The sequence below is a fragment of the Bradyrhizobium sp. GW821-FHT12B03 genome, assembly GCF_058807535.1.
Genome location: NZ_JBXAQU010000029.1, coordinates 1 through 57671, shown reverse-complemented (window position 1 = coordinate 57671; position 57671 = coordinate 1). Strand labels below are relative to the sequence as shown.

General features: G+C 65.1%; 40 protein-coding genes, 2 tRNA genes and 1 pseudogene (1 of these 43 running past the window's edge). 33 read left to right on the top strand and 10 right to left on the bottom strand.

Features of this window, described 5'->3' with window-relative positions:
- A pseudogene (locus tag AC1RUR_RS35910) lies at positions 1–564 on the bottom strand (hypothetical protein); it reaches 145 nt to the left of the window's first position.
- Positions 565–854: 290 nt separating this feature from the next.
- Here AC1RUR_RS35910 and AC1RUR_RS35905 point away from each other — a divergent pair.
- Positions 855–1073: a hypothetical protein gene (locus tag AC1RUR_RS35905; RefSeq protein WP_492852858.1), complete on the top strand. Its 219-nt coding sequence runs from the start codon at positions 855–857 to the stop codon at positions 1071–1073.
- A 148-nt stretch (positions 1074–1221) separates the two neighbouring features.
- Here the strand turns inward: AC1RUR_RS35905 and AC1RUR_RS35900 are convergent, their stop codons facing one another.
- Together AC1RUR_RS35900 and AC1RUR_RS35895 are read right to left on the bottom strand one after the other, a co-directional pair.
- Positions 1222–1440, bottom strand: coding sequence for a hypothetical protein (locus AC1RUR_RS35900; protein WP_492852857.1), 219 nt, complete (start codon positions 1438–1440; stop codon positions 1222–1224).
- Positions 1441–1621: 181 nt separating this feature from the next.
- A tRNA-Arg gene (locus AC1RUR_RS35895) sits at positions 1622–1698 on the bottom strand.
- A gap of 403 nt (positions 1699–2101) precedes the next feature.
- Here AC1RUR_RS35895 and AC1RUR_RS35890 point away from each other — a divergent pair.
- The 7 genes from AC1RUR_RS35890 (at position 2102) to AC1RUR_RS35860 (ending at position 13768) form a co-directional block, all read left to right on the top strand.
- Positions 2102–7306 carry an alpha-2-macroglobulin family protein gene (locus tag AC1RUR_RS35890; RefSeq protein WP_492852856.1) on the top strand — a complete coding sequence of 1735 codons (5205 nt, stop codon included), beginning with the start codon at positions 2102–2104 and terminating at the stop codon, positions 7304–7306.
- Between the two features lie 84 nt (positions 7307–7390).
- Entirely contained in the window at positions 7391–9541 is a 2151-nt protein-coding gene (gene pbpC, locus AC1RUR_RS35885; RefSeq protein ID WP_492852855.1) for a penicillin-binding protein 1C, read from the top strand.
- 50 nt (positions 9542–9591) lie between these two features.
- Positions 9592–11334: an ArnT family glycosyltransferase gene (locus AC1RUR_RS35880; RefSeq protein ID WP_492852854.1), complete on the top strand. Its 1743-nt coding sequence runs from the start codon at positions 9592–9594 to the stop codon at positions 11332–11334.
- Position 11335: 1 nt separating this feature from the next.
- A complete protein-coding gene (locus AC1RUR_RS35875; protein ID WP_492852853.1) occupies positions 11336–12181 on the top strand; it encodes a phosphatase PAP2 family protein in 846 nt (281 codons plus the stop codon).
- A gap of 64 nt (positions 12182–12245) precedes the next feature.
- Positions 12246–12980, top strand: a complete 735-nt coding sequence (locus AC1RUR_RS35870) for a glycosyltransferase family 2 protein (protein ID WP_492852852.1) — start codon at positions 12246–12248, stop codon at positions 12978–12980.
- The gene (locus AC1RUR_RS35865) at positions 12977–13315 is read left to right on the top strand and encodes a lipid-A-disaccharide synthase N-terminal domain-containing protein (protein WP_492852851.1); all 339 of its coding nucleotides are present in this window, start codon (positions 12977–12979) and stop codon (positions 13313–13315) included. Before AC1RUR_RS35870 ends, AC1RUR_RS35865 begins: the two co-directional genes overlap by 4 nt.
- A 60-nt stretch (positions 13316–13375) precedes the next feature.
- Positions 13376–13768: a RidA family protein gene (locus AC1RUR_RS35860; protein WP_492852850.1), complete on the top strand. Its 393-nt coding sequence runs from the start codon at positions 13376–13378 to the stop codon at positions 13766–13768.
- A 14-nt stretch (positions 13769–13782) separates the two neighbouring features.
- On the opposite strand, the gene AC1RUR_RS35855 is transcribed toward AC1RUR_RS35860, so the two are convergent.
- Both AC1RUR_RS35855 and AC1RUR_RS35850 read right to left on the bottom strand, forming a co-directional pair.
- Positions 13783–14418, bottom strand: coding sequence for an RraA family protein (locus tag AC1RUR_RS35855; protein WP_492852849.1), 636 nt, complete (start codon positions 14416–14418; stop codon positions 13783–13785).
- A 16-nt stretch (positions 14419–14434) separates the two neighbouring features.
- Positions 14435–15745 carry an MFS transporter gene (locus AC1RUR_RS35850; protein ID WP_492852848.1) on the bottom strand — a complete coding sequence of 437 codons (1311 nt, stop codon included), beginning with the start codon at positions 15743–15745 and terminating at the stop codon, positions 14435–14437.
- A gap of 548 nt (positions 15746–16293) precedes the next feature.
- Here AC1RUR_RS35850 and AC1RUR_RS35845 point away from each other — a divergent pair.
- The gene (locus AC1RUR_RS35845) at positions 16294–17565 is read left to right on the top strand and encodes a Zn-dependent hydrolase (protein WP_492852847.1); all 1272 of its coding nucleotides are present in this window, start codon (positions 16294–16296) and stop codon (positions 17563–17565) included.
- On the opposite strand, the gene AC1RUR_RS35840 is transcribed toward AC1RUR_RS35845, so the two are convergent.
- On the bottom strand, positions 17550–18500 hold the full coding sequence (locus tag AC1RUR_RS35840) for a LysR family transcriptional regulator (protein WP_492852846.1): 951 nt from the start codon (positions 18498–18500) through the stop codon (positions 17550–17552). The two genes, AC1RUR_RS35845 and AC1RUR_RS35840, sit on opposite strands and share 16 nt — an antisense overlap.
- A gap of 77 nt (positions 18501–18577) precedes the next feature.
- Here AC1RUR_RS35840 and AC1RUR_RS35835 point away from each other — a divergent pair, with 77 nt between their 5' ends.
- The gene (locus tag AC1RUR_RS35835; protein WP_492852845.1) at positions 18578–19018 is read left to right on the top strand and encodes a DUF3592 domain-containing protein; all 441 of its coding nucleotides are present in this window, start codon (positions 18578–18580) and stop codon (positions 19016–19018) included.
- Here the strand turns inward: AC1RUR_RS35835 and AC1RUR_RS35830 are convergent.
- Both AC1RUR_RS35830 and metC read right to left on the bottom strand, forming a co-directional pair.
- A complete protein-coding gene (locus tag AC1RUR_RS35830) occupies positions 18989–20680 on the bottom strand; it encodes a Na/Pi cotransporter family protein (RefSeq protein WP_492852844.1) in 1692 nt (563 codons plus the stop codon). The genes AC1RUR_RS35835 and AC1RUR_RS35830 overlap by 30 nt on opposite strands.
- A 155-nt stretch (positions 20681–20835) precedes the next feature.
- Positions 20836–22020, bottom strand: a complete 1185-nt coding sequence (metC, locus tag AC1RUR_RS35825) for a cystathionine beta-lyase (protein WP_492852843.1) — start codon at positions 22018–22020, stop codon at positions 20836–20838.
- A 381-nt stretch (positions 22021–22401) separates the two neighbouring features.
- Between metC and AC1RUR_RS35820 the strand changes: the two genes are divergently transcribed.
- The 8 genes from AC1RUR_RS35820 (at position 22402) to AC1RUR_RS35785 (ending at position 34682) form a co-directional block, all read left to right on the top strand.
- Positions 22402–23418: an amino acid ABC transporter substrate-binding protein gene (locus AC1RUR_RS35820; RefSeq protein ID WP_492852842.1), complete on the top strand. Its 1017-nt coding sequence runs from the start codon at positions 22402–22404 to the stop codon at positions 23416–23418.
- Between the two features lie 26 nt (positions 23419–23444).
- A complete protein-coding gene (locus AC1RUR_RS35815; RefSeq protein WP_492852841.1) occupies positions 23445–24650 on the top strand; it encodes an amino acid ABC transporter permease in 1206 nt (401 codons plus the stop codon).
- On the top strand, positions 24647–26167 hold the full coding sequence (locus AC1RUR_RS35810) for an amino acid ABC transporter permease (RefSeq protein WP_492852840.1): 1521 nt from the start codon (positions 24647–24649) through the stop codon (positions 26165–26167). The genes AC1RUR_RS35815 and AC1RUR_RS35810 overlap by 4 nt, the downstream gene beginning before the upstream one ends.
- A gap of 11 nt (positions 26168–26178) precedes the next feature.
- Positions 26179–26919, top strand: a complete 741-nt coding sequence (locus AC1RUR_RS35805) for an amino acid ABC transporter ATP-binding protein (protein ID WP_492852839.1) — start codon at positions 26179–26181, stop codon at positions 26917–26919.
- 100 nt (positions 26920–27019) lie between these two features.
- Positions 27020–29260: an O-linked N-acetylglucosamine transferase family protein gene (locus tag AC1RUR_RS35800; RefSeq protein ID WP_492852838.1), complete on the top strand. Its 2241-nt coding sequence runs from the start codon at positions 27020–27022 to the stop codon at positions 29258–29260.
- Between the two features lie 132 nt (positions 29261–29392).
- On the top strand, positions 29393–31636 hold the full coding sequence (locus tag AC1RUR_RS35795) for an O-linked N-acetylglucosamine transferase, SPINDLY family protein (protein ID WP_492852837.1): 2244 nt from the start codon (positions 29393–29395) through the stop codon (positions 31634–31636).
- Between the two features lie 138 nt (positions 31637–31774).
- Positions 31775–34012: an O-linked N-acetylglucosamine transferase family protein gene (locus AC1RUR_RS35790; RefSeq protein WP_492852836.1), complete on the top strand. Its 2238-nt coding sequence runs from the start codon at positions 31775–31777 to the stop codon at positions 34010–34012.
- A 136-nt stretch (positions 34013–34148) separates the two neighbouring features.
- Entirely contained in the window at positions 34149–34682 is a 534-nt protein-coding gene (locus AC1RUR_RS35785; RefSeq protein ID WP_492852835.1) for a DUF805 domain-containing protein, read from the top strand.
- Between the two features lie 14 nt (positions 34683–34696).
- On the opposite strand, the gene AC1RUR_RS35780 is transcribed toward AC1RUR_RS35785, so the two are convergent.
- Positions 34697–35731 (bottom strand): cysteine synthase A, encoded by a 1035-nt coding sequence (locus tag AC1RUR_RS35780; RefSeq protein ID WP_492852834.1) that lies wholly within the window; start codon positions 35729–35731, stop codon positions 34697–34699.
- Between the two features lie 829 nt (positions 35732–36560).
- Here AC1RUR_RS35780 and AC1RUR_RS35775 point away from each other — a divergent pair.
- From AC1RUR_RS35775 to AC1RUR_RS35735, 9 genes are all read left to right on the top strand, one after another.
- Positions 36561–38012, top strand: coding sequence for an efflux transporter outer membrane subunit (locus tag AC1RUR_RS35775; protein ID WP_492852833.1), 1452 nt, complete (start codon positions 36561–36563; stop codon positions 38010–38012).
- Complete coding sequence (locus tag AC1RUR_RS35770) at positions 38002–39405, top strand: efflux RND transporter periplasmic adaptor subunit (protein WP_492852832.1); 1404 nt, start codon at positions 38002–38004, stop codon at positions 39403–39405. The genes AC1RUR_RS35775 and AC1RUR_RS35770 overlap by 11 nt, the downstream gene beginning before the upstream one ends.
- Positions 39406–39441: 36 nt before the next feature.
- Complete coding sequence (locus AC1RUR_RS35765) at positions 39442–42591, top strand: efflux RND transporter permease subunit (protein WP_492852831.1); 3150 nt, start codon at positions 39442–39444, stop codon at positions 42589–42591.
- Positions 42591–45698 carry an efflux RND transporter permease subunit gene (locus AC1RUR_RS35760; RefSeq protein ID WP_492852830.1) on the top strand — a complete coding sequence of 1036 codons (3108 nt, stop codon included), beginning with the start codon at positions 42591–42593 and terminating at the stop codon, positions 45696–45698. The genes AC1RUR_RS35765 and AC1RUR_RS35760 overlap by 1 nt, the downstream gene beginning before the upstream one ends.
- A gap of 37 nt (positions 45699–45735) precedes the next feature.
- A complete protein-coding gene (locus tag AC1RUR_RS35755) occupies positions 45736–46470 on the top strand; it encodes a tRNA-uridine aminocarboxypropyltransferase (RefSeq protein ID WP_492852871.1) in 735 nt (244 codons plus the stop codon).
- 84 nt (positions 46471–46554) lie between these two features.
- Positions 46555–47379, top strand: a complete 825-nt coding sequence (locus tag AC1RUR_RS35750) for an ABC transporter permease (RefSeq protein WP_492852829.1) — start codon at positions 46555–46557, stop codon at positions 47377–47379.
- Between the two features lie 7 nt (positions 47380–47386).
- Complete coding sequence (locus AC1RUR_RS35745; RefSeq protein WP_492852828.1) at positions 47387–48139, top strand: ABC transporter ATP-binding protein; 753 nt, start codon at positions 47387–47389, stop codon at positions 48137–48139.
- Positions 48140–48195: 56 nt separating this feature from the next.
- Positions 48196–48269, top strand: a tRNA-Cys gene (locus AC1RUR_RS35740).
- 201 nt (positions 48270–48470) lie between these two features.
- Positions 48471–48617, top strand: coding sequence for a hypothetical protein (locus tag AC1RUR_RS35735; RefSeq protein WP_492852827.1), 147 nt, complete (start codon positions 48471–48473; stop codon positions 48615–48617).
- A gap of 80 nt (positions 48618–48697) precedes the next feature.
- On the opposite strand, the gene AC1RUR_RS35730 is transcribed toward AC1RUR_RS35735, so the two are convergent.
- Positions 48698–48892 carry a hypothetical protein gene (locus AC1RUR_RS35730; protein ID WP_492852826.1) on the bottom strand — a complete coding sequence of 65 codons (195 nt, stop codon included), beginning with the start codon at positions 48890–48892 and terminating at the stop codon, positions 48698–48700.
- A 270-nt stretch (positions 48893–49162) separates the two neighbouring features.
- Between AC1RUR_RS35730 and AC1RUR_RS35725 the strand changes: the two genes are divergently transcribed.
- The 6 genes from AC1RUR_RS35725 to AC1RUR_RS35700 all read left to right on the top strand — a co-directional run bounded on the left by AC1RUR_RS35725 (position 49163) and on the right by AC1RUR_RS35700 (position 56742).
- Positions 49163–49426 carry a hypothetical protein gene (locus AC1RUR_RS35725; protein ID WP_492852825.1) on the top strand — a complete coding sequence of 88 codons (264 nt, stop codon included), beginning with the start codon at positions 49163–49165 and terminating at the stop codon, positions 49424–49426.
- A 441-nt stretch (positions 49427–49867) separates the two neighbouring features.
- The gene (locus AC1RUR_RS35720) at positions 49868–50776 is read left to right on the top strand and encodes an ABC transporter substrate-binding protein (protein ID WP_492852870.1); all 909 of its coding nucleotides are present in this window, start codon (positions 49868–49870) and stop codon (positions 50774–50776) included.
- 195 nt (positions 50777–50971) lie between these two features.
- On the top strand, positions 50972–52594 hold the full coding sequence (locus AC1RUR_RS35715) for an amino acid ABC transporter permease/ATP-binding protein (RefSeq protein ID WP_492852824.1): 1623 nt from the start codon (positions 50972–50974) through the stop codon (positions 52592–52594).
- A 43-nt stretch (positions 52595–52637) separates the two neighbouring features.
- A complete protein-coding gene (locus AC1RUR_RS35710) occupies positions 52638–53879 on the top strand; it encodes an acetamidase/formamidase family protein (RefSeq protein WP_492852823.1) in 1242 nt (413 codons plus the stop codon).
- A gap of 134 nt (positions 53880–54013) precedes the next feature.
- On the top strand, positions 54014–56344 hold the full coding sequence (locus AC1RUR_RS35705) for an acetamidase/formamidase family protein (protein WP_492852869.1): 2331 nt from the start codon (positions 54014–54016) through the stop codon (positions 56342–56344).
- Positions 56345–56358: 14 nt separating this feature from the next.
- Positions 56359–56742, top strand: coding sequence for a RidA family protein (locus tag AC1RUR_RS35700; protein WP_492852822.1), 384 nt, complete (start codon positions 56359–56361; stop codon positions 56740–56742).
- The last annotated feature ends 929 nt before the right edge of the window (positions 56743–57671 follow it).

The window sequence follows — 57671 nt, the reverse complement described above, 5'->3', positions numbered from 1 at the left end:
GGTGTGCCGCGCGGCAGCACGCCGTTGAAGCTCATGTCGTGCCAGTGCGCCGGAAACTGGATCCAGTTGTCGTGATAGCGGTCGCAATAGGCCCGTCAGCGTGGTGAAGGGTAGGTCGAAGCGGTTGACCGGATGGGTGAAATAGAGCGCGTAGCCGTCCGGCGCCTCGATGGTCCAGAGATTGTTGAACTTGATCAGGAATTGCCCGGGCTCGAACAAGGGCGTGCCCGTCACCTGGCTGGAATCGTGGAATCCGATCGGCGAGCGTGTGAACGAGACCTCGCCGCCCGGCGGCAGGTCGAAGTCCCAGCTGAATTCCCCGTTCTGCACCCTGACGTCGCACACCAGAGGGATCAGGAAGCCCGACGTCATGGCATCGACGAAGGGCGGACAGCGCTTCACCGTCGGCGTCGGCTGCTGCCCGATCGCGTTGAAAGCCTCTGCCGGCATTGTCCGCAGCCAGTCGGGCAATCCCTGGGCCGCCGGTACCGGCGGCGGAATCAGGCCCTCCAGCTCTGCCGGACATCGGAAGGTCAGCGTCATGTCGTCGTCGGGATGGGACATCACGGCCACCTGGAATTTGCGGCTGGGGCTTATTCATCCAAATGTCCTAACGGGTCCGACTGCGTCTGACGAGGCTACGGGCCATCGCGCCCATGAGAAAAGCCCCGTGCTCGGGGGACAAGCACGGGGCCCTTCAAAGCCGACCGGGGCTGGCAAGTCGGCACCACTCTGTTTCGCTGCATCCAACGTGCCGACCGTGATGTCGTTCCAGCCCGCCGAGGCATTTTGTGGTATCGCGTTGCGACGGCGTCAGAGCTGGAACATCCGTTCCCCGTCGACGTTGGCCGGTGATGACCGACACCGAGCTACGCGCACAGTCCTTCGAGATCGCCTGGAGATTTCTCGACCAGTCCGGCCTGCTCACAGGCGAGCACAAGGAGGCGGCCCGTTTCATCCTGAACAGGATCGATCGCCTGATGCTGCGTGGAGAGCGGCGCAGATTGCTGCTGTCGAATGCCGCGATCGATGCGTACCGTTTTCGGCCTGTGCTGGTGGTGCTGGACGCCTGAACTGTTTGGAGAAGTGAAACGCAGCATTAAGACATCCGCGGCGCCGATTTTCGCGGTTACGATTCGTGCTTTGCGAACGAAGCGGAACAGGATCGTGAACAAACGAAATGCCGGCAAAGTGTTGCGCTGATTTCGCGCTGCGCCAGAATCAATCGATCGCCAGGCATTCTTCCAAATGTGGCTTCTGGTGGCCGCGGCGCGCCCACGCTTGAACGGCAAAGGCGAGTTGATTCTGACTCGCCGCCACGTTCACGATGGATGCCTGCGCCACCTCGATACGCTTTGTGACCACACTGGTGTTAACCACACCCGCATCGATTGCCAGAAACGCCATAGCGATCACGGCAACCGCAGACGCGATAGCCATTCTCGTCCACTCGGTTGGCAGCATCGACAGTCCTTATCGGGGCGCACGTCGCCCGGCGCTTAGATAGGGGGCGTCTGCCAGGATCAAAGCCCGGGAGAGGGGACCCACGCGTTCGTGAAGGATGATAGATTGGGTGACTGTGTGCGCGCCGACGGCTCCGTTGGCGCCACGGACTGCGGCTTGGCGATCCCGGCAGGAATCGAACCTGCAACCCTCAGAGTAGAAATCTGATGCTCTATCCAGTTGAGCTACGGGACCGTCTTGGGCCGCCCCATTTCGGGGCTGGCCTTTCATCTATCATGCCAATATGAAAAATATCGTCTTTCGCCAAGCCTGAACCGAACCGTTTTCCTCAATGCCGCGACAAAGCGGAACGGTGGGGTGTCTGGGTGCCGGGTTGAGCGGCAGCGGACTGGACGATGGTTCACATCGCCGGGAACGCTGGCCAGCTTCCGGGACACGGCCGCCGGTCGACTGGTCAGGTATGGCTGCGCCATCTGGACGGCGTGCGCGGCGGTATCTCGATCGGTCTCCTCTGGGCCTGCCTTGTCATGGCGAATGCGACGATTTGCACCTTTGGTTCCATCGCCTTGAGTCCGTCACCTTTCCGCGCATTTCATGCTGCACGCGGCGTTTGTCCGCGATTTCCGGGAGTCCATCCATGATCGGTCTGGTTCGCGCCGTCACACTCTGCGCCACACTGGCGCTCGGCCTTTCGTCCGCGCTGGCCGCCGACAAGGCCTTCAAGCGCGACGATCTCGCGGATTCCGCGATCAAGCTGGAGGCCCAGATCAAGGGCGAGGCGGGGCCGGTCGCCAAGACCAGTGCGACGCTGAAGACGGACGCCGATGCCGCCTTCCGACGCAATGATTACCGCTCCGGTCTCTCGGTCCTCGGCCAGATCGCCGCCACCACGCCCGAGGATACCGGCAACTGGCTGCGGCTCGCCAAGGTCATCTTCCAGATCACGCCGAAGAGCTCGAGCGAGCAGACGTTCCTGCTGGAGCGGGCCTCGACCGCCGCCTACATCGCTTACATGCGCGCCGGCAATCCGGGCGAGGAAGCGGATGCGCTCGCGGTGCTCGGCAAGTCGCTGGCTGAACGCAAGCTGTGGCGGCCGGCGCTGGACGCGCTGCGGCTGTCGCTCGACATGCGCGAGGTCGCCGATGTCCGCGGCCAATATGAGAAGATGCGCGACGAGCACGGTTTCCGGCTGCTCGACTATACCGTGGATTCGGACTCGGCCAGTCCGCGCGCCTGCTTCCAGTTCTCGGAAGAGCTCGCCAAGCGCACCGATTTTGCTCCGTTCCTCGCGCTGGCGGGTCAGGACAAGCCGGCGCTGTCGGCCGAAGGCAAGCAGCTCTGTGTCGACGGGCTGAAGCACGGCGAACGCTACAACATCAATCTGCGCGCCGGCCTGCCGTCCACGGTGAAGGAAGGCTTGCCGAAATCAGCCGAGTTCAACGTCTATGTCCGCGACCGCAAGCCCTTCGTGCGCTTCACCAGCCGCGCCTACGTGCTGCCGAAGACCGGCCAGCGCGGCATTCCCGTGGTCAGCGTCAACACACCCGCGGTCAACATCAACGTCTTCCGGATCGGCGACCGCAATCTGATCAACACGGTGGTCGACAGCGATTTCCAGAAGACGCTGTCCAGGTACCAGCTCAGCGATCTCGGCGACGAGCGCGGCGTCAAGGTCTGGACCGGCGAACTCGCCACCGCGATGACGCTGAACCAGGACGTCACCACCGCGTTCCCGGTGGACCAGGCGCTCGGCGAGCTTCAGCCGGGCGTCTATGTCATGACCGCCGCGGCCAAGGGGCCGGGCTCGGACGACGACTATCAGCTGGCGACGCAATGGTTCATCGTCTCCGATCTCGGTGTAACAGCCTATTCCGGCAACGACGGCATCCACGTCTTCGTCAATTCGCTGGCTTCGACCGATCCGGTCGGCAAAGCCGAGGTGCGGCTGGTCGCGCGCAACAACGAGATCCTGGCCACCCGCAAGACCGACGAGAGCGGACACGTGCTGTTCGAGGCCGGCCTTGCGCGCGGCGAGGGCGGCCTGTCGCCGGCGATGCTCACGGTCACGGGCGAGAAGGCTGACTATGCCTTCCTCAGCCTGAAGACCTCGGCCTTCGACCTCAGCGACCGCGGCGTGGCGGGCCGCGTGGCGCCGGTGGGCGCTGACGCCTTCGTCTATGCCGAGCGCGGCGTCTACCGCTCCAGCGAGACCGTCTACCTCACCGCGCTGCTGCGCGACGGGCAGGGCAACGCCGTCACCGGCGGGCCGATGACGCTGGTGGTCGAGCGCCCGGACGGCGTCGAATACCGCCGCGCCGTGCTGCCCGACCAGGGCGCCGGCGGCCGCATGCTGTCCGTGCCGCTCAACTCGGCCGTGCCGACCGGCACCTGGCGGGTGCGCGCCTTCACCGATCCGAAGGGCTCCTCGGTCGGCGAGACCACCTTCATGGTCGAGGATTACGTCCCCAATCGGATCGAATTCGACTTGTCTGCCAAGGACAAGCTGATCAAAGCTAACGCTCCAGTGGAGCTTAAGGCAGACGGTCATTTCCTCTATGGCGCGCCCGCTTCTGGCCTCCAGCTCGAAGGCGATATGCTGATCGCACCCGCGTCCGAGCGCCCGGGTTTTGCCGGATATCAGTTCGGCGTCGCCGACGAGGAGACCACCTCGAACGAACGCACGCCGCTGGAGAACCTGCCGGAGGCCGACGCCAATGGCGTTGCGACCTTCCCGGTGACGCTGGACAAGCAGCCGGCTTCGACGCGCCCGCAGGAGGCGCAGATATTCGTCCGCATGGTGGAGACCGGCGGCCGCGCCGTCGAACGCAAGCTCGTGCTGCCGGTCGCGCCTGCGACCGCCCTGATCGGCGTCAAGCCGCTGTTCGGCGACAAGAACGTGGCCGAAGGCGACAAGGCCGAGTTCGACGTCGTGTTCGTCTCGCCCGAGGGCAAGACGTTGCCGCGCGACGGCCTGCGCTACGAGCTCCTGAAGATGGAGTCGCGCTACCAGTGGTATCGCCAGAACAATTACTGGGAGTACGAGCCGGTCAAGTCGACCTCGCGCGTCGCCGACGGCGAGCTCACCATCGCCGCCGACAAGCCGTCGCGGGTCTCGCTCAGCCCGCAGCCCGGCCGCTACCGGCTCGATGTGAGGTCGAACGACGCCGACGGTCCGGTGACCTCGGTGCAGTTCGACGTCGGCTGGTATTCCGACGGCAGCGCCGACACGCCTGATCTGCTGGAGACCTCGATCGACAAGCCGCAATACGCCTCGGGCGACACCATGACGGTGTCGGTCAACGTGCGCACGGCCGGCAAGCTCACCGTCAACGTACTCGGCGACCGCCTGCTGACGACCCAGACCATCGACGTCAGGGAAGGCACCGCGCAGGTGAAACTCCCGGTCGGCAAGGACTGGGGCACCGGCGCCTATGTGGTCGCGACGCTGCGCCGTCCGCTCGATGCAGCGGCTCAGCGTATGCCCGGCCGCGCCATCGGGCTGAAATGGTTCGGCATCGACAAGCAGACCCGCACGCTCCAGGTCAAGCTGACGCCGCCGGCGCTGATCCGGCCGAACGCGACGCTGAAGATCCCGGTCAAGCTCGACGGGCTCAATCCGGGCGAGGACGCCAAGATCGTCATCGCCGCGGTCGATGTCGGCATCCTCAATCTCACCAACTACAAGCCGCCGGCGCCGGATGATTACTATCTCGGCCAGCGCCGCCTTTCCGCAGAGATCCGCGATCTCTACGGCCAGCTGATCGACGGCATGTCGGGCACGCGCGGCCAGATCAAGTCCGGTGGTGACGCGGGAGCCGGCGAATTGCAGGGCTCGCCGCCCGCGCAAAAGCCGCTCGCGCTCTATTCAGGCATCGTCACGGTCGCCGCTGACGGCACCGCCGAGGTGAGCTTCGACATTCCGGAGTTCGCCGGCACCGCGCGCGTGATGGCGGTGGCGTGGACCGCCACAAAACTCGGCCGCGCCAACACCGACGTCGTGATCCGCGATCCCGTGGTGCTGACCACGACCCTGCCGCGCTTCCTGCTCAACGGCGACCACGGCACGGTCAATCTCGAGATCGACAATGTCGAGGGCCAGGCCGGCGACTACGTCATCAACGTGAAGACGGGTGGCCCGGTGAAGATGTCAGGCAATCCCGCGACCACGGTCAAGCTCGCCGCCAAGCAGCGCAACTCCTTCACGCTCGCGATCGATGCGACCGCGGCGGGGCAGGCGACGCTCGACGTCGACATCAAGGGGCCGAACGGCCTGACGCTGGCACGCCACTACGCGCTCGACGTCAAGGCGGCGACGCAGGTGCTGGCGCGGCGTTCGATCCGCACGCTGGCGAAGGGCGAGAGCCTGACGCTGACCTCGGACATGTTCACTGACCTTGTGCCGGGTACCGGCAGCGTCTCGGTCTCGGCGAGCCTGTCCACCGCGCTCGATGCGGCGACGATCCTCAAGGCGCTCGACCGCTATCCCTATGGCTGCTCGGAGCAGATCACGAGCCGTGCGATGCCGCTGCTCTATGTCAACGACCTCGCGGCCGGCGCGCATCTGGCCATGGACACCGAGGTTGACCAGCGTATCCGCGATGCGATCGAACGGCTCTTGGCCCGTCAGGGCTCGAACGGCTCGTTCGGCCTGTGGTCGGCGGGCGGCGACGATGCGTGGCTCGATGCCTATGTGACGGACTTCCTCACCCGTGCCCGCGAAAAGGGCTTTGTGGTGCCGGACGTGCTGTTCAAGAACGCGCTCGACCGTATCCGCAACTCGGTCGTCAACGGCAACGAGCCCGAGAAGGACGGCGGCCGCGATCTCGCCTATGGCCTCTACGTGCTTGCACGCAATGGCGCAGCGCCGATCGGCGACCTCCGCTACCTCGCGGACACCAAGCTCAGCAACCTCGCGACGCCGATCGCGAAGTCACAGCTCGCGGCGGCGCTGGCGCTGGTCGGCGACCGTAACCGCGCGGAACGGGTCTATGGCGCTGCGCTCGACAGCCTTGCGCCAAAGCCCGTGCTGGAGTTCGGCCGCACCGATTACGGCTCGCAGCTCCGCGATGCCGCGGCGCTGGTCTCGCTTGCCAGCGAAGGCAATGCGCCGAAGGCGACGCTGACGCAGGCGGTGTCGCGGGTGGAAGTCGCGCGCGGGCTGACGCCCTACACCTCCACGCAGGAGAATGCGTGGCTGGTGCTGGCGGCGCGGGCGCTCGCCAAGGAGAACCTCTCGATCGAGGTCGACGGGCAGTCCGTGAAGACCGCGCTCTATCGCAGCTACAAGGCCGCGACGCTGGAGGGCAAGCCGCTGAAGATCACCAACACCGGCGATGCCCCGGTGCAGGCGGTGGTCTCGGTGTCGGGCTCGCCGGTGACGCCGGAGCCGGCGGCATCGAACGGCTTCAAGATCGAGCGCAGCTACTTCACGCTCGACGGCAAGCCCGCCGATATCAGCAAGGTCAAGCAGAACCAGCGCTTCGCGGTGGTGCTGAAGATCACCGAGGCCAAGCCCGAATACGGCCACATCATGGTGTCCGACTATCTCCCGGCCGGCCTCGAGATCGACAATCCAAAACTGGTCTCGTCCGGCGATAGCGGAACGCTGGACTGGATCGAGGATGGCGAGGAGCCCGAGGATACCGAGTTCCGCGATGACCGCTTCACCGCGGCCGTCGACCGGGCCTCGGACTCCAAAGCGGTGTTCACCGTCGCCTATGTCGTGCGCGCGGTCTCGCCCGGCAAATACGTGCTGCCGCAGGCCTATGTCGAGGACATGTACAATCCCTCGCGCTATGGCCGCACCGGCACGGGCAATGTCGAGGTGCGGGCGGCGAAGTGAGTGTTTGGAATGACTGACTCTCCGTACGGGCCACAAACTCCGTCGTCATGCCCGGGCAAAAGCGCGAAGCGCGTCTTCGCGCAGATGTCCCGGGCATCCACGGACTGTGGTGCCGTAGCAAAGAACGTCGATGACCGGGACAAGCCCGGCCATGACGGAGTGCGGGGCAGGGGCCTTCGCGCTCTTTCTGCCGTCGCGCTGATGCTCATCCTCGCCATCATCGGCTTCGTCGGCTGGGTCTATTCGCTCGGCCCGCTGCCACTCGATGAGGCGCGCCAGGTCTCCACCACCATCGTCGACCGCAACGGCAAGCTGCTACGCGCCTACGCCATGGCGGACGGGCGCTGGCGGCTGCCGGTCGATGCCAAGACGAACGTCGATCCGATCTATCTCAAGCTGCTGCTCGCCTATGAGGACCAGCGCTTCCATGCCCATGACGGCATCGATCCGCTGGCGCTGGGGCGCGCGGCGTTGCAGCTCACGACACGCGGCCGCATCGTCTCGGGCGGTTCGACCATCACCATGCAGCTGGCGCGGCTGATGGAGCCGCGGCGGCAGCGCTCGCTCTACGCAAAGCTGCGTCAGATGGTGCGCGCGATCGAGATCGAGCGCAGCATGAGCAAGAGCGAGATCCTCGACCTCTATCTCGCGCTGGCGCCGTATGGTGGCAATCTCGAAGGTATCCGCGCCGCCTCGATCGCCTATCTCGGTAAGGAGCCGAAGCGGCTCTCGCTCGCTGAAGCCGCATTGCTGGTCGCGCTGCCGCAATCGCCGGAGACGCGCCGGCTCGACCGCTATCCCGACGCCGCACGCAAGGCCCGCGACCGCGTGCTCGACCGCATGGTCGAGGAGCACGTGATCAGCGCTGAGGACGCAACACAGGCCAAGGCCGTGCCGGTGCCGACGCTGCGCAAGCCGATGCCGATCCTGGCGCCGCACGCCTCGGACACCGCGCTTTCGACAGTCAAGGATACCCCGGTCATCAAGCTGACGCTGGACGCGAACTTGCAGAAAGTGCTGGAGCCGCTGGCGCGCGACCGCGCCATTGCGCTCGGGCCCAACATTTCCGTCGGCATCATCGTGGTCGACAATGACAGCGGCGACGTGCTCGCCCGCGTCGGCTCGGCGGACTATTTCGACGAGAGCCGGGCCGGGCAGGTCGACATGACGCGTGCCGTCCGCTCGCCGGGATCGACGCTCAAGCCCTTCATCTACGGGCTCGCCTTCGAGGACGGCTTCGTCCATCCCGACAGCCTGATCGACGACCGGCCGGTCCGCTTCGGCTCCTACGCGCCGGAAAATTTCGACATGACCTTCCAGGGCACGGTGCCCGTGAAGAAGGCGCTGCAATTGTCGCTGAACGTGCCGGCGATCGTGCTGCTCGACCGCGTCGGCGCGAGCCGGCTGGCGTCGCGGCTGCGGCAGGCCGGCGGCAATCTCATCCTGCCCAAGGACGAAGCGCCCGGCCTCGCCATGGGGCTCGGCGGCGTCGGCGTGACGCTCCAGGACCTCGCTCAGCTCTATGCGGGCTTCGCCCGGCTCGGCACCACCAAGCCGCTGCGCGAGGTGATGGCTGCCAAGGACGACCGCGAGCCGCTGCGGCTGCTCGATCAGGTCGCGGCCTGGCAGGTTGGCAACGTGCTGCTGGGCACGCCGCCGCCGGAAAATGCCGCCCACAACCGCATCGCCTTCAAGACCGGCACTTCCTACGGCTATCGCGATGCCTGGTCAGTCGGCTTCGACGGCCGCATGACCATCGGCGTCTGGGTCGGCCGGCCCGACGGCGCGCCGGTTCCCGGCCTGATCGGCCGTGTCGCCGCCGCACCCATCCTGTTCGACGCCTTTGCCAGGTCCGGCAAGACGCTGGCCCCGTTGCCGAAGCCACCCAAGGGAACCCTGATGGCCAGCAACGCAAAGCTGCCGCTGCCCCTGAGGCGGTTCCGTCCGGTCGGGGAACTGGTGCGGACCGGCGGCGAGCAGGCGCTGCACATCCAGTTTCCGCTGAACGGCTCGCGGATCGACGTCGATCGGTCGGCAGGCTCCGAGGCCGCAGCCATGCCGGTCAAGGTCGCCGGCGGCGTTCTGCCGATGACCGTCATGGTTAACGGCACGGCGCTCGGCGAGATCGACGGGCGCCGCCAGCGCCTGATTGATCCGCCCGGTCCAGGCTTTGCGCGGCTCACCGTGATCGATGCCACGGGCGCCGCGGACACAGTTGTCATTCGAATTCAATGAGCCGGCCTTAAGCGGTTGTCGGAATGACGGTTTCAGCGTAAGCGGAACCGATGGTCGAGACCTACCCCAGCCCCCGTTTTGGAGCACCCCGCGAGCCGAAATCGCCCGTGAATCCGGGCAGCCGGCTGGTGTCGATGCTCGACGTCGCTACGGCCAGCCACGCCCGCGCGGTCGCCTTCCTGGTGCTGTGCGCGCTGCTGCTGTTCCTGCCGGGCTTCTTCACGATCCCGCCTGTCGACCGCGACGAGGCGCGCTTTGCCCAGGCCACCAAGCAGATGGTGGAGAGCGGCGAATATGTCGACATCCGCTTCCAGGAGGACGTCCGCTACAAGAAGCCGGTCGGCATCTACTGGCTGCAATCCGCGGCGGTCGAAATCGCCACGGCGCTCAAGCTGCCGAAGGCCGAATTGCGAATCTGGGTCTACCGGCTGCCGTCGCTGATCGGGGCGATCGGCGCCGTTCTCATGACCTATTGGGCGGCGCTCGGCTTCGTCACGCGGCGCGGTGCCGTGCTCGCGGCGCTCTTGATGTGCGCCTCCGTGCTGCTCGGCGTCGAGGCGCGGCTCGCCAAGACCGACGCGATGCTGCTGTTCTGCGTGACCGCCGCGATGGGCGCGATGGCGCGGGCCTATCTGTCGTGGCAGCGCGCCGAGGACGAGACGCATCCGCCCTGGACCTGGCCCGCGATCTTCTGGACGGCTCTCGCCGTGGGCATCCTGATCAAGGGCCCGCTCATCCTGATGTTCGCAGGCCTGACCATCGTCGCGCTCGCGATCCAGGACCGCGATGCCTCCTGGCTATGGAAGCTGCGCCCGCTCTGGGGCCTGATGTGGATGCTGGTGCTGGTGCTGCCCTGGTTCGTCGCGATCTTCTGGCGCGCGGGCGATGCCTTCTTCGCCGATTCCGTCGGCGGCGACATGCTGAGCAAGTTAGGGGCCCAGGAATCCCATGGCGCGCCGCCCGGACTGTACCTGGCGCTGTTCTGGATCACCTTCTGGCCGGGCGCGCCGCTGGCGGCGATGGCGGCACCTGCGGTGTGGCGGGCGCGGCGCGAGCCCGGCGCGCAGTTCCTGCTGGCCTGGCTGATCCCGTCCTGGATCGTGTTCGAGGCGGTGCTGACCAAGCTGCCGCATTACGTGCTGCCGCTGTATCCGGCGATCGCGATCCTGACCGTCGGAGCGCTGGAGCGACGCGTGCTGTCGCGCTCGTGGCTGATGCGCGGCTCGGCCTGGTGGTTCGCGATCCCCGCTGCGGCCTCGATCATCGCTGTGGTCGGTGCGGTGATGTTGACGCGGCAGCCGGCTTTCGCGGCCTGGCCGTTCATCGCGGCCTCGCTGATCTTCGGCCTGTTCGCCTGGTGGCTGTTCGACACCAACCGTGCCGAGCGCTCGGTGCTCAATGCGCTGGTCGCAGCCCTCATGCTGGCGGTCGTGGTCTACGGCATCGTGCTGCCGTCGCTGACGCCGCTGTTTCCGAGCATCGAGATCGCGCGCGCGCTTCGCAACGTCACCTGTGTCGGGCCGAAGGCGGCCGCCGCCGGCTATCACGAGCCGAGCCTGGTCTTCCTGACGGGCACGTCCACGCTGCTCACCGACGGCTCGGGCGCGGCGGATTTCCTGCGGCAGGGCAGCTGCCGCTTCGCGCTGATCGAGCAGCGTTCGGAGCGCAGCTTCGTGCAGCGCGCCGAGGCGACCGGGCTGCGCTACAAGGTCGGCGCGCGCATCGACGGCTATAATTTCTCGCAGGGACGCTCGATTTCGATCTCGATCTTCCGCTCGGAAGGCACCGAATAGGATGCCCGTTACGACCCACATCGCACCGCGGCCGAGCTATCCCGCGCAACTGCTCACCGTGACGGGGCGTGCGCTGGCGCAGCTCGTGCGCGCGCCCTCGCATTCGCGCCGCGCCGAGGCCGCGCGAAAGCTGGCGCGGCACTCGCTGTGGCTCAGCGCGGCGGGCGCGGCCGCGGTCATCGCGCTCATGCTGGCGTTCGACCGGACCGAGATCCAGCTGATGCCGGCGCGCGGCACGCCCGGCCTGTGGCCGATCCGCATCCTCACCGATTTCGGCAAGGACGAGTATGTGCTCACGGCGCTGGGGGTCGTGCTGGTGGCCGTCGCGCTCGTTGCGGCCGGCGTGTACGGCACCCGGCGCGCGCTGTTGCTCGGCCTCGGCACGCGGCTCCAGTTCATGTTTCTATCCGTTGCGTTCTCGGTGTTCATTGCCGAGATCCTGAAATTCATCATCGGCCGCGGCCGGCCATTCGTGGGCGGCGATGCCAACCCGTTCAACTTCGTTCCGTTTCAGGGCACGCCGGCCTATGCCAGCCTGCCGTCCGGCCATGCGGTGACGGCGTTCGCGCTGGCGTTTGCGGTCTCGGCGCTGTGGCCGCGCCTGCGCGTGTTCATGTTCACTTACGCGATTGTGATCCTGCTGACGCGCCTGGTGCTGCTCGCGCATCATCCGAGCGATGTCGCGGCCGGCGCCCTGGTCGGCATGGTCGGCGCCATGGCGGTCCGCTACTGGTTCGCGGCCCGACGGCTGGGCTTCGCGATCCGGGCTGACGGCAGCATTCTGGCCCTTCCGGGACCGGATGGAGGGCGCCTCAAAAGGGTTGCCCGCGGCGCCTCCGCCCCATAAAAGCGGCTGCCTGCCGGGGCCTCCGGTTCCCCAAGGGCAGGCCAATTCCAACCACGAGCCTCATTTGTCGTCGTCCCAGCCTTCGGTTTCCATCGTCGTTCCCGTGCGTAACGAAGCCGACAACATTGCGCCCCTGATCGAGGAGATCACAGCGGCGCTCGGCGGCCGCTGGGACTACGAGATCATCTACGTCAATGACGGTTCGACCGATACGACCGGCGAGCGGCTCCATGCCATCATGGCGCAGCGGAGCAATCTGCGTCAGCTCCGTCACGCGAAATCCGGCGGTCAGTCCGCCGCCGTGCGCAGCGGCGTGCGCGCGGCGCGCGGCGCGATCGTGGCCACCCTCGACGGCGACGGCCAGAACAATCCGGCCTTCCTGCCGGACCTGATCTCGGCGGTCGAGAAGGGCGCCCATGTCGGGCTCGCCGCGGGCCAGCGCGTCGGACGCAAGGACACGGGGTTCAAGAAATTCCAGTCGCGCGTGGCCAACAAGGTCCGCAACGCCATCCTGAAGGACGGCACGCGCGACACCGGCTGCGGCCTGAAAGCGTTCCGGCGCGAGGTGTTCCTCGCGATGCCCTATTTCGACGGGCTGCATCGTTTCCTGCCGGCGCTGGTGCGGCGCGAAGGCTACGAGATCGCCTATGTCGACGTGATCGACCGGCCGCGCCGTTCCGGCGTGTCCAACTACGGCTTCTTCGACCGGCTCTGGATCGGGATCATGGATCTCGCCGGCGTGTGGTGGCTGATCCGCCGCAAGAAGCCCACACCAGAGGTGACCGAGGTGAAGGCATGATCATCCAGTACGGCCAGGCGCTGAGCAACTATCTCTACGACGTCTTCGTCGCCAAGTTCGACTTCTGGCTCGCATTCGGCCTGGTCGCGCAGCTGTTCTTCACCGCGCGATTCCTGGTGCAGTGGATCGCGAGCGAGCGCGCCGGCAACAGCGTGGTGCCGATGGCGTTCTGGTTCTGCTCGATGGGCGGCGGGTTGATGACGCTGGTCTACGGCGTCGTGAAGCGCGAACCCGTGATCATCCTCGGACAGGCGCTGGCCACGGTGATCTACATCCGCAACATCATGCTGATCATCAAGAACCGCGGCCGCAGCTCGAAGACACTGGAGCGCTGACCAAAGGCGGCCGGCAGCAGCGCCACATCCGTTTCATTGCCACGGGGCGGGGAGGGAAACATGACGCGCGAAATCATCGAAGTCCCGGTCATATCCGAGGCGATCCGCGGTCTTGGCGCGCCGACCTCCGCGCTGGTCCGCGCGGGCAACATCCTTGCGACCTGCGGTATGCCCCCGCTCGACCTGCAGACCGGGAAGGTCGTCGAAGGCGATATCCGCGCTCAGACGCGCGCGGCGCTCGAGGCGCTGCGCTTCGTGCTGGAATATGCCGGCGCATCGCTGGAGCATGTCATCAAGACGACCGTCTACGTCACGGATGCGGCGATGATGGCCGAGGTCAACGAGGTTTACCGGCACTATTTCCAGGACGGCTTTCCGGCACGAACCTCGGCAACGATCAAGCCCTGGTTGCTTCCGTTCGACATCGAGATCGAATGTCTCGCCGTCGTCTGATTTTACCGGCCACCTCAGGCACCCGGAAGGGCTGCCAGCTGGTAAACGTCGATGATGCTTTCCCCCCGTTCGAGCCGGGCGACGATCCCCGGCTCTCTCGCCTGGATCGCATGCGCCTCCCGGGCGATCTCGACCGCGCCGGCGGAGGGAAGGATGCATACGCCGTTCTCGTCCGCCAGGACGAGGTCGCCCGCATGAACGAGCACGCCACCGCAGGTCACCGGTTGAGCGACGCTTCCGCGGCCGCGCAACTTCGTCGTCAGCGGCGAGCGCCCGCGACACCAAACCGGCATGCCCGCGCTACGAATGGCGCCGACATCCGTGACGTAACCGTCGAGCACGACGCCGATGACTCCACGCGCCAATGCAGCAGCCGTCATCACCGCGCCCCAGCAGGCATGCCGGTCGTCGTCACCCCGTTCGATGACCAGGATGTCCCCCGCTTCGGCAATCGCCAGGGCGTGGGGCAGCGCTGTGCCGTCGTCAGCCGGCAGGTTAACCGTCAGGGCGCGACCGGCGATCCTCGCGCCGTCGATCACACACTGGATGTCCGGCCTCATGAAACCCTCGGTCCGGAAGTGGCCGATCGTCGCGGTCTCGACGCCGGCGAGAAGCTCGATGGCCTCATCTGTTCCGCGGCGCACGTTCATGGGCGTCGTCCCTCGCTCAGCTCGTCTTGGCCAGGTCCCGCTTGACCGTTTCAGCAAGCGCCAGCAGCGCGACGGCGGAGAGGAGGGCGGAGCCGATCATGTACCAGGCGACTGAAGAGCCCTTGCCGGTCGTCGAAATCAGCCAGGTCGTGACGACAGGCGTGAGCGCACTGCCGAGAACGCCCGACAGCATGTAGGCGATCGAAAGTCCGGAATAGCGCACCTTGGTTCCGAACAGCTCGGCAAGGAAGGTCGCGATCGGACCGTAGTTGGCGGCGAAGGCGGTCATCATGAGCAGATAACCGAGGAGCGCGCCGCCGAACGTCGCCGTATCCATCAGCCAGAACATCGGGAAGGCGACGATGGCTTCGGCGAGGATGCCACCGAGAACGACGGGCCGGCGGCCGACGCGATCGGAGAGAAGACCGAAGAGCGGCAGCAGAAAGATGCAGGCTGCGCAGGACAGCAGCACGATCACCAGCATTTCGTTGCGGGAGATCTTCAGGGCCTGGGTGCCATAGCTCAAGCCGAAAGCGACGATCAGGTTGAAGGACGAGCCCGTGGACATGGTGGCGACGCCGCCAAGGATGACGGTCTTCCAGGATTTACGCAGAAGCTCCAGGAACGGCACCTTGACGGTTGCCTCCTGCATCTTGACTTTGGCGAAGGAGGGCGTTTCGGCGGTATTGAGGCGGACATAGGCGCCCACGGCGACCAGCAGGATGCTTGCGAGGAAGGGAATGCGCCAGCCCCAGGAGAGCAGATCCTCGTTCGTCATGGCCGACGCGATCAGCAGAAACACCAGGTTGGCGATCAGCGTGCCGGCGGGAACGCCGATCTGAACCCAGGATCCGTAGAGCCCGCGCCTGTTCTGCGGTGCGTGCTCGACGGCCATCAGGACCGCGCCGCCCCATTCGCCGCCGAGCGCAAGCCCCTGCATCACGCGCAGTGCCAGAAGAAGGATCGGCGCCCAGACGCCAATCTTCTCGTAATTCGGCAGCAAGCCGATGGCGAAGGTCGCCAGACCCATCATGACCAGCGAGAACAGCAGCATGGACTTGCGTCCAAGCCGGTCGCCGAAATGTCCGAACAGGGCCGCGCCGACGATGCGGGCGAGATAGGCCGAAGCGAATGTACCAAACGCCAGCAAGGTACCGACGGTCGCATCGAAGCTTGGAAAGAAGACCTTGTTGAACACGAGCGCCGAAGCCGTAGCGAACACGAAGAGGTCGTACCATTCGACGGTGGTGCCGATGACACTCGCGACGGCGATCTTGCGGACGCCGACTGTCTCCTTGGCCAGCGTTCCCTTGATTGTGAGCTCCATGTCCATGCACCTTCCCCTCGATGTCGCCGTGAACGAACAAGGAGACGCCGCCAGGTGCAGACACACCCGATCGACCTGGCTCGACCGAGAGTCATCCGCCCTGTTGAATACGGCACCAGAGCACGCGGCCACCGCGTGCGCCGGAGCGCTGAAACGCCCCATCGTTCTGCTAGCCTTCCGGAAGGATGAGAAGGAAACACTGCTGCGACAAATAGAAAATGCGGATTCCTGTCATAGAGGCGGGCTATGCGATGATTTTTGTGCAGCCGAGCGCGAGCGTGCCTGACGTCAAGCTGGCAAAAAGCTGAAGGGATCGAATGCCTTCAATGTCTGACGCTGCTGTCGTGCAATGATCCAGGCACCGTATTGCGCGCATTTTGGTCGCGATGCCCATAATTTGACGGCACGCAAAAATCAGTTCGTATGTTTCGTATCGAAACTATCTATTTTATCAGGCGCGGCTTTGAGGGTAGCTGGCTGACCATCCATACCTCCTGGCAGATCGTCCGCGGGCTCGTCGCCGCCGGGCGCGCAATGAAGGGACCGTCATGAATCGTCTGAGCAACATTCGCCCCAATATGTCGAGGCTTTGGGCAGCGCTCATGCGGTCTGCCGAGATCGGAAAGACAGCCAAAGGCGGCCTGCGACGGCTCGCCCTGTCCGAAGACGATGCAGTGATGCGGCACGAATTCATCCGGTGGTGCGAAGAGGCCGGGTGCGACGTCCGCGTCGACGCGATAGGCAATATCTTCGCCACGCGAAAGGGCGCCGAGCCGGATGCCAAATCCGTTCTCGTGGGCAGCCACCTTGACACGCAGGTTCACGGTGGCCGGTTCGACGGCATTCTCGGCGTTCTTGCAGGACTGGAGCTGGTGCGCACGCTCAACGACCACGGCATTGTCACCAAGCGCCCGATCACGCTGGTCAACTGGACGAACGAGGAAGGTGCACGCTTCGAACCTCCGATGATCGGCTCGGCGGTCTTTACAGGGCAGAAGGCGGTCGAATTCGCATATTCCCGTCTGGATCGCGACGGCCTTTCCCTTGGCGATGAGCTGGCGCGCATCGGCTTCAAGGGGACCGACACCGTTTCCGCGGAGCGGTTCGACAGTCTCTTCGAACTTCACATCGAGCAGGGGCCGCGACTTGAAGCCGAGGGCAAGCAGCTCGGCATCGTGACCGGAGCGTTCGGCGTCCGCGGGTTCGTTGTCGAGGTTCGTGGCGAGACCGGCCATGTCGGTCCGACGCCGATGCCGGCGCGCAGAAATGCGCTGGTCGGCGCAGCCGAAGTGACGCTCGCGGTCAACGAGATCGGTTGGTCCCGTCACGAGACTGGCGGCAAGTCCACGACCATGCGCATCCGTACCGAACCCAATCTGCTGGGCGCCATTCCGGATCATGTGGAAATGACCTGCGATATGCGACACCCCGACGAAAGCGTCGTGATCGCGATGCTGGAGGAATTCAAGGCGAGACTTCCCGCACTCCAGGAACGCTCGCGGTGCGAGATTTCGATCAAGGAAAGCTGGTCCTATGGCGGGATGCGCTTCGATGCCGGTTGCGTCGACCAGGTACGTCAGTCGGCCGAGGCGCTCCGATATTCGACCATGGAGATGCTCACGGAAGCAGGCCATGACGCCATGCATGTCGCAGAATATCTGCCGACGGCCATGATCTTCACCCCTTGTGAAGGCGGCCTCTCGCACAATGAGGCGGAGAACGTCACGATTGCGGACATCGAGCCGGGCGTAAACGTGCTGGTGCAGGCCGTGCTCGAGCGCGCCAATCGTTCGGCTGAGCGCTCTCAGCGGGCAGGATGACCGGCGACCGGTTGCACATCGAACAGCTCGTTTTCGTAGATGCTCAGGAACGCGCTTTCGGCGGCGCCGAGTTCGGTGTCCGGGTTTGTCAGGAAATAGGCGTCGGCACCGAGCCTGTCCTGCAGCGCGGGAATGAGCCAGAGTTCGTCCGAATTGAGCGGTCGGGTGGAATCCACCGGCAATATGCCGATGCCGATTCCGGCGGCGATCAGCCGTCGGACCTCCTCCAGATGAGGGCTCTCACCGACGGTCCAGGTTCCCAGACCGGCGCCGTCGCGCAGTGCGATCATCGGCTCGAGCGCACCGCCGTGCTGGCTGCAGGTGAACGCGACGAAGGCTTCCTGGCGCAGTTCCTCCAGGCTCACATCGGTACGGCCATAGAGCGGGTGTGAGGCGCCGCAATAGATGCCGAACTTCTCGCGCAGCACGAATTTGCAATCCAACCCGGCGAGGGGTTTGGATAGGAGACAAAAGCCAAAAGGCGCCTGCTTCTGTGCGACCGCCCTTACGATGTCCTGACTGTTGGCCACATCGATGCGCATGGTGATGGAGGGATGCCGTCGCCGCATCTGACGCAAAGCCTGATCGAGCTGCGGTACGGCGAGATTGGTCACGGTCAGAATCCGCACCTGTCCGGTGAGATCATCCTCTTTGGTGGACAGTCGCTCGCCGATCCGTTCCACTCTCAGAAAGATCTCGGCACATTCCTGGCGGAGTGCTTCGCCCTGGACGGTAAGGACGAATCTGCGGCTGTCGCGCTGGATCAGCTGACAGCCCAACGTCTCCTCCAGCTTCTGGAGCGCTGCCGTCACCGACGGCTGGCGCACGAACAGCCGGTCGGCTGCCTTCGTGATGCTGCGTTCCTCCACGATCACGAGAAAGGTCCGCAATAGATTCCAGTTCAAGTGCTGGATTCGTGCGTCGTTGCGGGACAATTCGCCTGCTCCTGAGCAAAACTGGACCCGAATACTGGCACTTTGCGAGGGAAACGACAAATTGGTAACGGAATGACATGAACAAGCTCTCGATCGTGATCTTCGCGTCGGTCCTGCTGGTCGGCATGCTCCTGCTTGCGCTTGGCCTCGTCGACGTCGGCGGCACCGTCGCATTTCTCACAAGGGCCGAGCAGACGGACGCGCGGTTCGCCGGCGCCGTCGCGCGCAGCGGCGGAAATCATGGCGGGACGTTTCTCTATCCGACCTTTCAGTTTCAGACGACGGAGGGTCGCTCGATCATGATCACGTCCTCATCGGGGTCGACCAGCCAACCCTATGCGGAGGGCGAGCGCGTCAGGATCGCCTACGATCCCCGCCGTCCCGAGGATGCGCGGCTGCTGTCGTTCCTGACGCTGTGGATCACGCCTAGCCTGCTTTGCGGCGCCGGCCTGCTTCTGGCGGGCGGCGCGGTCATTGTTCGCGCCGCCCTAGCGCGGCAACGCCGAGGCCGCGCCTGACGCGGGCAGGGCGGCCGTCGCCGTCTCGGTCCTGCGATGCGGCTCGCCCGCGGCATCCAGCACGGGATAGGCGACCGAGCAGATATGCGAGTGGATGCGGCGCAGATCGCGCAGCACGTCGAGGTGCAGCGAGGTGGTCTCGATGGTCTCGGGGCGGCCCTCGCGCAGGCGGTCGAGATGGCGCTCGACGGCGGCAAGCTCGGTGTTCTTCAGCGTGGTCTTCTCCACCAGCAGCTTGCGCGCCTCATTCGCATCGCCCGACATGAACACGCCGAAGGCGATCCGCAGCGATTCCATCGTTCGCTTGTGGAAGGCGGCGAGCTCCTCGGAGCCCTCGGCCGAGAACTGGAAGCGGCGCTTGATCTTCTTGGTGGCAAGCTCGCTCAGGCTCTTGTCGATGATGTCGCCGATATGCTCGAGGTTGATGGCGAAGGAGATGATCTCCATCGCGCGTCGCCCCTCGCTCTCGTCGAGGCTGCCCCGCATGAGCTTGGTCACATAGAGCTTGATGGCTTCATCCAGGCCGTCGACGACATTGTCCATCTTCGAGACCTGGTCGACCAGGGCACGGTCGCCCGTCATCATCGCGGTCATGACCTTGCGCAGCATGACTTCGACGAAGTCGCCCATGCGCAGCGTCTCGCGGGCGGCGTCGGCGAGCGCCAGCGATGGCGTCTCCAGCGCGGTCTCGTCGAGATAGCGCGGGCGGGCCGGATCGGTCTCCTGCACGCGATCGGGCAAGAGGCGGGTCAACAGGCGTGACATGGTGTCGAGCAGGCCGATGAAGATGATGGCGGTGCCGACGTTGAAGGCGATGTGGAAGGCTGCCGTCATCTTCGCGAGATCCGGCTGCCAGGCATGCATGTGCTCGGCGATGACGCTCAGGAACGGCAACACCAGCGCAATCCCGATCGCGCGATTGACGAGATTGCCGACGGGCAGGCGGTAGCTCGCGGGATCGTCGCGCCTGGCCCCTTCGAACACGGGGTTGATGGCGCTGCCGAGATTGGCGCCGAGCACCAGCGCCATCGCTGCGTAGGGCGTGATGAACTGGGAATAGGCCAGCGACATGATCAGCAGCACGCTGGCGACGCTCGAATGCACCGCCCAGGTGACGAGTGCGGCGATGACGATGCACAGGATGGGATCGCCCGTGATCGCCGACATCACGACGCGCACGCCGGGCGCGTTCTCCGCCGGCGCCAGCGTGTCGAGCAGGATGTGCAGCGACAGCAGCATCAAGCCGAGACCGATCGAAATCCGGCCGATATCCTTGATGCGTGAGCGTGGACCGGAGCGGAAGGCAACGAGCCCGAGCACGAACAGCACGGGTGCGACTGCTGCGATGTTGAATGACAGCGCCTGCACGATCAGCGTGGTGCCGACATTGGCGCCCAACATGATGGCGAGCGCCGCAACGAGGCTGAGCAGGCCTTCGGCCGCGAACGAGCTGGTGAGCAGCGCCGTCGCCGTGCTGCTCTGGAGCAGCGCCGTGAGCCCGAGGCCGGCGGCGAATGCGCTGACGCGGTTGCCGAGCGCCTTGCCGAGCAGGCGGCGCAGGTCGGGGCCAAAGGCGCGCAGGATGCCGCTCTGGACCATATGGAGGCCCCACAACAACAGCGCCACGCCGCCCATCAGATCGAGCAGTACCAACGTTCCCATGCTCCGTGTCCGGATGAGAGTCGATTGGTGAGGCTAGCGCCAAATGCTTGAGGATCAAACCATTTCTTGACGCAGCGACGTTAACCTTTGCGATGGTTGCTCGTTCCCGCGGCGCGCGTTGACGCGTCCGCAGGCGCGATGCCTTGTGAGCAGGCTCACATTGCCGCCTTGAGGGCAGCGAAGCCGCGATCGAGATCGGCCTTGAGGTCGTCGGTGCTCTCGAGCCCGATATGCAGACGCAGGGTCGGACCGCCCGGCGCCCATTTGGTCGCGGTGCGATAGTCGTTGCAGTCGAAGGGAATCGCCAGGCTCTCGAAGCCGCCCCAGGAGAACCCCATGCCGAACAGCTTGAGCGTGTTGAGCATGGTGTCGACCGCCTTCTGCGGGGCCGGCTTCAGCACGATGCTGAACAGGCCCGAGGCGCCGGTGAAGTCGCGCTTCCAGATCGCGTGGCCGGGATCAGTCTCCAGCCCCGGATGCAGCACACGCGCGACCTCGGGACGGCCGGCGAGCCAGCGCGCCATGTCTAGTCCCGAGCGATGATGCTGCGCCAGCCGCACCGACAGCGTCCGCAGGCCGCGCAATGCCAGGAAGACATCATCGGGGCCGGCGCAGACGCCGAGCAGGCGGATGCCCTCGGCGATCTGCGGCCAGGCCTTGGCGTTGGCCGAGATGGTGCCGAACATGATGTCGGAATGGCCCCCGATATATTTGGTGGCGGCCTGCATGCTGATGTCGACGCCCTGATCGAGCGAGCGGTGATAGAGCGGGGTCGCCCAGGTGTTGTCGTCGATGACGAGCGCGTCGCGGGCATGTGCGACCTCGGCGATGGCGCGAATGTCGGGCATCTCGAACGATTGCGAGCCCGGCGCCTCCACCAGCACCGCGCGGGTGTTCGGCTTGAACAGCCTGTCGATGCCGGCGCCGATCAGCGGATCGAAGTAGGTGGTCTCGATACCAAGGCGGGCGAGCATGCCGTTGCAGAAATTGCGCGTGGGCCGGTAGACGTTGTCGCAGACCAGCAGATGGTCACCGGTCTTCAGCACCGAGAGCAGGGCGGTCGAGATCGCCGACAGTCCTGATGGCACGATGCCGACGCCGGCGCATTGCGGCCCCTCCAGCGTCATCAGCGTCTCCTGGAACGCCTTGGTGGTGGGGGAGCCGTGGCGGCCATAGGTGAACTCGCCGCGATGGGCATGCAGGTCTTCGGCGGTCGGATAGAGCACGGTCGAGCCGTGGAACACCGGCGGATTGACGAACCCCTTCTGCGCCTTGGTGTCGCGGCCGGAGGTGACCAGCCGGGTCTCGGCCTGCTGTTGGGAGGGGTGCGAGGAATCCATGCGTCTGCTTTCAAAACCGCGTTTCCGCAAGGGCGTTTCGCGCCATGCGGGCCGGCCGAAAGGCCGCTGTCGTTAATAACAGAACACAGAAGAGTCCCGTCAACCCCTTGACCCGGCACGCCAGTCGTTCTGTGATGCGCAGGTGCTATTCAGTCGCCGCATGTTGAGGGGCCTGCCGCGACCTTCGATCCATCGTCTGACCGGACCTTGCGCCACAGCCATCATGGCGGGCGCCTGCGGCGGGGATTAAGGTATGGCCTCCCGAGATCGGCGGGTGTTCAGCAAGGTTTTCCAGCATGACTCTTGCAAGGCTCAGCCTGGCAGAGACGATCCTGAGACAATATTCCTGACCTTGAGACGACCTTGAAAGGCCTTCACCCCATGAAACGCGTAACCCTGGCACTCACTCTTGCTCTCGCCGCCGGCCTCTCTGCCCAAGCCGCCGATGCGCAAACGCTCAAGACCGTCAAGGAACGGGGCACGCTGTCCTGCGGCGTCAGCCAGGGCCTGCCGGGCTTCTCCTCGCCCGACGACAAGGGCAACTGGACCGGGCTCGACGTCGACGTCTGCCGTGCGATCGCGGCCGCCATCTTCAACGATCCGACCAAGGTCAAGTTCGTGCCGACGTCGGCCAAGGATCGTTTCACGGCGCTGCAATCCGGCGAAATCGACGTGCTCTCGCGCAACACCACCTGGACGATCTCGCGCGATACCTCGCTCGGTGCCAACTTCACCGGCGTGACCTATTATGACGGGCAGGGCTTCATGGTGAAGAAGTCGCTCAAGGTGAATTCGGCGCTCGAGCTCAACAGCGCCTCGGTCTGCGTGCAGACCGGCACCACCACGGAGCAAAATCTCGCCGACTATTTCAAGGCCAACAACATGAAGTACGAGGTGATCGCGTTCGGCACCAACGACGAGACGGTCAAGGCCTATGAGGCCGGCCGCTGCGACGTCTTCACCACCGACCAATCGGGCCTCTACGCCAACCGCCTCAAGCTCGCCAATCCCAATGACCACATGGTGCTCCCGGAAATCATCTCGAAGGAGCCGCTCGGCCCGATGGTGCGCCATGGCGACGACCAGTGGTTCGACATCGTGAAATGGACGCTGTACGCCCTCGTCACCACCGAAGAGCTCGGGGTGACCTCGAAGAACGTCGACGAGAAGGCGAAACTGGAAAACCCGGAGCTGAAGCGCGTGCTTGGCTCTGATGGCAATTTCGGCGAACAGCTCGGCCTCACCAAGGACTGGGTGGTGCGGATCGTGAAGGCCACCGGCAATTACGGCGAGGTGTTCGATCGCAACGTCGGCGCCGGCTCGCCGCTCGGCATCGCCCGCGGTCTCAACAATCTCTGGAACAAGGGTGGTCTGCAGTACGCGCCGCCGATCCGCTGACCCCGCTAGATCGGCGGCGCGCGGCCATGAGCACCGAGGCTCGAAAACCGCCGGCCCAGATCGCGCTGAAGATCCGGCGCATTCTGGGCGGCAAGGCAGGCTGGAACGGCGTCGCCGTCCAGTTTGCCTTCGCGGCGATCCTGGGCTGGATCGGCTACGAGATCGTCTCGAACGCCCGCGCCAACCTCGAAAACCAGCATATTGCCGCCGGCTTCGGCTTCCTCAGGAACAATGCCGGCTTCGACGTCAACCAGACCCTGATCTCCTACACCGGCTCGGACACGTTCCTGCGCGTGTTCGTGGTCGGGCTCCTGAACACGCTCGTGGTCTCGGTGGTCGGCATATTCTTCGCCACCGTGATCGGCTTCGTCATCGCGCTGTGCCGGCTGTCGCCCAACTGGCTGCTGTCGCGGATCGGCGAGCTCTATGTCGAGATCATCCGCAACCTGCCGCTGCTGTTCCAGATCCTGTTCTGGTACCTGGCAGTGCTCGCGGCCCTGCCAAATCCGCGGCAGAGCATTTCGCTGTTCGGCCTCGCCTTCGTCAGCAATCGCGGCCTCGTCATTCCCCGCCCGATCGGCGAGGGCGGCTTCGAGCCGTTCCTGGCGGTGCTGGCGTTCGGCATCGTGGCCTCGCTGGCATTGCGCTTCCATGCGCGGCGCGCGCTGTTCCAGCGGGGGCAGGTGATCCGCATCTGGCCTTATGTGCTGGGCCTGCTGATCGGCCTGCCGCTGGTCACGATGCTGGTGTTCGGTCTGCCCTTCAGCTTCGAGCTGCCGCAGCTCAAGGGCTTCAATTTCGCCGGCGGCTCGCGCATCATTCCGGAGTTCGTGGCGCTGACGGTCGCCTTGGCGACCTATACCGCCGCCTTCATCGCCGAGATCGTGCGCGCCGGCATCCTGTCCGTGCACAAGGGACAGATGGAGGCGGGATCCTCGCTGGGCCTCAGCCGCGGCAGCACGCTTCGGCTGATCGTCGTGCCGCAGGCGATGCGCGTCATCGTTCCGCCGCTGACCAACCAGTATCTCAACCTCACCAAGAATTCTTCGCTGGCAGTCGCCATCGGCTATCCTGACCTCGTCTCGGTGTTCGCCGGCACCTCGCTGAGCCAGACCGGGCAGGCGATCGAGATCATCGCCATGACGATGGGCGTCTATCTCCTGATCTCGCTCGTCACCAGCGCCGTCATGAGCGTCTACGGCTGGCGCGTCAGCCGGAGTCTGGGCGCATGACCGATATCACCTCGTCCTCCTTCGTGCGTGACGACCTCGTCAGCGAGCGTCCTGCGCCGGTGAAGACCACAGGATTCGTTGGCTGGGTGCGCACGCGCCTGTTCAATTCGCCGACCAACATCCTGCTCACGATCCTCGGCGCCTTGCTGCTCTGGTTCACCATCATTCCCTCGGCCAAGTTTCTGTTGGTCGATGCGGTCTGGACCGGCCAGGATCGCGCGGCCTGCCTGCCCGAGAATGCGGGATTTGTGGTCGGCGCCTGCTGGCCCTACATCCAGGCCAAGCTGCCGCAGCTGATCTATGGCTTCTATCCGGAGGCCGAGCGCTGGCGGGTCAACCTCACGTTCGTCCTGGCGGCGGTCCTGCTGGTGCCGTTGCTGGTTCCGCGCCTGCCGGCGAAGGGGCTCAGCGCGGGGCTGTTCTTCTTCGCCTTGCCCGTTGTCGCCTTCTTCCTGCTGCGCGGCGGCGGCATCTCCGGCTTTGGCCTGAGCTGGGCTGCCAGCCTGCTGCAGCTGTTCGACGAGAGCATCATCGGCGCTGGACAGGTCCTGCTCAGTCTCAGCAAGACCTCGGCGATCGCGCCGCTGTTGTGGGTCGTCGGCAGCCTGGTCGTGCTGGTCGGCACGGCGCTCCATTGGCTGATCTTCCCGCTGACCTGGCTGCGCGACCAGATCCAGGTCTCGGGTCAGGCGGTCTGGACCGATTTCGCGATCACGACGGTCGTCGTTTCCCTGATCGTCTTCTTTCTCGGCGGCGGCCTGCGCGCCGGCTGGCGCGCGCTCGCCTCGTGCCTTGCGACCTTCATTGCCATTGCGATCGTCATCAAGCTGATGGGGCTCGACCACGGCGGACTGCCCATCGTATTGACGAATTTGTGGGGCGGCCTGCTGGTGACGCTGGTGGTCTCCGTCACCGGCATCGTCACCTCGTTGCCGATCGGCATCGCACTGGCGCTCGGCCGTCGCTCCACCATCCCGCTGATCCGGATCTTCTCGATCGCCTTCATCGAGTTCTGGCGCGGCGTGCCGCTGATCACCGTGCTGTTCTTCGCCACCTACATGCTGCCCCTGTTCCTGCCGGGTAATTTCACGGTCGACGGCCTCGTGCGCGCGCTGATCGGGATTGCGCTGTTCACGGGCGCCTATCAGGCCGAGAACGTCCGCGGCGGGCTCGCTGCCATCCCGCGCGGGCAGGGCGAGGCGGCGGCCGCCCTGGGGCTGTCCTGGTGGAAGACGACCTCGCTGATCGTGCTGCCGCAGGCGCTGCGCCACGTCATTCCGAACCTCGTCAACAGCTTCATCTCGCTGTTCAAGGACACCTCGCTGGTCTCGATCGTGGCGCTGTTCGACCTCCTGGGCTCGCTTCGTGCCTCGTTCTCGGATCCGAAATGGTCGACGCCGTCGACCGCGTTCACCGGATTTGCCTTCGCCGGGATCATCTATTTTCTGTTCTGCTTCGGAATGTCACGCTACTCGCTGTTCGTCGAGCACCGCCTCAACGCCCACCGCCGCAACTGATCGAGCTCACCATGTCCGATAGCCCCATCGTCAAGATTTCCGGCCTGAACAAATGGTACGGCGAATTTCACGTGCTGCGCGACATCGATCTCGACGTCAAAAAGGGCGAGCGCATCGTGATCTGCGGCCCGTCGGGCTCGGGCAAGTCGACACTGATCCGCTGCATCAATGCACTGGAGGAATTCCAGGAGGGCGAGATCGTCGTCGACGGCATCGAGCTCGGACCGAACCTCAAGCACATCGACGCGGTGCGCCGCGAGGTCGGCATGGTGTTCCAGAGCTTCAACCTGTTCCCGCATCTGACGGTTCTGGACAATTGCACGCTGGCGCCGATCTGGGTGCGCAACATCCCCAAGAAGGATGCGGAAGCGACCGCGATGAAATTCCTGGAGCGGGTCAAGATCCCGCACCAGGCCAACAAGTTTCCGGGCCAGATGTCCGGCGGCCAGCAGCAGCGCGTCGCCATCGCGCGCGCCCTGACCATGAACCCGAAAGTCATGCTGTTCGACGAGCCGACCTCGGCGCTCGACCCCGAAATGGTCAAGGAGGTTCTCGACACCATGGTCGACCTCGCCGAGGAGGGCATGACCATGCTGGTCGTGACCCACGAAATGGGCTTTGCCCGCGAGGTCGCCAACCGGGTCGTGTTCATGGACGCCGGCCAGATCATCGAGGCCAACACCCCGAACGAGTTCTTTGCCGCCCCCCAGCACGCCCGCACAAAACTGTTCCTGAGCCAGATCCTGCGGTGAGCACCTGCAATCCGGCGGCCTCGCCGGCCTGACCGACCCACCAGCTTCGCACCATGCGAATCAGCTTGCCTCTTTTCGGATCATCCTCCGGAGAGAGACCTTGCAGAGCAGTGTCGGTGCGCGCGCCTACCAGAATGCGCGACTGGAAAAGCAGTTGAGGAAGCAGGCGGACGCCGTGATGTCGTTCGCGATCGAGGCGCTCGGGCAGGGCAGATTTGACGAGGTCGAGATGTTCTGCCGCGAAGTCTTGAAAGAGGTTCCGGATCATTTCCACGCCACGCATCTGTTCGGTCTGTGCGCATTTGAGGGCCGGCGGCTCGATGACGCGCAATTCCTGCTCGAGCGCGCGGTCGCGCTCGACCCGCGTTCGCCCGATGCCCATGGCAATCTCGGGGCCGTGTATTTCGATCTCCAGAAGTTCAAGGACGCCCGCGCATGCCAGGAGAAGGCCATTGCGCTGAAGCCGAATTGTCCGATCACCCTGACAAACCTCGGCAATACGCTGCTGCACCTCGGCCTCGCCAAGGAGGCGATCGAGCTGCACGAACGCGCGATCAGGCTGAAGCCGGACTATGTCGATGCATTTTGCAATCGTGGCATGGCGCAGCTGATGATCGGCCAGTTCGCGCGTGCCGGGGAGAGCTTCGATCGCGCCCTGTCGCTTCAGCCGCATCACGCGGAAGCGATCGCGGGCAGGGGAATGGTGAGCCTGGAATTCCGGCACTTCGAGCAGGCGGAGGCGGCGCTCGACGCAGCGCTCGCGCTCAAGCCGGGGTCGCCGCGGATTCTGGTGCAGCGCGGACGGCTCAATCTCACTCTGTCCCGGCTGCAGCGGGCGGCAGCGGATTTCGACGCAGCGCTGGCGCTATCACCACGGAACGAGCTCGCGCTGTGCTGGAGGGCGCAAGTCGACATCATGGTGAGGAACACGGCGGGGGCGATGGCGGGCGCCAAGACCCTGCTCGAGGTCAATCCGCAATCCGAGGCGGGCATGTCGCTGCTGGCCTCCTGCTATGCGAACCAGGGAGACATCGCGACGGCGCTCGAATATCTCGATGCGGCGCTGGCGATCGCGCCGGACTTTCCCGAGGCCATCGGATACAAGATTTTCGTGCTGGATTATCTGCCGGAGGCCGATTTCGTGGTCCAGCAGGCGGCACGAAAATACTGGTGGGATCAGATCGGCGCCAAACTCCCGCAAAGGACGCTGTCGCCGCGCGATCTCGATCCGGACAGACGGATCGTGATCGGATATGTCGCCTCCGAATTCAGGCAGCATTCGGCGGCGTACTCCCTGTTGCCGGTGATGCGCCATCATGATCACGCCAAGTTCAAGATCGTCTGCTATTCCTGCTGGCCGTTGCAGGACGGGATGACCGAGAAATTCAAGGCTTGCGCAGACGTCTGGGTCGAGGCCGCGCAGTTTTCGGACGACGAACTGGCCGATCGTATCCAGGCTGACGGGATCGATATTCTGATCGATGTGTCCGGGCATACGACCGGCAACCGGCTCCATGTCTTCGCCCGCAAGCCGGCCCCCATCCAGGTCACGGGTTTCGGGCACGCGACGGGTACGGGTCTTCAGACCATGGACTACGTGCTTGCGGATCCGATCTTCATTCCGCAGTCGGCGCGCCATCTGCTGGCCGAAAAGGTCCATGACCTGCCGAGCCTGATCACGATCGATCCCATCCTGGATGTGCCGCCTTCGGAGCTTCCCATGCTCCGCAACGGCCATGTGACCTTCGGCGTGTTCAACCGGATCTTCAAGATTTCGGACGATGCAATCCGGGTGTGGTCGAAAGTCATGCGCGAGGTGACGGGATCAAAGATCATCATCAAGAACGGGCTGCTTGACGATCCCATGCTGCGCGACCGCCTGATCGCGAGGTTCGTGGCACAGGGCATTGCTGAGGCGAACGTCATCTGCATGGGCACGACCTCGCGCACCGACCATCTGCGCGCCTTTGCGAATGTCGACATTTCGCTCGATACCTTCCCGCAGAACGGCGGCATCAGCACCTGGGAATCGCTCTATGCGGGCGTTCCGGTCGTCGCCAAGCTCGGCAACGGCTCCTCGTCGCGCGCCGGCGGATCGATCGTGGCGGCCGTCGGTCTTGACGACTGGGTCGCCGATGACGAGGCGGGTTATGCCGCGATCGCCTGCAAATATGCGGCGCAGCCCGCTCATCTGGCGAAGCTGCGCGCGGATCTGCCGGCTCAGATCGCGAATTCGCCAGCCGGCAACGTCGAGATCTACACGCGCGAGGTCGAGGCGGGCTATCGCCAGTTCTGGCGGGACTATTGTGCCGCGGCCTCGGGAGGCGGAGACGTCGCGTAGGCAGGGCAGCTGCGCCGGATCCTGCGCTGGGCACCGGGAAATCCCGGGGGGCGCCGGTCCAGCCGATCGGCCGGCCTCGGCCGCGAATCAGTTAGACTCTTCCTAAGGCCATCCATCCTCCGGAGAGACACCTTGCAGAAGAGCGGCGGCGGCGCGCGCGCATTCCAGAACGCGCGACTGCAGAAGAAATTGATGAAGCAGGCCGATGCCGTCATCTCCGCTGCGGCGAACGCTTATGGCCAGGGCCGATATGCCGAGACCGAAGCGCTGTGCCGCGAGATCCTGAAAGCGCTCCCGGATCATGTCGACGCCATCCACCTGCTGGGCATGTGCGCCCATGACGGCCGGCGCCTCGAGGAGGCGAAAGAACTGCTGGAGCGTGTGATTGCGCTCGATCCGCGCCTGCACGATGCCCACAACAACCTCGCGACCGTGCATTTCGACCTCGGCAATTACGAGGAGGCGCGGCGCTGCCAGGAGAGGGCGATCGCGCTGAAGCCGAATTTCGCGGTCGCGCTCACCAATCTCGGCAACACCCTGATGCATATGGGACAGTACGAGCAGGCGCTCGAGATGCACGAGCGCGCCATCAAGCTGAAGCCGGATTATGCTGATGCGCTCTGCAACCGTGGCATGGTCGAGATCGTGCTTGGGCAGGTCATGCGCGCCAAGGACAGTTTCGATCGCGCTTTGCTGTTTCAGCCGCGTCACGCCGAGGCCATCGTCGGCAGCGGCATGGTCAGCATGGAGCTCCGACACCACGACGAGGCCGCCGCCAAGTTTGCCACGGCGCTTGCGATCAAGCCCGGCGCGCCCCGGATCCTGGCCCAGCGCGGGCGGCTCAGTTACGAATTGCAGCGCCTGGAGCCCGCGCTTGCAGATTTCGAGGCGGCGCTCGCGATCTCGCCAAAGCTTGAGCTCGCGCTCCGGGGCAAGGCTCAGACCTGTCTCGTGATGGGAAAGACAGCGCAGGCGATGGCGGCAGCGACGACCCTGATCGAGCGAAATCCGCGCTCCGAGATGGGAATGGCGCTGATGGGCTTCGCTTATTCGAACCAAGGCGACATGGATACCGCGATCGAATACCTCGATCGCGCGCTGGCGCTCCGACCGGACTATGGGGACGCGATCAGGGGAAAGATCTTCCTGGAGGACTACCGCGCCGAGGCCGATTTCGTTGTCCAGCAGGCGGTGCGCAAATCCTGGTGGGATCAGATCGGCTCCAAGGTGCCGCGAAGGGAGCTGCCGAAGCGGCCGCTCGATCCGGACAAGCAGATTGTGGTCGGCTATGTCGCGGCCGAGTTCCGGCAACACTCGGCGGGCCTGACCTTGCTGCCGGTGCTGCGCCATCATGATCACGCCAAGTTCAAGATCATCTGCTATTACTCCTGGCCGGGAGCGGACGAGTACACCGCCATGTTCAAGTCGATGGCGGACGTCTGGGTCGATGCCTGGGACCTTTCGGACGACGAACTCGCCGATCGGATTGAGGCTGACAATGTCGACATCCTGATCGACGTATCGGGCCACACAACCGGTAACCGGTTGCAGGTCTTCGCGCGGAAGCCGGCCCCGATCCAGGCCACCGGCTTCGGTCACGCGACGGGCACGGGCATGCCGACCATGGACTATGTGCTTGCGGATCCCGTTTTTATTCCGCCGCCGGTCCGGCACTTGTTTGCCGAAAAGATCTACGATCTGCCGTGCCTGATCACGATGGAGCCTGTCACCAATCTGCAGCCCTCGGAGCTGCCGATGCTTCGCAACGGCTACGTCACCTTCGGCGTGTTCAACCGCATCTACAAGATATCGGATGATGCGATCCGTGTGTGGTCGCTCATCATGCGGCAGGTGCAGGGATCCAAGATCGTTCTCAAGCATGGTTTGCTCGATGATCCCCTGCTGCGCGATGGCCTGGTCGCTCGCTTCGTGGCACAGGGCATCGCCGAGGAGAACATCACGTGCCTCGGCACCACCTCGCGCGACGACCACCTGATGGCCTTTGACAAGATCGATATCTCGCTCGACACGTTCCCGCAGAATGGCGGCATCAGCACCTGGGAATCCCTCTACAAGGGCGTTCCCGTGGTCGCCAAGCTCGGCATTGGAGCCTCTTCGCGTGCCGGCGCCTCCATCGTGGCCGCCGTCGGTCTTGCCGACTGGGTCGCCGAGGATGACGAGGGTTATGTCGAGATCGCCTGCAAATTTGCATCGCAGCCCGAGCATCTGGCGAAGTTGCGGGCGGGATTGCCGGCTCAGATCGCAGCCTCGCCCGCCGGCAATGTCGAGATCTACACGCGTCAGCTCGAAGCGGGTTATCGCCAGTTCTGGCGCGACTATTGTGCTACCGCCTCGGAAAGCGACGACACGGCATAGGCGGGCCAGACGCTCCACGCGGTTCCGGAGCCGGATTCCGGGGTGAGCCCCGGGATATGCCGGGGTGTTGCCGGTCCGCCGGCCGGCCAGGCACGCGAATCAGCTAGACTCTTGCCGGGCCATCTCCGGAGAGACACCTTGCAGAGCAGCGCCGGCGCGCGCGCATTCCAGAATGCGCGGTTGCAGAAGAAGTTGAAGAAGCAGGCGGACGCCGTCATCTCTGCCGCGGCAAGCGCCTATGGCCAGGGCAGGTATGCGGAGACCGAGGCGCTCTGCCGCCAGATCCTGCAAGCCGTTCCGGAACATTTCGACGCCACGCACCTGCTCGGCGTGTGCGTGCAACAGGGTGGGCGCCTGGAAGAGGCGCAACAGCTGCTCGAACGCGCGATCGCGATCGATCCGCGTTCGCATGAGGCCCTGAACAATCTCGCGTCCGTGTACGTCGCCCTTCAGAAATTCGAAGCCGCCCGCGCATGTCAGGAGAAGGCGATCGCGCTGAAGCCGAATTTTCCACCGGCCCTGACCGGCCTCGGCAATACGTTGCTCCAGATGAACCTGCCGGAACAGGCCGTCGAGCTGTACAATCGCGCGCTCAAACTGAAGCCCGACTATGTCGATGCGCTTTGCAATCGTGGCATGGCGGAGCTGGCGCTGCGGCAGTTCGACCGCGCCAGGGAGAGCTTCGATCGCACCCTGTTGTTTCAGCCGCGCCACGTCGAAGCCCTTGTCGGCAAAGGCGTGGTCGGTATCGAGCTCAAGCACTACGATGAAGCGGAAGCCGCGCTCGCAGCGGCGCTCACGATCAAGCCCGGTTCGGCGAAGATTCTGGCGCAACGCGGACGCCTCAATTTGGCGCTGTCGCGGATGGAGCAGGCGGCAGCGGACTTCGATGCGGCGCTGGCGATTTCGCCCCGGTTCGAAGTGGCCTTGCGAGGCAAGGCCGAGGCGTCGCTTGGCATGGGGAACACCGCGCAGGCGATCCTGGCCTGCACGACCTTGCTGCAGGAAAATCCACGTTCCACGATCGCGCTGGCGCTGCTGAGCTCCTGTTGTGCAAATCAGGGAGAGATCGCCTCCGCAATCGAGCATCTCGATGCGGCGCTGGCGATCTCGCCGGATCCGGATTTGGTCGCGCGGAAGATCTACTTTCTGGACTTTCTCTCCGACGCCGATTTCGCGGTCCAGCAGGCAACGCGAAAGTCTTGGGGTGAACTGATCGGCGCCAGAGTGCCGCAAAGGAAGCTCTCGCCCCGGCTGCTCGACCCCGACAGGCGGATCGTGATCGGCTATGTTTCCTCTGAATTCTGGTACCACTCGGCGGCATTCGGCCTGTTGCCGGTGCTGCGCCATCACGATCATGCCGGGTTCGAGATCGTCTGTTATTCGTGTTCGCCGACACGAGATGAGGTGACCGCCGAGTTCAGGTCAGCGGCGGACGTCTGGGTCGACGCCTGGAAGATGTTCGACGACGAACTGGCTGATCGTATCCAGGCCGACAAGGTCGACATCCTGATCGACGTTTCGGGGCATTCGTCGGGCAACAGGCTCCAGGTCTTCGCCCGCAAGCCGGCCCCGATCCAGGTCACGGGCTTCGGGCACGCGACCGGTACCGGCCTTCGGACCATGGACTACGTGCTCGCGGATCCGATCTTCATCCCGCAATCGGCGCGCCACTTGCTGACCGAAAAGGTCCATGACTTGCCGTGCCTGATCACGACCGATCCCATCCTGGACGTGCCGCCTTCGGAGCCGCCCATGCTCCGCAACGGCCATGTAACCTTCGGCGTGTTCAACCGCACCTCCAAGATCTCGGACGAGGCCATCCGCGTGTGGTCGAAGGTGATGCGCGAGGTGACCGGATCGAAGATCATCATCAAACATACCCTGCTCGACGATCCATTGGTGCGCGACCGCCTGATTGCGCGGTTCGTGGCGGAGGGCATTGCCGAAGAGAGCGTCGTCTGCATGGGCTCGACACCGCGCCACGAGCACCTGCTGGCCTTTGCGGAAGTCGACATATCCCTCGATACGTTCCCGCAGAACGGCGGCGTCAGCACCTGGGAATCCCTCTATGCGGGCGTTCCGGTCGTGGCCAAGCTCGGCAACGGTGCCTCCTCACGCGCCGGCGGCTCGATCGTGGCGGCGGTCGGTCTTGACGACTGGGTCGCCGAGGATGACGAGGGCTATGCCGAGATCGCACGCAGATATGCGGCGCAGCCGGCCCATCTGGCGAAGTTGCGCGCGGAGTTGCCGGCCCGGATCGCAGCCTCGTCCGCCGGCAATGTCGAAGTCTACACCCGCAGGGTCGAGGCGGGTTATCGCCAGTTCTGGCGCGATTATTGTGCCGTTGCTGCGAAGGACGGCGAGGGCGCTTGACGCGGTCGGCCGGCACGGACGCCTCGAATTGCAGGGATCGTTTTAGCTTTCGGGAAACCATGGCCCGGCGTGCAGTCGCCGCGGTTTATGGCTCCGAAAGCTATTGCTGGGCATATGGCGCCAAAAAGGTGCGCCAATGCTCGGTTTCGTGTTCGGACTCAACGCCCGTCTCGGGCGCCTGCATTTCTTCCTGGCCTCGATCGCGCTTGCGGTTGTGATGACCGCGATCTGCTTTGCGATCGCGATGGTCGTCGTCCGCGATACCTCGCCCGCCATGATCCGACCGGAAGAGCTCCTGAACAGCCGGGCGATCATCGCTGCCGTGGTGTTCTTCGGACTTGCGACCTTCACGCTGCAATCGATGCGCATCCGCGACATCGGCTGGGATCCGGTCTGCGTGATCCCGGCCTGGATCGCGCTCATGATCGTCGATCACGGCGTTGCGGGCCGGTTTCCGGCCTGGGCGATCGGGCAAGGGCATCAGGGCACTGTCGTCGGCGGGCTGGTCAATCTCGCGCTGATGCTCGCCCTCACGTTCTGGCCGAGCGCCGACAGTGAAGGCTCGGCCGGCAATCCCTTCCAGTCGCGCGCGCACGAGACCAGGCCCTCGCCGTCGAACGAGCGTCTGGCCCGCGTGTCGCAGGGGGCGCCGCGGCCGACCTGGAGTTGACCGAACGGGTGAAGCTAGGCGAACGGCGGCTTGATGTTGCTGCGCTTCTCCAGCCATTCCGGCACCGGCAGGTTCTTGGCGCGCATGAAGTCCGCGTTGAACAGCTTTGACTGATAGCGGCTGCCGGAATCGCAGAGCACGGTGACGATGGTCTTGCCCGGCCCGAGCTGTCTTGCGAGCCGCATCGCGCCCGCAATGTTGATCCCGGTGGAGCCGCCGAGGCACAGGCCCTCGTGCTGGAGCAGGTCGTAGATCACCGTGACGGCGTCGGTGTCGGGAATGAGATAGGCGTCGTCGACCTTCGCGCTCTCGACGATCGCGGTCGCCCGGTTGAGGCCGATGCCCTCCGTGATCGAGCCGCCCGGCGTCGCCTTGGCTTCGCCGGTCCTGAAATACTCGAACATCCCGGCGCCATGCGGGTCGGCGCAGGCGATCCGGATGGTCTTGTTCTTCTCCTTCAGATAGCGGCTGATGCCGGCGAGCGTACCGCCGCTGCCGACCGAGCAGACGAACCCGTCGACCTTGCCGCCGGTCTGCTGCCAGATCTCCGGCCCGGTGGACTCGTAATGCGCCTTCGCATTGTCGAGATTGTTCCACTGGTCGGCGAACAGCACGCCGTTGGGCTCGGTCTTGCGCAGCTCGTCGGCAAGCCTGCGGCCGACATGCTGGTAGTTGTTGGGATTGGCGTAAGGAAGGGCCGGCACCTCGATCAGCTCGGCGCCGCACAGCTTCAGAAAGTCCTTCTTCTCCTGGCTCTGCGTCTCCGGGATCACGATCAGCGTGCGATAGCCGCGCGCGCTGGCCACGACCGCAAGCCCGATGCCGGTATTGCCGGCGGTTGCTTCCACCACGAGACCGCCGGGCTTGAGCTCGCCGCGCTTCTCGGCCTCAAGGATCATCCACTTGCCGGCACGGTCCTTCACAGACTGGCCGGGATTCATGAATTCGGCCTTCCCCAGAATGGTGCAGCCGGTCGCCTCCGAGGCGCGCTGGAGCTTGATCAGCGGGGTGTTGCCGATGGCTTCGACAACGTCATTTCGAATGGTCATGTCAGGGGGAAATCACTGGCAAGGGGTTGATCAGATTGGCCAGAACCTAGTGCCTGGGAGGCCAAAGGGGAAGGCTTTTGCGCTGCGGCGAAACCGGTCGAAATCGAGCTGCGGACAACCATAATCCGGAGGAGAGATCAGCGGAGACGCCGCCCGGCGCGCGACGCCGGACATCCGTGGAATGTTATCTCCGACATCCGTCAAGGCAGGGAAGATAATGCTCGTCATGAGCGGGAGTCGTTGCCAAACTTCATTGAGTACGAGACGAGCCGATAAGAGGCGCAAGCCGCCGGAGCAAGCCGCCTTGGCGGAGCATGAGTCCGCTGAGAAATTGAATGGCGCGCAAGGCGGGGACCAGAGCTGCACGGCAGCGTCATTCGTTCGTGATCATTGACGGGCTCGCAAGAGTGGTCCGGCCAGGCTTTGAGGTGACGTCGGAACCACCTGGAGCGTGTTACCGAGCTATGCAGCCGGATCAACACGGCTCCCGCGCGGGTGTGGCGGCAATATCACATGAAATCTTGGTAAGCTTGATCACGCATTTCGGCCACATCAAACTTCGAAAGATCACTGCAAGACAGTCATCTTTTGCATTTCTGCAGTCTCGGTCTCGCGGCGCGGGGGCCGCCATCTCGCAGCTGCGGGACTGTCCCGCAGTTCCGCGCCCGGCTAGTATGAAGCTCAAGGTTCCGCCGAAAGCATCACCTGTGAACGAGTTGCAGAAAGCCCCCCGACTGTTCCGCCGCGAATCGGCTAATCCGGCTGCGCGGCGGCGGCTCGATCTGCCCGGCGGGGGGTGGATGTGATACAACATGGTCCGGTGATCGCCATGCGGCGGTCTCTAGGTTCTGGGTCCCGGACGCGTCGCGCGGCGCGCTGGCTTGCGGTGTTGGGCCTTGCGGCCAGTTCAGGCGCCTGCGTGCTGACGCAGGACCTTCCGGATCCCGCGCTCGATGTTCCCACGCAGTACAAATACGCCGGCAAGGGGGATGCGCCGCCGTTGCTGGACTGGTGGCGCGGCTTCCGTTCCACCGAGCTGACGCAGCTGATGGAAGAGGCGCAGACCGTCAATCTCGACATTGCGGCCGCAGTCGCGCGCATCGTCCAGGCCGACGCGCAGGCGCGGCAGGCGGGCGCGGCGCTGCTGCCGAGTCTGTCCGGCACTGGACAGGAGACCTATTCGCGCACCTCCGGTTCCTCCGCCTCGGGGCTCACCAATGGCGGCCGCGAGGTCGTCAACTACCAGGCCTCGCTGAGTGCGAGCTACCAGCTCGACTTCTGGGGCCAGAACCGTGACGCACTCCAAACGGCGGAAGAGACCGCGAATGCCAACCGTTTCGATCGTGACACGGTCGCGCTGACGACGCTGGCGGCCGTTGCCAACGCCTATTTCCAGGTGCTGACCTCGCAGGACCGCATCAGGACCTCACAGCGCAACATCGCGAGCGCGCAGCGCATTCTCGATGCCGTCAGGGAGCGCCGCAAGGCCGGCACCGGCACCGATCTCGACGTCGCCCAGCAGGAGAGCGTGCTGGCGAACCAGAAGGCCCTGGTGCCGCCGCTGCGCCAGACGCTCGACCAGAACGTCAACGCACTTGCCGTGCTGGTGTCGCGGCCGCCGGAGAGCGTGCGCGTGCTCGGCGGCTCGCTGAACAGGATCGCGATCCCGCGCGTGACGCCCGGCCTGCCGTCCGAGCTGCTGACCCAGCGGCCGGACATTCGCCGGCAGGAGGCGCAGCTTGCATCCGCCACCGCGAACATCGGCAATGCCCGCGCGCAGTTCTTCCCGACCATCCAGCTCACCGGCAATGGCGGCTATCAGAGCTCGGCGCTGGTGTCGCTGTTCCAGCCGCATGCTGCGTTCTTCCAGCTGGTCGGCAGCGCGACGCAGCCGATCTTCGATGGCGGCAAGATCCTCGGCAATTTCGAATATGCCAAGGCGCGGCAGGACGAGTTGCTCCAGACCTACCGCAAGACCATCATCCAGTCCTTTGCCGACGTCGACAATGCGCTGTTCTCGATCAAGCAGACCACGATCAAGCTGCAATTGCAGCGCGATGTCGTCACCGCCTCGCGGCGCGCGTTCGATCTGTCGGAGCAGCAATTGCGTGCCGGCACCGCCGACATCGTCACCGTGCTCAACACCCAGCTGACCCTGTTTACGGCGGAAGACGCGCTGTCGCAGGCCCAACTCGCACGGCTCCTCGCGATCGTCAGCCTGTATCAGGCGCTCGGTGGCGGCTGGGAGCCGAGGATGGAGAAACCGGTCAATGCTCTTTAAGCCGGATAACAAGCAAGGCGCGAAGGAGGGGGCGGCGAAGAGGTCGCGCGGCCGCGGTCTCGTGATGACCCTGATCACGCTCGCGATCCTCGGCGGCCTCGGCTATGTCGGCTGGACCGTGATGCACCAGCAGCAGGCGAACAACCGCAACCAGCGTCCCGATTTGCCGGTGCCGGTGCTGGCGACGACGCCCCGCGTCCAGGACGTGCCTGTCTATCTCGACGGCGTCGGCGCGATCCGCGCGCTCAACACCGTGACCGTGCGCTCGCAGGTCGACGGCAAGCTGATCGCGGTCAACTTCACCGAAGGCCAGGACGTCAAGAAGGGCGACGTCGTCGGCGAGATCGATCCTGCGCTCTATCAGGCGACGTATGACCAGGCGGTCGCCAAGAAGGCGCAGGACCAGGCGCAGCTCGCCAACCAGCGCATCGATCTGACGCGCTACGAGCAGCTCGCCGCCTCCAATGCCGGCTCCAAGCAGCAGGCCGACACGCAGCGCGCGCTGGTCGCGCAGACTGAGGCGCTGGTCAAGGCCGACCAGGCCGCGATCGACAATGCGGCGGCGACGCTCAGCTACACCAAGATCGTGGCGCCGATCTCCGGGCGTACCGGCCTGCGCCAGGTCGACCAGGGCAACATCATCCACGCGTCCGATACCACCGGGCTCGTGGTGATCACGCAATTGCAGCCGATCGCGGTGTGGTTCAGCCTGCCGCAGCAGCAGATCATGCGCGTCAACGCTGCAGCCTCGAAGGGCACGCTCGCCGTCGATGTGTTCGGCAATGACGGCATCACCGTGATCGACACCGGCAAGCTCACCGGCATCGACAACCAGGTCGACCAGACCACCGGTACGCTCAAGCTGAAGGCGGAATTCCCCAACGCCAACTACCAGCTCTGGCCGGGCCAGTTCGTCAACGTCCGCCTCAAGGTCGAGACCTTGATGAAGGCGGTGGTGGTGCCGACATCGGCGGTGCAGCGCGGCCCGATCGGCACCTTCAGCTATGTCATCGGCGAGGACAATGTGGTCTCGGCCAAGCCCGTGACGGTGACGCAGCAGAACGAGCATGACGCGGTGATCGCCAGCGGCCTGTCGCCGAGCGACCGCGTCGTCACGACCGGCTTTGCCAATCTGTCCGACGGCTCCAAGGTCGTCGTCGGCCGCGACGACCAGACGCCGTCGGCGGATCTTGCCCCGCGCAAGCGCTCGCGCGGGCCGGACGCTCAGAAAAAGGACGGCGCCAAGGAGGGGCAAAAGGAAGGACAAAAGGAAGGACGGGGCAAGGACGGCGAGCTTCGCGCCAAGCGGAGCAGCAGCGAAGGCGACCAGAAGGGACAGACCGGACCGGCACCGGGGCCGGGGGCATCGGGAAGTGGAGCCAAGCAGCCATGATCCCGACAACAGCCGCCTGAGCGGCAGGCGCATCCCATGGGTGTCTCCGAACCCTTCATCCGCCGTCCCATCGCGACCTCACTGCTCGGCATCGCGCTGCTGATCGGCGGCGCACTCGGTTATTTCGCTTTGCCGGTCTCGGCGCTGCCGCAGGTCGACTTTCCGACCGTGCAGGTGACGACCCAGCTGCCGGGCGCGAGCCCCGACGTCATCGCCTCGCTGATCACGGCGCCGCTGGAGCGGCAACTCGGGCAGATCCCGTCACTGTCCGCGATGAACTCGACGAGCTCGTTCGGCGTCAGCCAGATCTCGCTCCAGTTCGACCTCAACCGCGACATCGACGGCGCCACCCAGGACGTGCAGGCGGCCATCAACGCCGCAGCTGGCGTGCTCCCCAAGACGCTGCCTTATCCGCCGACCTACGCCAAGGTGAACCCGGCCGATGCTCCCGTGATGACGCTCGCGCTGCGCTCGGACACCATCTCGCTGCGCGCGATGAGCGACATCGCCGATACGCTTCTGGCGCAGCGATTGAGCCAGATCTCCGGCGTCGGGCGCGTCTCCGTGCTCGGCGGGCTCAAGCCGGCCGTGCGTATCCAGGCGGACCTTGCGCGGCTCGCGGCCTATGGCATCGCCATGGAAGATTTGCGCACCGCCATTTCCAATGCCAACGTTTCGGGGCCGAAGGGCTCGCTCGACGGCGCGCAGCAATCCTACATCATCGCCGCCAACGACCAGATCGCCGCCGCCGACGCCTACAAGCCTGTGATCATCGCCTACCGCAACGGCTCGCCGGTCACGATCGCCGATGTCGCGCAGATCGTCGATGGCCTCGAAAACGACCGCACCGGCGGCTGGTATCAGGGCTCGCCGGCCGTCATCATCGACATCCAGCGCCAGCCCGGCGCCAATGTCATCGACGTGGTCAGCCAGATCCGCGCCGAAATCCCCAAGGTCCAGCGCGCGATTCCGGCCGGCGTGAACCTCACCATCGTCTCCGACCGCACCGTCACCATTCGTGCCTCGGTGCGTGACGTGCAGTTCACGCTGATCCTCAGCGTCGTGCTGGTGACGCTGGTGGTGTTGTTGTTCCTGCGCTCGCTCAGGGCCACGCTGATCGCCGGCGTGGCGCTGCCGCTGTCGCTGATCACGAGCTTCGGCATCATGTATTTTGCGGGCTTCAGCCTCGACAATCTGTCGCTGATGGCGCTCACGATCGGCACCGGCTTCGTCGTCGACGACGCCATCGTGATGATCGAGAACATCGTCCGCCACATGGAGAACGGCGACGGCCCGATGGAAGCCTCGCTGAAGGGTGCCAGCGAAATCGGCTTCACGGTGATCTCGCTGACGGTGTCGCTGATCGCGGTGTTCATCCCGCTCTTGTTCATGTCGGGCCTGGTCGGGCGCATGTTCCGCGAATTCGCGCTGACCCTGACGATTGCGGTCGTGACCTCGGCCGTGGTCTCGCTGACGCTGACGCCGATGATGTGCTCGCGGCTGCTGAAGCATGCCCATGAGGAACTGGCGGTGCCGGGCCTCGCCGCCGTCAGCCGCTTCATCGACCGGACCGTCGAATTCTATCACCGGACGCTGCTCTGGGTGCTGGAGCGCCAGCGCGCCACGCTGGTGGTGACCTTCGCCACGCTGATCGCAACCCTCGTTCTCTACGTCGTGGCGCCGAAGGGCTTCCTGCCGCTTCAGGACACCGCCTCGATCACGGCGGTGACGGAGGCCGGGCCCGACGTCTCGTTCGCGGAGATGCAGAAGCGGCAGGCCGAGGCGGCCGATGCCATCAAGGCCGATCCTGACGTGGTCGGCGTCGTCTCGGTGATCGGCGCCGGCTCGGTCAACCCGACCACCAATGTCGGCCGTCTCGTCATGACCTTGAAACCGCGCGGCGAGCGGCGTGACGATGTCAGCGTGGTCGTGACCCGGTTGAAGGAGAGGGTGGCGGGCATCCCCGGCATGACCGTCTATTTCCAGCCGGTGCAGGATGTGCAGATCTCGACCCAGTCGAGCCGCTCGCAATACCAGTACACGCTGACCGGCACCGACGCGGCGCTGGTGTCGGAATGGGCGCGCAAGCTGGTTGCGGAGATGCGGCGCGATCCCTTGTTCCGCGACGTCTCCTCGGAAGCGCAGGAAGGCGGCCTGCGGGCCCAGCTCGACGTGGATCGAACGCGGGCGGGCCAGCTCGGCGTGAGCCTGCAGGGAATCACCGATACGCTGAATGACGCCTTCGCGCAGCGGCAGATCTCGACCATCTACGGTCAGGCCAACCAGTACCGCGTCGTGCTGGAGGCGTTGCCGATGTACCAGCGCGATCCCTCGATCCTGTCAAAGCTCTATCTGCCGGGCGCCGCCAGCGCCACCGTCGGCGCGCCCAACGCTCAGGTGCCGCTGTCGGCGGTGGCGACGCTGAAGCGCACCACGGCGCCGCTGGCGATCTCGCACCAGGCGCAATTCCCGGCGATCTCGCTCAGCTTCAACCTAGCCCCGGGCGCGGCCCTCGGCGATGCCGTCGAAGCCGTGAAGACGATCGAGACCCGAATCGAAATGCCCAACAGCATCGTCGGGGTCTATGCCGGCGACGCCGCCGAATTCGCCAAGGCACTCGCCGGCCAGCCCTGGCTGCTGCTCGCCGCCGTCATCACGATCTACATCGTGCTCGGCGTGCTCTACGAGAGCTACATCCATCCGATCACCATCCTGTCGACGCTGCCCTCGGCCGGCGTCGGCGCGATCCTGGCGCTGATGCTGTGCGGGCAGGACCTCTCGGTGATCGGCCTGATCGGCATCATCCTGTTGATGGGCATCGTCAAGAAGAACGCGATCATGATGATCGACTTCGCGCTGGAAGCCGAGCGCGGGCAGGGCATGCCGCCGCAGGAGGCGATCGTGCAGGCGTGCCTGTTGCGCTTCCGTCCGATCATGATGACGACGCTGGCGGCGCTGTTCGGCGCGCTGCCGCTGGCGATCGAAAGTGGCACCGGCGCCGAGCTGCGTTTCCCGCTCGGCATCTCCATCATCGGCGGCCTGCTGCTGAGCCAGCTCCTGACGCTCTACACCACGCCCGTGATCTACCTCGCGCTCGACCGCATCAACCGCCGCCTCGAGCAGGCGCTGCCGCCGGCCGAGCCCGGCGGCCCGCCGGTCGCGGGCGCGACCGAGGGGATGCAGTGATGGCATCGATCTCGGAGCCCTTCATCCGCCGCCCGGTCGCGACCACGCTGCTGTCGATCGGATTGTTCCTGCTGGGTGTCGTCGCCTACGAGTTCTTGCCCGTCGCCTCTGTCCCGAACGTCGACTTCCCCGCCATCTTCGTCTCGGCCAGCCGGCCCGGCGCCGATCCGTCCGTAATGGCGGCGACGGTGGCCTCGCCGCTGGAGCGGCGGCTCGGTGAGATATCGGGCATCAACCAGATCACCTCGACGTCGTCGCTCGGCATCTCCAACATCCAGCTCCAGTTCGACATCGGCCGCAACATCGACAAGGCCGCGCGCGACGTGCAGGCGGCGATCAACGCCTCGCTGGTCGACCTGCCGAGCGACCTGCCGACGCTGCCGCGCTTTCGCAAGGCCAACACCGCCGGTGCCCCCGTCTTCGTGCTGGCGCTGACCTCGAAGACGCTGTCCGCAAGCGCGATCTACGACGTCGCCGATACGGTGATCGCGCAGCGCATCTCGCAGGTGCCGGGTGTCGGCGACGTGACCGTCTCCGGCGCCGACCAGCCGGCGGTTCGGGTGCAGATCAATCCCGTCGCGCTGTCGAACGCCGGCATCGCGACCGACGACGTCAGGACCGCGATCATCAACGCCAACCCGCTGGGCCCCGTCGGCATCTTCAATGGCGAGCGCCAGAGCGAGACGCTGTCGCTGAACAAGCAGATGCGTACGGCGAAAGAGTTCCGCGACATCGTCATCAAGAGCTCCAACGGCAATTTCGTCCGGCTTGCCGACGTCGCGGAGATCGAGGACTCCGTCCGTAACGCCCGCTCGATCGCCTGGTTCAACAAGCAGCCGGCCGTGCTGATCCAGATCACCAAGCAGGGCGATGCCAATGTCATCGACACCGTCGACCGTGTGAAGGCGCTGATCCCCGAGCTGAAGCAGTGGATCCCGGCCGGCGTGGACATATCTACCCTGGTCGACCGCACCACTACGATCCGCGCCAGTGTGCTGGACATGCAATGGACGCTGCTGGCGACGGCCGTCCTGGTGATGGTCGTCGTGTTCGTGTTCCTGCGCCGCATCACGCCGACGATCGCGGCCGGCATCTCGGTGCCGCTGGCGCTGGCCGGCACCTGCGCCGGGATGTGGGTCGCGGGCTTCTCGATCGACAATCTGTCGCTGATGGCGCTTGCCATCTCCGTCGGTTTCGTGGTCGACGACGCCATCGTCATGATCGAGAACATGTACCGCAACCTCGAGCATGGCATGCGGCCGTTCCAGGCAGCGCTGGAGGGCGCCAAGCAGATCGGCTTCACCGTGGTGTCGATCAGCCTGTCGCTGATTGCCGCCTTCACTCCGCTGATCTTCATGGACGGCATCGTCGGCCGCCTGCTGCGCGAATTCTCGCTGACGCTCACTTTCGCGATCCTGGTCTCGACGCTGGTGTCGCTGACGGTCACGCCGATGATCTGCGCGCATTACATCCGGCAGACCACCTCCGGCACCGCGACGCTGTTCGACCGCCTGATCGAGGGCTCGCTGTCGCGCATCGTGGCCTTCTACGCCCGCAGCTTGCGCACGGTTCTGGAATATCCGCTGCTGACGCTGGTGGTGTTCTTCGCCACCATCGGCCTCACGGTGACGCTCTACGTCAAGGTGCCCAAGGGCTATTTCCCGACCGACGATTCCGGCTTCATCATCGGTGCGACGCGGGCCTCGGCCGACATCTCGTTCCAGTCGATGCTCGGCCTCCAGCAGCGGCTCGCGGACATCGTGATGCAGGATCCGGCCGTGGCCGGCATCGGCTCGACCGTCGGCAGCGGAGGCGGGGGCCCGGGGGCGGCGACCTCGAACCGCGGCACCATGTTCATCAGCCTGAAGCCGCCGGAGGAGCGCGACCACGTCTCGACGCAGGTGGTGATCGACCGTCTCAGGCGGGCGCTGTTCCCGGTGCCCGGCATCCGCCTCTTCATGTTCGCAGCGCAGGACGTGCGCGCCGGCGGGCGGCAGAGCGATTCCGACTACCAGTACACGCTCTCCAGCACCGATCTCGGCCTGTTGCAGCAATGGGCGCCGATCGTGGCCAAGCGCATGGAGAGCGTCGAGGGCATCACCGACATCTCCAGCGACCGCGACCCCGGCGGGCTTCAGCTGACGCTCGCCATCGACCGCCAGAAGGCCTCGGCGCTCGGCGTCAGGGTTCAGGACATCGACAATGCGCTGAACAACGCATTCTCGCAGCGGCAGATTTTGATCATCTACACCCAGCGCAACCAGTACATGACCGTGCTGGAGATCGACCCGAAATTCCAGGTCGATCCCTCCAACCTCGAGCGCATCTACGTCGCAGGCGCGAGCGACGCGCAGGTGCCGCTGTCGGCCGTGGTGCGCGTGACGCGCGGGCTCGCCGCGCTCGCGGTCTATCACTCGCAGTCGTTTCCCTCGACCACGGTGTCGTTCAACCTGCTGCCCGATGTGCCGCTCCAGGCCGCCACGCAGAACATCCAGCGCGCGGTCGAGGAGCTGCACATGCCGGAAGGAATCCGCGGCAGCTTCGACGGCAATGCCGGAGATTTCGCCAGGACCAGCGGCCGCCAGCCGCTGCTGATCCTCGGCGCGTTGGTGGCGATGTATATCGTGCTCGGCGTGCTCTATGAGAGCCTCGCCCATCCGCTCACGATCATCTCGACGCTGCCCTCGGCCGGCCTCGGCGCGCTGCTGGCCTTGCAGATCACCAACACACCGCTGACGGTGATCGCCTTTGTCGGCATCATCCTCCTGATCGGCATCGTCAAGAAGAACGGCATCATGATGGTGGACTTCGCGCTCGACGCCGAGCGTCAGCGTGGGCTGTCCTCGGCTGAGGCGATCTTCGAAGCCTGCCAGGCGCGCTTCCGCCCCATCCTGATGACGACGATGGCGGCGCTGTTCGCCGGCATTCCGCTGGTCGTCGCGACCGGACCGGGCACGGAGCTGCGGCGCCCGCTCGGCATCACCATCATCGGCGGCCTGTTCGTCTCGCAGATCCTGACGCTCTACACCACGCCCGTGATCTACCTGCTGATCGACCGCCTGCGCCGCCGTTCCGCGCCGCGCCCGCTGGCGGCGCCGGCGGAATAGGTTGTTGAAGCGCCGCATGAAGCGTATAGCGGCGACCATGTCGAACCCCACCACCGCCGCGCCGGCCGATCCCATTCCCGAATGCCCGCACTGCCAGAAGCCGATGCCGCTGTGCATCTGCGACAGCGTCACACCCATTGAGAACCGCCTCGGTCTCCTGATCCTCCAGCATCCGCAGGAGCAGGACAGGGCGCTCGGCACCGCGCGGCTGACGGCGAAGCACTTCCCCAAGGCCGTGGTGCGTGTCGGCCTGTCCTGGCCGAGCCTGTCCAAGGCGCTGGGCCAGCCGGTCGAGAACGCCTCGCACTGGGCCGTGCTCTATCTCGGCTCGGCACGCGCAGCCGATCTCGAAGCCGAAGGCGAGATCGTGGCGCTGACCCGCAAGGGCGAGGTCGCGGAGCACCAGCGTTCGATCCTCGGCAAGCTCGAAGGCGTGGTGCTGCTCGACGGCACATGGAGCCAGGCCAAGGCGTTGTGGTGGCGCAATCCCTGGATGCTCAAGTGCCAGCGCGTGATCCTCAATCCTGCCCACCCCTCGCGCTATGGGCGCCTGCGCAAGGAGCCGCGCAAGGACGGGCTGTCGACCATCGAGGCGGCCGCAACAATCCTCGCCGGTCTCGAACGGCGCCCCGACATCGCCGAAACCTTGCATGCCAGCTTTGAACGGATGTTAACACGCTACCGCGAGGTCCAGGCCGGGATGCCTGAACTGGCGCCGAAACCCGCCCCAAAGGGCCGCCGGCGCGATTTCCGGCGCGGCAAACGCGCCTGACTTCGGCCGTCTTCGTCCATACGGTTGATTGCTCCGCGGCAGGCGGGCGGATAGAGACGATCGGCCGATAAGCCTGCTATTCTGTTGCGGCATCGGAATACCGGAAGCAGAAGGGGCAGGCGTATTCAACTCGCGACGAAGGAGATCCTGACGCAGGCGACGCGGCTCGACCGGTGGGGCACGCTCGCGCTGATGGACATTTCGCTGCGCTACCGGCGCACCGTGATCGGCCCGCTCTGGATCACGCTGACATTGGCTGCGACGATCGCGAGCGTCGGCACGGTCTATGCAGCCCTGTTTCGGCAGGACATCGCCGCCTTCCTGCCGCCCTTTGCCGTCGGTCTGATCGTCTGGACCCTGATCGCCACGACGCTCCAGGAGGGCTCCAACATCTTCGTGGCCTCCGGCCACCTGATCAAGGCGGTGCCTGCGCCGCTGATCGTGCATGTGCTCCAGATGATCGCGCGCAACGTGCTCATCTTCGCGCATCATCTGGTGATCGTGGTCCTGCTCTACGTCGTGATGCCGTGGCCGCTGCACTGGAGCATGCTGCTCGCGGTGCCCGGCTTTGCGATCCTGCTCGTCGCTCTCCTCGGCGGCTCGGTCGCGCTCGGTATGCTCTGCGCGCGCTTTCGCGACATCGGGTCTGCGATCGTCAGCGGACTGCAATTCGTCTTCTTCCTGACGCCGATCATCTGGACCGAGGACTCCGTGCGCGGCACTGCGTTCCATTGGCTGATCCGCGCCAATCCGTTCGCGACGCTGCTCGATCTCGTGCGCAGGCCGCTGCTGTCGCAGCCGACCGACGTCGAGCATTGGCTGCTCGGAGCGGTCTATGCCGGCGTCGTGGCCGTCGTCGGCCTCGGCTGCTACGCACGATACCGCCACCGCGTGGCATATTGGCTGTGAGCAGCCCATGAGCCTTGCCGCCCACATCGTGCTTCGCAACGTCTCGGTCACCTTTCCGGTGCTGTCGTTTCGCGACCGTTCACTGCGCAGCCGCTTCGTCAGCGCCGTGACGCTGCGCCGGAGGGCAGCGGTGCCGCACATCGTCACCGCGTTGAACGACGTCAGCCTCGACGTCCGCCCCGGCGACCGCCTCGCCATCATCGGCGCCAACGGCGCCGGCAAGACGACGCTGCTGCGGGTTTTCGCCGGCATCTATCATCCGACTGCGGGCGGCGTGGACGTGCTCGGCCGCTGCCTGTCGCTGTTCGACCTGTCGGCCGGCTTCGACGAGGAGGCCACCGGCTACGAGAACATCATACGGCGCGGGCTGGTAATCGGGGCGCGGCGCGCCGAGATCGATGCCCGCCGCGCGGAGATCGCCGAGTTCACCGAGCTCGGCGACCGGCTCGACCTGCCGCTGCGCACCTATTCCAGCGGCATGATGCTGCGGCTGATCTTTGCGGTCGCGACCGCGGTCGAGGGCGAGATCGTGCTGCTCGACGAATGGATCGGCGTCGGCGACCAGCAATTCCGCAAGAAGGCGCGGCAGCGGCTCGACGAGATCGTGGCCCGCGCCGGCATCCTGGTGCTGGCCTCGCACGACGTCGATCTGATCAAGAGCACCTGCAACCGCGCGATCCTGCTCGAGGAGGGGCGGATCACGGCGGCCGGCACGACCGAGGAAATTCTCGGCCGATATCTCGGCGGTGCGAAGGCGTAGCCCCGCGCTCGGGGTTGCCTAAGCCATTGATCCCCTATATTGGTCCGCCCTTACGGGGCCACGTGGCGGAGTGGTTACGCAACGGTCTGCAAAACCGTGTACACCAGTTCAATTCTGGTCGTGGCCTCCATCACAAGACTCTGATATTTCAGCTAAAAATTGATTTCGGCACGGGTTCCGCGGATGCTGCGCGGGCGACCTGCCGCCTTGAGGGCGGGACGCTGCCACCGGGTTTGCCCGGGGCTAGGCGGAAACCAGCGATTCAGGCCCGATGGCATAGACTTCGCATCTGCGAAGTGATGCGTCACGAACCCCTGGAGCTGGAAAGCACGTGAGCGACGTCGTCCGATTCGTCCCGAAATCCGAACTGGAGCGGGCTCGCCTCATCGCTGAGGCGCGCGCGATCTATGACAGCATCTTTCCGTCGGCCGCACCCGATCGGGTGCCGCAGGACGGCGAGGAGCGCGTCAAGAACTGATCGTGGCTGCGCCGCGGCCCGGCGCATGGCGATACCGAACCGCCCATGGGGCGGGCGCATCCGTTCACGGTGAAGGTGGCTCAGCAGGCCGCGTACCAGCCGTCGGGAAATGGCAGGAGGGGCCAGGCGCCTTCGTTGTCATTGGCAGCCTTGGGCCTTGCGTCGAACATCCACGAACGGGGCACGAATTCCTCCTCCGGCGCGAACGCCAAATCCTCGAGGACCATGGCGTCCTGGACGGCATCCAGCAGCAAGTTGAATTCGGCTTCGCTCATCACACCCTCCGGAACGCGGATGGCGCAATGTCGCAGAGCCGATTTGTTACCCGATTGAGCCGATCGTTCGCATTTTAACGATCCGGCGATCAGGGCCCGATTGGTTAGCGATTCCTGAAAAAATCCCCAAAAATCCCCGTGGGAACCCTAGGGGCCTCGGGCCGACCGCCAGTGTGAAGGAGATCACATTCTCGGCGGTTTATTTCTCCTACCCCTTCGCATACCGGCCAATGAAGGCTGGGACGGGCAGGGCAGAACGGGAGAGCGGTCATGAAGGCGAGATTCTTGCGATTTGCGGGTGTGAAGAGCCGGGCGCGCCGCGCCTCGACGGTCGGGCTGTTCCTGACGCTGTTTGCCTCCGCCGCCCATGCGCAGCAGGGAACGCCCGAGCAACGGCGGGCCTGCAGCCCCGATGTCTACCGGCTCTGCGCCGGCGACATCCCCAACGTCCGCGCCATCACCGCCTGCCTGCGCCGTAACCGGTCAAGCTTGAGCGAGGCTTGCCGCACCCTGTTCGATCAGGCCGGCGGCTGACATAGCGGATCTGTGAGTTTGTGCGCAGCAAGTGGCTCGCTCGGGCTCGCGAATCCGGCATAGTCGCCCTGTGAATATGCTGCGGACAAGATGTGGAGGGCGGTGAATTGCTTCGGATGTCGTCCGCAGATGCGCCCTTCGATCGTCATATCTCCGTCAATGATCCAACTGAATGATTGCTTGATCGCGCAGATTATTGCGCCGTTCGAGACTATTTGATTGCCCCGAATTCGGAATCCCGTACCTGGTGCTTGCTGCTTTCGAACAGTTTTTGTGCAGCTGCTTGCCCAAATCACGGGCCCCCTTCATCCAATTTTTTGTACGCCCGCGGACAAGCTTTCCCCGGTGCACTCCACCTAGGCTCGCTTCCGAGATCTGGAACATGGCCAGTGCCATGACAATTCGAAGGAGCTGGAGATGGAAAGACGGGTATTGCCCCAAATGGGCCGGAACGTGCGGCAGGGGATCGCACGCGCATCGTTGCCATGGCGCAAGGTCGCGCTCGGCGCGGCCATCGCTTTCTGTGTTCTCGCAGTCGCACCGTTGAGCGCGCAGGCCGCAGCACCCGCCGCCTGCGCCGCGCTCCAGGAGAAATATCCGGACTGGAAGGGCAAGACGCTCGTCAACGCCATCAATCCGCACACACCGGGCTACGAGACGATCGATCCGAAGGACCCCAGCAAATATATCGGCTTCGACATCGATCTCGGCGAAGCCATCGGCGAATGCCTCGGCTTCAAGCTGACCTACAAGCCCGTGACGTTCGCCGCGCTCCTCACCACGCTCGCCGCCGGCCAGGCCGACATCGTCATCTCCGACATCTACGCCACCAAGGAGCGCGCCAAGGCTGCCGACTTCATCACCTATTCGAAGGTGTTCGACGGCGTGCTGGTCGCCAAAGGCAATCCGAAGGGCATCAACGGCATCAACATGTCGATGTGCGGTGCTGCGGCCGCCGAAAACACCGGCTATGTCGAGGTGCCCCTGATCCAGGCCCTGATGCCCGAGTGCAAGAAGGCCGGCAAGCCCGAGCCGACCGTTCAGCTCTACGACAACAACGCCAACTGCATCCAGGCGATCCTCGCCGGCCGTGCCGACACCTATGTCAACGACGTCAACACCGTCGACAGCGCGGTGAAGGCCTATCCGGACAAGCTGGAGAAGGCGATCGCGGTGACGATCCCGTATTCGGTCGGCATCGCCGTGCCCAAGGACAAGCCGAAATTCCGCGACGCCGTGCTCGCCGCCCTGATCGAGGTGCAGAAGGCCGGTACGCATATGGAGCTTCTGAAGAAGCATGGGCTCGACGTGAACAACTTCAAGGAGCCGGACATCCTGACGGCCGACTAGGGCGGTTACCTCTCCCCGACGGGGAGAGGTCGGCGCGAAGCGCCGGGTGAGGGGGCGCGGCAAACTCGGTGCAGCGTAATCCCTCACCCGGCTCGCATCCGACGATGCGGTCCACCTGTCCCTATGGGCGAGGTGGACCGAACCCGGCTCACTCGCCTTCTGCCAACTTCATCCCGCACTGATGACGGCTGACTGATGTCGCTGTTCCTGCACTATCTCAGCATGCCGTATCTGCTCGAGGGCATCGAGCTCACCCTCGAGGTGACCGCCCTCGGGCTCGGCGGCGGATTGATCCTCGGATTGATCCTCGCGGGCATGCAGCTGTCCCGCTTCTGGCCGCTGGCGGCGATCGCCAGGGCCTACACCGTGATCTTCCGCGGCACGCCGCTGATCCTGCAGATGGTGTTCGCCTACGACGCGCTGCCGCATATCGGCATCAAGCTGCCGGCGGTGCTGGCGGCCGGTCTCGCGCTCGCCTGCAACGAGGCGCCGTTCATCGCCGAGATGCTGCGGGCCGGCGTGCTCGGGGTCGATCGCGGGCAGGTCACGGCGGGGCAAGCGCTCGGCATGACGCCGCGGATCCTGATGTGGCGGGTGATCGCGCCGCAGGCGATCCGCACCATGATCCCGGCCTTCGGCAACGAGGCGGTCAGCGCGCTGAAGAATTCCTCGCTCGCCTCCGTCGTCGCGGTCCAGGAGCTGACGCTGCGCTCGACCCAGCTGGCGTCCTCGACCTTCGACTTCTTCTCGATCTTCTTCGCCTCGGGCCTGCTGTACCTCGTGCTGACCTTTGCCATCAGCGTCATCCAGCTTTTCGTCGAATGGCTGCTCGATCTCGATCGTGCCAAGGGCCGCGAGCGTAAGCTCGCCGATTATCTGCCCTGGCGTCGCGTCGACCTCACCACGAAACTCGAACTCGCCGCGGCGTCGGTCGATGTCCCGGAGCCCGCGCAGGCCGAGCTCACGGACACCCCGCCGCTCGCCTTGACCCGCGAGGAGCGCACCCGCCGCGCCGCGACCATCGCGCGCAACAACATCGCCGTCGAGGCCAAGGATCTCGTCAAGAGTTACGGCGCGCAGAAGGTGCTCGGCGGCCTCGACCTCACCGTTCGCGTCGGCGAGGTGGTGGCGCTGCTCGGCCCCAGCGGCTCCGGCAAGAGCACACTGCTTCGCTGCATCAACCATCTCGAAAACTGGGATTCCGGCACCGTGCGCGTCGGCGGCCGGCGCCTCGGCTTCGGCGAGAACGGCAAGCCGCTGTCGCCCCGCGACCTCGCCAATGAACGGGCCAGCGTCGGCGTCGGCATGGTGTTCCAGCAGTTCAACCTGTTCGCCCATCTCTCGGCCAAGGAGAACATCGCCGGCCCGCTGCGCTGGGTTCACGGCATGACGCGTATCGATGCCGACCGCCGCGCCACCGAGCTGCTCGATCGGGTCGGGCTGTCGCATCGCGCCGATGCATTGCCGCGGCATCTCTCCGGCGGCCAGCAGCAGCGCGTCGCCATCGCCCGCGCGCTGGCGCCGAACCCCAGCGTGCTGCTGTTGGACGAGCCGACCTCGGCGCTCGATCCTGAACTCGTCAACGAGGTGCTGGAGGTGATCCGGCGCCTCGCCATCGACGACGGCCTCACCATGATCATCTCGACGCACCAGATCCGCTTCGCCGACGAGGTCGCCGACCGCGTCGCGTTCCTGAGCGGCGGCGCGATCATCGAGGAGGGGCCGGCGCACGAGGTCCTCACCAACCCGCGCAATCCGCTGACGGCGCGCTTCCTCCGCGTGATGGAAGCCGACAAGACTCCGGAGGCGGTGCGATGAACGCTGCCTCCATCAGGTTCAAGACTCCCGAAGAGGCCACCTCATGAAGCATTTCACGCTGCCGGTTTCGCCCAAAACCGTCCACTGGGGCTATTTCTCCAAGGTGGTCGCCCCGGCCCTGACGCTGCGCTCGGGCGACCGCGCCACCATCGAGACGCTGACTCATCACGCCAACGACGATTACGAGCGCATGATCGCGGGCGACCCCGGCGCCGAGAGCGTGTTCCAGTGGACGCGCGAGCACAAGGCGGTGGCGCGCCGCGGCTCAGGGCCCGTCGAAGGTCCGTTCGTCCGTGGCGCAGGCGAGGGGATCGGCGTGCATCTGCTCACCGGGCCCGTCGCGATCGAAGGCGCCGAGCCCGGTGACATCCTCGAAGTGCGCATTCTCGACGTCCGGCCGCGGCCGAGCTGCAGCGCCTGCCATGCCGGCCGCTGCTTCGGCTCCAACGTCGCCGCCAATTGGGGCTTTCACTATCACGACCTGATCGAGGAGCCGAAGCCGCGCGAGGTCGTCACCATCTTCGAGCTCGACACCTCGGGCGAGCCCTATGCGAAGGCGGTCTACAACTATGTCTGGACGCCGCAGACCGACCCCGACGGCATCGTGCATTCAATGATCGATTATCCTGGCGTGCGCGTCGATCATGCCACCATCAAGAAGCGCGAGAACATCCTCTCCAGCGTGAAGGTGCCGGCGCGGCTGCATTTCGGCACCATGGGCCTTGCGCCGTCGGAAGCCGATTTCGTCAGCTCGATTCCGCCGAGCTACACCGGCGGCAACATCGACGACTGGCGCATCGGCAAGGGCGCACGGATGTTCTACCCGGTCGCGGTATCGGGCGCCTATTTCTCGGTCGGCGATCCCCACGCCGCGCAAGGCGACAGCGAACTCGGCGGCACCGCGATCGAGACCTCGCTGACCGGTGATTTCGAGTTCATCCTGCACAAGAAGGCCGATCTGGCCGGCACCCATCTCGAAGGCCTCGACCATCCCATGCTGGAGACCGATCACGCCTGGTCGTTCTACGGCTTCACCTATCCGAACTATCTCGCCGCGCTCGGCACCGATGCGCAAACCGAGATTGCCAATCACAGCAGTCTCGACCGTGCGATGCGCGACGCGTTCAGAAAACTCCGGCGGTTCCTGATGACCGTGCATGGCCTCAGCGAGGACGAGGCGATCTCGCTGCTGTCGGTCGGCGCCGATTTCGGCGTCACCCAGGTGGTTGATGCCAATTGGGGGGTCCACGGCACGATCCGCAAGAACATGTTTCGGTGCGACTAAGGCTTTGAACGTCGGTCCGTTTTTGGGATGAGACGGTGACCAACGAACCTCATTTGCGGCCCGTCGCTGCGACGGAGGAGCGCGTGCGTCTGGCACAGAGGTTGCTTCGATCAACTGCAATCTGGGTTGATCCGATGAGCTTCCGGCCGTTCACGAGCGAGTCCTACGCGCAAGATGACCGCCCCGAAGCCTGGCGGGACGTGCTGGCTGCGGTCGGCCTGCAACCGGCGACCGGCCATTCCTTCCTTGACGGGCACGCGACGGCGTCACATCGCCAGGCCGCGGGCGTCGCGCTGACGCGCATGGCCGCGGGCGCGCAGAGCGTCGGTCCTCTTTCTCAAGCGATCGAAGACCTTCCGATCGCGCTGATGCCGGTCGAGGACGGCATGGTGCTGAAGAGCGCCGGCGGCCACCGCATCGTTCCGGTCGGTCATCTCGTGCTGCTGCCGCGGAGCGGCGACTGGAGCATCGTGTTCCAGCGCGACATGCGCGCCATCGTGCTGTCGGTCACCGCGGAGGCGCTGCACGGACGCCTCTCGGGCAAGCCACGGCTCGGCGAGCCCCGGGTCGTTCCGCCCAGCGGATTTGCCGACGTCTTCTCACGGCTGCTCGATGCCACCGCGCGCACGCTCGACAGCTTGAGCGATGCCGAATGGAATGCGGTCGCGCAGTCTCTCGTCGATCTGCTTCTCACGCTCGCCCATCAACTGGCGGCCTCGACGTCCGATGCCGGATCGAGCGCGACGCAGGCAGCGCTCTTGCACCGGATCTGCCAGACCATCGAGCGCCGCCTCGACGATCCCGAGCTGGTGCCGGCGCGGGTCGCGCAGGCGGAAGGAATTTCCGAGCGCTATCTGCAAAAGCTGTTCGAGACGGTCGGTGATAATTTCACCCACTACGTTCGCGAACGCCGGCTCCAGCGCGCCTGGGCCGATCTGTCCAACCCGGCCGAGGCGCATCGCTCGATCTCGGAGATCGCCTATGCCTACGGCTTTGGCGATTCCGCGCATTTCAGCCGCGCCTTCCGTCATCGCTTCGGCTTGCCGCCGCGCGAATTCCGCCAGCAGGAGGCGGAGCGGGCAACCTCGCAGCATGGCGTGGCCGGCCAGCGCGGCTGGCCGCAGGAGGCGCTGGCGCAGCTCCGGGTGCATCCGAGCGTGGAAGCACGCGGCAGCGCCGTTTGTGCCGCCGCCGAGGAGCGCACGACCACGGAGCGCAGGCACCACCATCTCCCGGTCGAGGCCAGCCGCGTCCATTGGGGCTATTTCAGCCGCTCGTTACAGCCGCAGATCGAGATCGCCTCGGGCGACACCATCACCATCGAAACATTGACCCAGCACGCCTCCGACGCGCCGGACCTGATGATCGCTGGCGATGCCGGCGCCGAAAGCGTGTTCGGCTGGACGCGCGATAGAAAGAACGTCGATCGGCGCGGCGCAGGTCCCATGGACGCCAGCGTGTTCGGCCGCGGCGCCGGCGAAGGGTTTGGCGTCCACATCTGCACCGGGCCCGTCGCGGTGAAGGACGCCCAGCCCGGCGACGTTCTGGAAGTGCGCATCCTCGACATCGTGCCGCGCGCAAGCCGCAATCCGAACCATGCAGGTCGCGTGTTCGGCTCCTCGGTCGCGGCCTGGTGGGGCTATCACTACAACGAGTTTCTCGGCGGTCCCAAGCCGCGCGAGATCGTCACCATCTACGAAATTGTTGACGATCCCGAGGAGCCGCACGCCCGGGCGCTCTATTCCTATCGGTGGGAGCCGCAGACCGATCCCTTCGGCGTCGTGCACACCACCTACGACTATCCCGGCGTTCCCGTCGCGCCTGCCACAATGAAGCGCCGCCACGCCGTGCTCGACGGTATCCGCATTCCGCTGCGGCCGCATTTCGGCGTGATCGCGGTGGCGCCGCGCGAGGTCGATTTCGTCGACTCCGTGCCGCCGTCCTATTTCGGCGGTAATCTCGACAATTGGCGGTTGGGGAAGGGGGCGGCCGTCTATCTTCCGGTCTCCGTTCCCGGCGCGCTGCTGTCGGTTGGCGATTCCCACGCGACACAAGGCGACGGCGAGCTCAGCGGCACCGCGATCGAATGCTCGATGACAGGCACGTTCGAAGTGATCCTGCACAAGAAGGCCGATCTCGCCGGCCGGCCCTTCGCCGATCTCTCTTACCCCCTGATCGAAACCGAAACCGACTGGGTGCTGACCGGCTTCAGCCATCCCAACTACCTCGCCGAGTTCGGCGCGCAGGGCCAGAGCGAGGTCTACGCCAAGTCGTCGCTCGATCTCGCCATGAAAGACGCCTTCCGCAAGATGCGGCGCTTCCTGATGAACGTCAAAGGCCTCAGCGAGGACGAGGCGATCGCACTGATGTCGGCCGCCGTCGATTTCGGCGTCACCCAGGTCGTCGACGGCAATTGGGGCGTGCATGCCATCCTCAGCAAGCGCCTGTTTCAGGACGCGACTTAACAAGGACTCCCCAGGTGAAATTCCACATGATCGCCGGCGGACCGAAGCCGGTCGCGCCCTTCAGCCACGCGGTCGAGACCGATGGCTTCGTCTTTGTTACCGGCCAGATGCCGGATACGCCGGCGACGCCGGGCGTGCTGCCCGACGGCATCGTGGCGCAGACCCGCGCGGTGATGGAGAATTTGAAGGTGGTGCTCGCCGGTCTCGATCTCGGCCTCGAGCACGTCGTGATGACGCGGATCTATCTCACGCGCTTCAAGGAAGACTATGCCGTGATGAACGAGACCTATCGCAGCTTCTTTCCGCCGGACCGTCTGCCAGCCCGTACCTGCGTCGGCGTCACCGGGCTTGCCTACGACGCGCTGATCGAGATCGACCTGGTGTGCCGGCGGCCGTGAGGCAATGCCGTAGCCCGGATGGCGCGAAGCGCAATCCGGGATTCGTCCCGCGGACACAGCGGCCCGGATTGCGCTTCGCTTCCTCCGGGCGACAAGACCTTGCGTTGCCCGACGGGCAAAACACACAAACAGCGGGTCAACCCACTCGCGTGAAAATATTCCACTTTACCGAAATTCGGCTTTGGCGTAATCATGCGCCATCTCATCCCCTGTCAGAGGGGCGTATCGCGATCGTCACGAACGTGGGGTGAGCTGCGGTGGACGCAAGTCACATCGGCGCGACAGGTTCGCAGGGCGGGCAGCCGTGAGCGAAAACCGTCGCGCACACGACCGGTGTGATCTGCGTACGGCAAAACCGTGTCGTCCTGGCGCCCGGGGTCTGTGCGCCAAGTCTTGTGGTGATGTGGCGGCCCGACCGGGCACGCGCATCAGTCATCCGCAAGGCGACGGGGGCAATAGTGCAACGCTCCCCGGGGAGAGCACGGCATAAGCCGTCAAACCACTGCGCAGGGAAGGCCGTGTGTTGGGCTTCACCTGTATGCCGCTGTGCAGCCTCTTGTAGCGCAACCTTCGCACAGTGGACCGTGGGTGCCCGGCCGGCACCCGGTCTTCCCTGCGCCCTCCGACAAAGAGGGTGAGGCGACGAAGCAAAGCTCGGGCGAGATAAGCCGCGAGGATGCAAAGGCGTGTCTGCGAAACCGCGCAGGATGGGTAGAGCGAAGCGAAACCCATCATGTTGCCTCGAGGAGGACGCGCGATGGGTTTCGCTTCGCTCTACCCATCCTACAAGTTCTGTCATCGCCCGACTTGATCGGGCGATCCAGGGCGGATTCAATCACTCGTCGCAACACTCAGCGAAGGAGGTTGCGATGGAGAACCGTGTGCGGACAGGTCGCCCTCGAGAGGCCCTGCGAGAGAATGGTAGACCG

Bases quoted from the DNA above. Each gene is read 5' to 3' on its own strand.
- AC1RUR_RS35905 (WP_492852858.1), top strand. From the start codon at position 855: ATGACCGACACCGAGCTACGCGCACAGTCCTTCGAGATCGCCTGGAGA.
- AC1RUR_RS35900 (WP_492852857.1), bottom strand. From the start codon at position 1,440: ATGGCTATCGCGTCTGCGGTTGCCGTGATCGCTATGGCGTTTCTGGCA.
- AC1RUR_RS35890 (WP_492852856.1), top strand. From the start codon at position 2,102: ATGATCGGTCTGGTTCGCGCCGTCACACTCTGCGCCACACTGGCGCTC.
- pbpC (WP_492852855.1), top strand. From the start codon at position 7,391: ATGTCCCGGGCATCCACGGACTGTGGTGCCGTAGCAAAGAACGTCGAT.
- AC1RUR_RS35880 (WP_492852854.1), top strand. From the start codon at position 9,592: ATGGTCGAGACCTACCCCAGCCCCCGTTTTGGAGCACCCCGCGAGCCG.
- AC1RUR_RS35875 (WP_492852853.1), top strand. From the start codon at position 11,336: ATGCCCGTTACGACCCACATCGCACCGCGGCCGAGCTATCCCGCGCAA.
- AC1RUR_RS35865 (WP_492852851.1), top strand. From the start codon at position 12,977: ATGATCATCCAGTACGGCCAGGCGCTGAGCAACTATCTCTACGACGTC.
- AC1RUR_RS35860 (WP_492852850.1), top strand. From the start codon at position 13,376: ATGACGCGCGAAATCATCGAAGTCCCGGTCATATCCGAGGCGATCCGC.
- AC1RUR_RS35855 (WP_492852849.1), bottom strand. From the start codon at position 14,418: ATGAACGTGCGCCGCGGAACAGATGAGGCCATCGAGCTTCTCGCCGGC.
- AC1RUR_RS35850 (WP_492852848.1), bottom strand. From the start codon at position 15,745: ATGGAGCTCACAATCAAGGGAACGCTGGCCAAGGAGACAGTCGGCGTC.
- AC1RUR_RS35845 (WP_492852847.1), top strand. From the start codon at position 16,294: ATGAATCGTCTGAGCAACATTCGCCCCAATATGTCGAGGCTTTGGGCA.
- AC1RUR_RS35835 (WP_492852845.1), top strand. From the start codon at position 18,578: ATGAACAAGCTCTCGATCGTGATCTTCGCGTCGGTCCTGCTGGTCGGC.
- AC1RUR_RS35830 (WP_492852844.1), bottom strand. From the start codon at position 20,680: ATGGGAACGTTGGTACTGCTCGATCTGATGGGCGGCGTGGCGCTGTTG.
- metC (WP_492852843.1), bottom strand. From the start codon at position 22,020: ATGGATTCCTCGCACCCCTCCCAACAGCAGGCCGAGACCCGGCTGGTC.
- AC1RUR_RS35820 (WP_492852842.1), top strand. From the start codon at position 22,402: ATGAAACGCGTAACCCTGGCACTCACTCTTGCTCTCGCCGCCGGCCTC.
- AC1RUR_RS35815 (WP_492852841.1), top strand. From the start codon at position 23,445: ATGAGCACCGAGGCTCGAAAACCGCCGGCCCAGATCGCGCTGAAGATC.
- AC1RUR_RS35810 (WP_492852840.1), top strand. From the start codon at position 24,647: ATGACCGATATCACCTCGTCCTCCTTCGTGCGTGACGACCTCGTCAGC.
- AC1RUR_RS35805 (WP_492852839.1), top strand. From the start codon at position 26,179: ATGTCCGATAGCCCCATCGTCAAGATTTCCGGCCTGAACAAATGGTAC.
- AC1RUR_RS35785 (WP_492852835.1), top strand. From the start codon at position 34,149: ATGCTCGGTTTCGTGTTCGGACTCAACGCCCGTCTCGGGCGCCTGCAT.
- AC1RUR_RS35780 (WP_492852834.1), bottom strand. From the start codon at position 35,731: ATGACCATTCGAAATGACGTTGTCGAAGCCATCGGCAACACCCCGCTG.
- AC1RUR_RS35775 (WP_492852833.1), top strand. From the start codon at position 36,561: ATGCGGCGGTCTCTAGGTTCTGGGTCCCGGACGCGTCGCGCGGCGCGC.
- AC1RUR_RS35770 (WP_492852832.1), top strand. From the start codon at position 38,002: ATGCTCTTTAAGCCGGATAACAAGCAAGGCGCGAAGGAGGGGGCGGCG.
- AC1RUR_RS35765 (WP_492852831.1), top strand. From the start codon at position 39,442: ATGGGTGTCTCCGAACCCTTCATCCGCCGTCCCATCGCGACCTCACTG.
- AC1RUR_RS35760 (WP_492852830.1), top strand. From the start codon at position 42,591: ATGGCATCGATCTCGGAGCCCTTCATCCGCCGCCCGGTCGCGACCACG.
- AC1RUR_RS35755 (WP_492852871.1), top strand. From the start codon at position 45,736: ATGTCGAACCCCACCACCGCCGCGCCGGCCGATCCCATTCCCGAATGC.
- AC1RUR_RS35745 (WP_492852828.1), top strand. From the start codon at position 47,387: ATGAGCCTTGCCGCCCACATCGTGCTTCGCAACGTCTCGGTCACCTTT.
- AC1RUR_RS35730 (WP_492852826.1), bottom strand. From the start codon at position 48,892: ATGAGCGAAGCCGAATTCAACTTGCTGCTGGATGCCGTCCAGGACGCC.
- AC1RUR_RS35725 (WP_492852825.1), top strand. From the start codon at position 49,163: ATGAAGGCGAGATTCTTGCGATTTGCGGGTGTGAAGAGCCGGGCGCGC.
- AC1RUR_RS35720 (WP_492852870.1), top strand. From the start codon at position 49,868: ATGGGCCGGAACGTGCGGCAGGGGATCGCACGCGCATCGTTGCCATGG.
- AC1RUR_RS35715 (WP_492852824.1), top strand. From the start codon at position 50,972: ATGTCGCTGTTCCTGCACTATCTCAGCATGCCGTATCTGCTCGAGGGC.
- AC1RUR_RS35710 (WP_492852823.1), top strand. From the start codon at position 52,638: ATGAAGCATTTCACGCTGCCGGTTTCGCCCAAAACCGTCCACTGGGGC.
- AC1RUR_RS35705 (WP_492852869.1), top strand. From the start codon at position 54,014: ATGAGCTTCCGGCCGTTCACGAGCGAGTCCTACGCGCAAGATGACCGC.